The organism is Aeromonas sp. S13(2024), assembly GCF_041402405.1.
GTDB lineage: Bacteria > Pseudomonadota > Gammaproteobacteria > Enterobacterales > Aeromonadaceae > Aeromonas > Aeromonas veronii.
Genome location: NZ_JBGLRA010000011.1, coordinates 1 through 57,671, shown reverse-complemented (window position 1 = coordinate 57,671; position 57,671 = coordinate 1). Strand labels below are relative to the sequence as shown.

Sequence of the window (57,671 nt, the reverse complement as noted above, 5' to 3'; positions counted from 1 at the left end):
GGATAAGCACCGTAATTTCCGCCCAATATTCTGGAATATGGCGCCAAACGCAGTGAAATATCCGCCCGACAGCGAGCGGCGGGTCATCCCTATAGTTTTCTCGGGCCGATGCGGGTAAAATTCACGCCCTTATATATCAGTCATTTTTCGACGCGCAACCTTGGTGGTCAGTTATGAAAGAGCATATTCATCATCTACTTGAACAAACGGTAGCCAATCTCAAGTCAGCAGGCGTCCTGCCGGCGGACCTGGAAGCCCGCGTGCAAGTAGACCGATGCAAGGAAAAAGCTCACGGCGACCTGGCTACCAACCTGGCCATGCTGCTGGCCAAACCGGCCCGCAAGAATCCCCGTGAGCTGGCAGCGGCCATCATCGAGCACCTGCCTGCCTCCGACCTGATCGCCAAGGTCGAGATCGCCGGTCCCGGCTTCATCAACTTCTTCTTCGACCAGCGCTGGCTGGCCGGTCAGGTTGAGGCCATGGTGACCTCTTCCAACGCCAACGTACGGTTGCCCGCGCCACAAACCGTGGTGGTGGACTACTCCGCCCCCAACGTGGCCAAAGAGATGGCGGTGCACCACATCCGCTCCACCGTACTCGGTGACGTGGCTGCGCGCGCGCTGGAGTTCCTCGGCCACAAAGTGATCCGCGCCAACCACATCGGTGACTGGGGTACCCAGTTCGGCATGCTGATCGCCTATCTGGAGAAGATGTCCAACGAACACGCCAGCGACATGGCGCTCAAGGATCTGGAAGCCTTCTACACCCAGGCCAAGCGTTGCTACGACGAAGACGAAGCCTTCGCCGAGCGCGCCCGTAATTACGTGGTCAAGCTGCAGGGCGGCGATGAGTACTGCCGTACCATGTGGAAGAAGCTGGTCGACATGACCATGGAACAGAACCAGATCAACTACGACCGCCTGAATGTCTCCCTGACCAACAAGGACATCATGGGCGAGTCCATGTACAACGACATGCTGCCGGAGATCGTGGCCGACCTGAAAGCCAAGGGGCTGGCGGTCGAGAGCGAAGGCGCTACCGTTGTCTTCCTGGACGAGTTCAAGAACAAGGATGGCGAGGCCATGGGCGTCATCATCCAGAAGAGCGATGGCGGTTTCCTCTACACCACCACCGACATCGCCTGTGCCAAATACCGTTATGAAACCTTGGGCGCCGACCGTGTCATGTACTTCATCGACTCCCGTCAGCACCAGCACCTGATGCAGGCCTGGACCATCACCCGCAAGGCGGGTTATGTGCCGGAATCCGTCCCCCTCGAGCACCACGCCTTCGGCATGATGCTGGGCAAGGATGGTCGTCCCTACAAGACCCGCTCCGGTGGCACCGTCAAGCTGGTTGATCTGTTGAACGAGGCCGAAGAGCGCGCCGCCGCCCTGCTGGAGAGCCGCAACAGCGACCTCTCTGCCGAAGAGAAGGCCAACGTGGTCAACGCCATCGCCATGGGCGCGGTCAAGTATGCGGATCTCTCCAAGAACCGTACTACCGACTACATCTTCGACTGGGATCTGATGCTCTCCTTTGAAGGCAACACCGCCCCTTACCTGCAGTACGCCTACACCCGTATCCAGTCCATCTTCCGCAAGGCCAACATCGATGCCGAAACGCTGACCGGCAACGTGACCCTGAACGAAGAGGCCGAAGAGGTGCTGGCCCAGAAGCTGATCCAGTTCTCCGACGCGGTCAACGGCGTGGCCGACAAAGGCATGCCGCACCTGCTCTGTACCTACCTGTACGAGTTGTCCGGCAACTTCATGACCTTCTATGAAGCCTGCCCGATCAACAAGGATGGCGTGGACGAGGCAACCCGTCAGAGCCGTCTGCTGCTGTGCGCCGCCACCGCCAAGGTACTGAAACTGGGCCTCGGCGTACTGGGCATCCATACCCTGGAGCGCATGTAATAGATGGCAACCCGGGATTATGTCGGCAGCCGCCCGCGACGTCGGGCCGGTGGCCGCAATACCAAGAAAGCGGCCCCTCGCCGCTTTCCTGTTATTCCAGTGCTGCTGGTCGTGGCACTGCTGGCAGGCTTTGGTGGCTTCCTTTTCATGATCAATGGCAAGGGCAACGATGCCCCCACCATTGAGGAGCAGGTAAAGGCCAACAAGCCAAAAGCGCAGAATAACGGGCTGCCTCAGGAGAAGTGGAGCTACATCGAACGGCTTGAGAACAAGCAGGTCGATATCATAGAGCCGCCGACCCAGCCGGGTGTGCTGCCGCCACCACCGGCAGATACCATGACCCTGCAACCGGAAAAACTGCCGCAACCGGTGCCGACCGACATTCCCCAACCGGGAACGCCCATCGGCCAGCCCAAGCCCTATCAGCCCAATCCGGCGACCACCCCTTCCACCTCGGGTGCACCGGTTGCCAGCGCGCAAGAGCAGGTGATCGACCGCAAGGCCGAACGGGAACGGATGGAGCGGGAGATCCGTGCCGAGCTGGAACGGGAACGCGCCGAAGCGGCCAAGGCCAAAGCAGCCACTCCGCCAGCCCAGACCGCAGCCGCCGACAGCGGTCGCTATATGATGCAGTGCGCCGCCCTGCGCTCGCAGGATTCCGCAGAGTCGCTCAAGGCACGTATCGCCTTCACCGCCGGCCTCTCTTCCAGCCTGCAGGTGATCAATGGCGCCAACGGCACCGTCTACAAGGTGATGGTGGGCCCCTTCAACGGCAAGGCGGCCGCCGACGCGGCCAACAGCAAGCTGCAGAGCTCCGGCATCAGCGGCTGCATTCCCAAGAAAGGGTAATCCGCTTACCGATGACGCAGGGCCGGGTGGCAACACCCGGCCCTGTTCTTTTGGTGTCACTCGCACCCACGCTCTTTACTACCCCGTTTATCCCGACCAAGGGCAGGGTTGAAAAGCCCGTTTGCCATCCCCATCTTTCTTGCCATGCACAGTCAGGCCGTCATTCGGCTCAAGCGAGGTAAGTAAAGTGACTACCATAGTTTCAGTTCGCCGCAACGGTCAGGTCGTCATCGGTGGCGATGGCCAGGTCTCTCTTGGCAACACCGTCATGAAGGGCAACGCCCGCAAGGTTCATCGTCTCTATAACGGCAAAGTGCTAGCCGGTTTCGCTGGCGGTACCGCCGACGCCTTCACCCTGCTCGAACGTTTCGAAGCAAAACTGCAGGCCCATCAGGGTAATCTGGAGCGCGCCGCCGTGGCGCTGGCCAAAGATTGGCGCACCGATCGCGCCCTGCGCCGCCTCGAAGCGCTGCTGGCCGTGGCCGACGAACACAAATCCTTCATCATCACCGGCAACGGTGACGTGGTGCAGCCGGAGCACGATCTCATCGCCATCGGCAGCGGCGGCAACTTCGCCCAGTCCGCCGCCATCGCGCTGCTGGAAAACACCGAGCTGGATGCCAGGACCATTGTCGAGAAGTCCCTCAAGATTGCGGGCGACATCTGCGTCTTCACCAACGGCAACCACACCATCGAAGTGCTGGACTATTCGGCGAAATAAGGCCACCAGCCAAACCCAATTTCCCAAGGGGCGGGCACTGCCCGCCCCGGATACAGGAACACCATCATGTCCGAGATGACCCCGAGAGAAATCGTCCACGAGCTGGACAGACACATCATTGGTCAGGCCGATGCCAAGCGCGCCGTTGCCGTTGCCCTGCGCAACCGCTGGCGCCGGATGCAACTCAACGAAGAGATGCGCCATGAAGTGACCCCGAAAAACATCCTGATGATCGGCCCGACCGGTGTAGGCAAGACCGAGATTGCCCGTCGTCTGGCCAAGCTGGCCAACGCCCCCTTCATCAAGGTAGAAGCGACCAAGTTCACCGAAGTGGGCTATGTCGGCAAGGAAGTGGACAGCATCATCCGCGATCTGACCGATGCCGCCATCAAGCTGGTGCGCGAAACCGAGATGGAGAAGATGAAATATCGCGCCGAGGAAGCCGCCGAAGAACGCATCCTCGACGCCCTGCTGCCCAACCCGCGCAACACCTGGGGTGAGGAAGAGAAAGCCGACAACTCCAACACCCGCCAGATCTTCCGCAAGAAACTGCGGGAAGGTCAGCTGGATGACAAGGAGATCGAGCTGGAGCTCTCCGCCTCCCCGATGGGCGTCGAAATCATGACCCCGCCGGGCATGGAAGAGATGGCCAACCAGCTGCAGGGGCTGTTCCAGAACCTGGGCCAGAACCAGAAGAAGAAGCGCAAGATCAAGGTCAAAGAGGCCATGAAGGCGCTGATCGAAGAGGAAGCAGCCCGTCTGGTCAATCCGGAAGAGCTGAAGCAGAAAGCGATCGCAGCGGTCGAGAACAACGGCATCGTCTTCCTCGACGAGATCGACAAGATCTGTAAGCGCGGCGAGAGCTCGGGCCCCGATGTCTCCCGTGAAGGGGTACAACGCGACCTGCTGCCACTGGTCGAGGGCTGCACCGTCAACACCAAGCACGGCATGGTCAAGACCGACCACATCCTGTTTGTCGCCTCCGGCGCCTTCCAGATCGCCAAGCCGTCCGACCTCATCCCCGAGCTGCAGGGCCGTCTGCCGATCCGCGTCGAGCTGACCGCCCTGACCACAGATGACTTCGAGCGTATCCTGACCGAACCGAACGCCTCGCTGACCGATCAGTACAAGGCGCTGATGGCCACCGAAGGGGTCAACATCGAGTTCACCAAGGATGGCATCCGCCGTCTGGCCGAAGCGGCCTGGCAGGTCAACGAGCGTACCGAGAACATCGGTGCCCGTCGTCTGCACACCGTGATGGAGCGCCTGATGGAAGATATCTCCTATGACGCCTCCGAGAAGTCCGGCGAGACCTTTGTCATCGACACCGACTACGTCAACGCCCATCTCGGTGCGCTTGTCGAGGATGAGGATCTGAGCCGCTTTATTCTGTAAGCGCAATTGATCTGAAAACGCCTCCCCTGTGGAGGCGTTTTTATTTCTCCACCGCCTCTGTCATCTGCCCGAATTCTGGCCCTTATCTGCGGCAACCCATTCAATCCCAGCGCATTTCCAAACCTCCCCTTGCCAACGCCCGTCGTTTTTCATCCCCGCTGAAATCTGCTCAAAAAAAGATCTGTCTACTTCTACACAATTGATTTATACATTCGTATAAACCAGAGCAAATTCTGTGCAGCAGGAAGCTGAAAGATGAATCCAACCCGACAAAAACTACTCGTTACCGGCCTCGCCATCGCCAGCGAAAAGGGGCTGCGCGGCCTGACGGTACGCGAACTGGCGGCAGCGGCCGAGGTGAACCTCGGCTCCTTCGTCTACCACTTCGGCAACCGCGACGCCTTTATCGATGAGCTGGTAGAGCTCTGGTACGCCCCCCTCTATGACGAGCTCAAATCGGTGGCAGCCAAAGGTTCCTACCCCTCTGCCATCGCCATGTTCGAGGCCACCATGGAGGCGCTGATCGGGCTGGTGGCGCGCCAGCGCGGCTTTATCAACCACCTGTTTGGCGATGCGCTGGCGGGTGAAGGGGCGGCCCAGCGTTTTCTGCTCAGCCTGCCGCGCCGCCATCCCCTGCTGCTGATCGAACAGGTACGGATGGCACAGGCGGAAGGGTCGCTGGTCGCGGGTCACCCGCTCCAGCTGATGATCTTCATCATGGGGTCGGTCGGCCTACCGCTGGTTATCGCCGGCAGCGGTCGTCAGCTCGGCTGGCTGCCTGAAGAGGCCGCCCCCTTTCTCGCCCAGATAGACAACCCCGAGGCCGCCAAACAGCGGCTGGTATGGGCCCTGCGCGGCCTGTGCCCCACAAATATGAAAGAAGGAAAAGCATTATGAAACAACGCATTGCAATCGTAGCCCTGCTGCTAACCGTTATCGGCGGCTACCTCTGGTGGCAGGGGCGCCCGGCCGACGGCTCCATCCTCTACGGCAATGTCGATATTCGCGACGTCAATCTGGCCTTTCGGGTCGGCGGCCGCGTCGATCAGGTGCTGGTTGATGAGGGGGATAGGGTAAAAGCCGGTCAACTGCTGGCCCGCCTCGATCCGGTTCCCCTCACCCACAGCCGCGACAGCGCCCGCGCCAATCTGGCCGCGCTCACTGCCGCCAACACCTTGATCCACAAAGGCTATCGCAGCGAAGAGACCGACCGCGCCCGGGCCGCACTGGCCGCCGCCGAAGCCGCTGCACTGGAAGCCGACCAGCAGTGGCGCCGCCAGAGCGCATTAGCGGCCACCGGCGCCATCTCCCGCGGTCAGCTCGATACTGCCCGCTCCCAGCGGGATCAGACCCGGGCGCAGGTACGCTCGGCACGCGAACAGCTCGCCCAGCTCGAAACCGGCTACCGCCCGGAAGAGATTGCCCAGTCCGATGCCCAGCTGGAAGGGGCCAAAGCGGCGCTCGCCAGTGCCGAACTGGCGCTGGCAGATGCCACCCTGACCGCCCCCAGCGACGGCATCATCATCAGCCGCGCCGTCGAGAACGGCAGCATGGTGCAGAGCGGAGCGACCGCCTTCAATCTCTCCCTGACTGCGCCGGTCTGGGTGCGCGCCTATGTGGAGGAGCCCTGGCTCGGCCACTTCCCGAGCGGCGCCAAAGTGACCCTCACCACCGACTCGCGGCCGGACAAGCCCTATCACGGGGTGGTGGGATTTGTCTCGCCGACCGCCGAGTTCACCCCGAAATCGGTGGAGACGCCGGACTTGCGCACTCACCTCGTCTACCGGCTGCGCATCGTGGTGCAGGATCCCGACCCGGCCCTGCGCCAAGGGATGCCGGTCACCGTCAGGCTGGCGCCATGAGCTGCGCCATCTCCCTTGAGGGGCTCACCAAACGCTTTGGTGAGCGGGTCGCCCTCAACGCCATCTCGGCCACCATTCCGGCTGGCGGCATCACCGGACTGGTGGGCCCCGACGGCGCGGGCAAGAGCACTTTGCTACGCCTGCTGGCCGGTCTGCTGATCCCGGAAGCGGGCACCATCCGGGTGCTGGGGCTGGATCCGGTGAGCGAGGGGGATCTGCTGCGCCAGCGCCTCGGCTACATGCCCCAGCAGTTCGGCCTCTACGAGGATCTCAGCGTGCTGGAGAACCTCACCCTCTACGCTGACTTGCGCGGCGTACTGGAGCCCGAACGCACGCCCACCTTCGCGCGGCTGCTCGCCTTCACCGATCTCGCTCGCTTCACCGCACGACCGGCAGGCAAGCTCTCTGGCGGGATGAAGCAGAAACTCGGGCTGGCCTGCGCCCTGCTCGGCACCCCGGATATGCTGCTGCTGGACGAACCGGGGGTCGGGGTCGATCCCATCTCCCGCCGCGCCCTCTGGCAGATGGTGCGCGAGCTGGCCAAGGGGGGGATGACGGTGCTCTGGAGTACCGCCTATCTCGATGAGGCGGAGCTGTGCGACCACGTGCTGCTGATGGCGGATGGCGAGGTGCGCACCAGCGGCACACCGGCCAATCTGATGGGGGCCATGGCCAGCCGCTGCTGGCTGCTGGAGGCGGGGCAGCTGGATGGCCGCGAGCGGCGCGCCCTGCTGCGCCGGGCACTGGCTCACCCGGCGGTGATGGATGGCGCAGTTGCGGGGGAGCGGGTTCGCCTGCTGCTGCACCCGGGCATGACGCCCCCACCGCTGGCAGAGCTGCAACTGACCAACGGCGCCTTTCAACCGGCCCAGCCCCGGCTGGAGGATGCCTTTATCGACCTGCTCGGCGGCGGCCCCGGCGGGGAGTCGAGTCTGGCGGCGGGGATGCGGGAAGCCGAACTGCCGCAGGGGGTCTCCCCCGAGGCGGTGATCGAGGCGCGCCACCTCACCAAGCGCTTCGGCGATTTTGCCGCCACCGATGATGTCAGCTTTGCGGTGCGCCGCGGCGAGATCTTCGGCCTGCTCGGCCCCAACGGAGCGGGCAAGTCCACCACCTTCAAGATGGAGTGCGGCCTGCTGCGCCCGAGCGAGGGACAGGCGCTGGTGACCGGCATCGATCTGGCCCACAGCCCCTCGGCGGCACGTCAGCGCCTCGGTTACATGGCGCAGAAGTTCTCCCTCTACAAGCAGCTTACCGTGGCGCAGAACCTCTCCTTCTTCGCCGGTATTTACGGCCTGTTCGGCCGCCACCAGCAGACGCGGATCGACGCCATGGTGACCGCTTTTGCCCTCACCCCCTGGCTCGATCAGAAGGCGGAATCCCTACCGCTCGGCCTGCGCCAGCGTCTTTCACTCGCCTGCGCCCTGCTGCACGAGCCGCCGCTGCTGTTTCTCGACGAGCCCACCTCCGGGGTCGATCCGGTGACCCGGCGCGAGTTCTGGTCGCACATCAACGCGCTGGCCGACCACGGCGTCACCGTGCTGGTCACCACCCACTTTATGGATGAGGCGGAGTATTGCGACCGCATCGCCCTCATCTATCGCGGCAAGCTGCTGGCCCTCGGCACCCCGGACGATCTCAAGGGGCTGGCCGCCAAAGAGGCGGCGACCTCTTTGCCAACCGGCTCCTTGCCGACCTGTTCTTTGCCAACAATGGAAGAGGCCTTTATCACCCTGGTCGAGCGGGCCAGCGAGGAGGACGCATGAGCATCAACCGTCGGCGACTGCTGGCCCTCTGCCGCAAGGAGACGCTGCAAATCGTCCGTGACCCGAGCAGCATCCTCATCGCCTTCATCATGCCGGTGGTACTGCTGGTAGTGATGGGTTACGCCATCAATCTGGATGTGGACCATCTGCGCCTCGGCATCTGGCGTACCGACAGCGGTGCCCCGGCGGTGCGGCTGGAGCAGGCCCTGCGCGGCTCTACCGCGCTGGAGATCCACAGCGGCCCGAGCAAGGCGTCCCTGCTCGCCAGTCTTGCCCGTGGCGAGATCCGCGGCCTGCTGGTGATCGACGACGGCTTCTCCCGCGCGCTGGCCGGTCAGGGCAATGGCACGCCGCAGGCGCTGCTGCTGACCGACGGCTCCGAGCCCAACACCGCCAACTTCGTCACCAACTATGTGCAGGGGATCTGGCAGGGGTGGCTCGAGGGCGAAGGGGTCGCCATGCCGGTGTCGATAGAGAGCCGCGCCTGGTTCAATCCGGCGCTGGTGAGCCGCAACTTTCTGGTACCGGGCTCCATTGCGGTGGTGATGACCATCATAGGTGCCCTGCTCACCTCGCTGGTGGTGGCGCGGGAGTGGGAGCGCGGCACCATGGAGGCACTGCTCGCCACCCCGGTCACCAAGGGGGAGCTGCTGCTCTCCAAGCTGCTGCCCTACTATGGCCTCGGCATCATTGCCATGCTGCTCTGCCTGCTCTTCTCGGTGGCGGTAATGGGCGTGCCATGGCGCGGCTCCCTGCTGCTGCTCTTTCTGGTCACCAGCGTCTTTCTCGGCAGCGCCCTCGGGCTCGGGCTGTTCCTCTCCACCGTGATGCGCAGCCAGTTCAACGCCGCGCAGGCAGCGCTGATCGCCGCCTTTCTGCCCGCGGTGATGCTGTCGGGCTTCGTGTTCGAGATCGCCAGCATGCCGCCGCTACTGCGGGCCATCACCCACCTCATTCCGGCCCGCTATTTCGCCAGCTCCCTGCAGACCCTCTATCAGGCGGGCAGCGTCTTTTCGATCCTGCTGGTCAACGGTTTCTGTCTGCTGCTGCTGGCCGGTTTCTGGCTGGCCCTGACCGCCCGCAAGACGCGGCGCACTCTGGAGTAACCCATGCTGATCCGACTCTGGTGGCTGATCCGAAAAGAGCTGCAGGCCCTGATGGGCAATACTCAGGGGCGCTTTCTGCTCATCATGCCGGTGCTGCTGCAAACCGCCCTCTTCCCGTTCGCCGCCACTCTGGAGGTGACCGGCAACACGCTGGCCATCTACAACCAGGATGGCGGAGCCCAGAGCCGCGAGCTGCTGGAGCGCCTCACCCATATGCCCGCCTTCACCACCATCATCCCGGTGCAAGGCGAGGCGGGCATGACCGAGGCCATCACCAGGCAACAGGCACTGCTCGGACTGATTATTCCGGGGGATTTCTCGCGCCGGCTGGCGCGGGGCGAACCGGCCAAGGTGCAGCTGATCATCGACGGGCGTCGCTCCAACGGCGGTCAGGTGGCGGCTGGCTACATCAGTCAGGTGATCGCCCGCTGGCAAAGTGAGGGCAAGGGGCAACCCGAACTGGCGGTGCGCAACCTCTACAACCCCAACGTCGAATTCCACTGGCATATCCTGCCGGCGCTGGTGGCCATCATCACCACCACCGGCTGTCTGATTGTCACCGCCCTCTCGGTCGCGCGGGAGCGGGAGGAGGGCACCTTCGATCAGCTGCTGGTCTCGCCCCTCACCGCGGGCTGGATCATGGCGGGCAAGGCGGTGCCCGGCATCATGGTGGCGGTGGGACAAGGGTGCATAGTCGCGCTGGCCGCCCGTTTTGTCTTTCACCTCCCCTTTGCCGGCAGCCTCAGCCTGCTGATGGCGGGCATGGTCTGCTACGGGCTGGCACTAGCCGGGATCGGGCTCTTCATCTCGTCGTTCTGCTCGACCCAGCAGCAGGCCTTTCTCGGGGTCTTCTCCTTCACCGTCCCGGCGGTGATCCTCTCGGGTTATATCTCGCCGGTGGAGAACATGCCGCAGGTGTTCCAGTGGCTGGCGGCCATCGACCCCCTCACCCACTTCATCGTGCTGCTCAAGGGGGTCTTCCTCAAGGGGTTCGACTGGTCGGCCGCTTGGCCCCTGCTCTGGCCACTACTCGCCATCGCCGGCGTCACCCTGTCGCTGGCGCTCGCAATGTTCCGCCGCCATATCGCCTGACGCGCCGCCTTGCTCCGCTGATGCCGGTCTCGCCCAGTGCGAGATCGGCTTTTTCCGACAGAAGTTTTCACTCCCCGGCTTTTGCTAAAGCGCTCTTGCTCTCCACCATCCCTCACTCCAAGCCAGCGCAGAAATCATCAACTGGTATACCTATTTTTGTATATCTTTGAATTTTATCGAATTACCCCTGACGAGATATATAAATAGACACTTGATTTGCATCAATTGCCCGCCCCGACTGACTGGGTAGCCTAGCCCCAGAATGATGTTTTATTACTCCAAACTAGAGGCAATCATGAGCAAAGTCAGACTGGTCGTTGTGGGCAACGGCATGGTGGGGCACCGCTTCATCGAAGAGTTGATCGAGCGGGCCGAGCCGGGCCGCTACGAGATCACTGTCTTCGGTGCAGAACCCCGTCCCGCCTACGATCGCGTCCATCTCTCCTCCTACTTCTCCCATCACACCAGCGAAGATCTCTCCCTCGTCAAACCCGGCTTCTACGACAAGCACGGCATCAGCCTGCTGCTCGGCGAAGCGGTGAAAAAAATCGACAGGGCCAACCGCGAAGTGCACTCCAACAAGGGCACAGTGGTCGGGTACGACAAGCTGGTGCTGGCCACCGGCTCCTACCCCTGGGTGCCGCCCATCCAGGGCTGCCAGCACCACGAGTGCTTCGTCTACCGCACCATCGAGGATCTGAAAGCCATCCGCAGCGCCGCCAAGAGCGGCAAGAGCGGGGTGGTGATCGGGGGTGGCCTGCTTGGCCTCGAAGCGGCCGGCGCCCTCAAGGCGCTGGGTCTCGAGACCCATGTGGTGGAGTTTGCTCCGGTGCTGATGGCCGAGCAGCTCGATGGTCAGGGCGGCCAGCTGCTGCGCCGCAAGATCGAATCCATGGGGGTGCAGGTACACACCAGCAAGAGCACCAGCGAGATCCTGATGCACGGCGGCGAACAGGCGAAACACCGCCTCGCCTTCGCCGACGGCAGCCAACTGGAAGTGGACGTGGTGGTCTTCTCCACCGGCATTCGTCCGCAAGATACCCTGGGCCGCTACGGTGATCTCGCCATCGCCGAGCGCGGCGGCATCGTCATCGACGATCACTGCCTCACCTCCGACCCCGACATCTACGCCATCGGCGAGTGCGCCGCCTGGCAGGGCCGCTTCTTCGGGCTGGTTGCGCCGGGCTACAAGATGGCCCAGATCACCGTCGACCATCTGCTCGGCGGCGACAGCCGTTTCGAGGGGGCGGACATGAGCGCCAAGCTCAAGCTGCTCGGCGTCTCCGTCGGCTCCATCGGCGATGCCCATGGCCGCACCCCGGGCAGCCACAGCTATGTGTTTCAGGACGATCAGGCCGGCGTCTACAAGAAGATCGTGGTGAACGAAGACAACAGCCGCCTGCTCGGCGCCGTGCTGGTGGGTGACGTGGAAGATTACGGCAACCTGCTGCAGATGATGCTCAACGCCCTGCCGCTGCCGAGCCACCCGGATACCCTGATCCTGCCCGCCTACGCCGGTGCCAAGCCGACGCTGGGGGTGGATGCCCTGCCGGAGAGCGCCCAGATCTGCTCCTGCTTTGACGTCTCCAAAGGCGACATCGCCCAGGCGGTGGCCGAGGGGCACACCACGCTGGCCGCCATCAAGCAGCACACCAAGGCCGGTACCGGCTGCGGCGGCTGCGTGCCGCTCATCAGTCAGGTGCTCAACGCCGAGCTGGTGAAGCAGGGCATCGAGGTCAACAACCACCTCTGCGCCCACTTCCCCCACTCCCGTCAGGAGCTGTTCCATCTGGTCAAGGTGGAGGGGATCAAGAGCTTCGACGAGCTGCTGGCCAAGCACGGTCAGGGCTATGGCTGCGAGGTGTGCAAACCGACCGTCGGCTCCATCCTCGCCTCCTGCTGGAACGAGCATGTGCTGAGCCCGCGCAACATCCCGCTGCAGGACACCAACGACATCTTCCTCGGCAACATGCAGAAGGACGGCAGCTACTCCGTCATCCCGCGCATGGCTGGTGGCGAAGTGACTCCGGAGGGGCTGCTGGCGGTGGCCGAAGTGGCCCGCGACTACAAGCTCTACACCAAGATCACCGGCGCCCAGCGCATCGGCCTGTTCGGGGCCCAGAAGGATGATCTGCCCGCCATCTGGCGCAAGCTGCTGGCGGCCGGTTTCGAGACCGGTCAGGCCTACGCCAAGGCGCTGCGCATGGCCAAGACCTGTGTCGGCAGCACCTGGTGCCGCTTCGGCGTACAGGACAGCGTCGGCCTAGGGGTCTTCCTCGAGAACCGCTACAAGGGCATTCGCACCCCGCACAAGATGAAGTTCGGCGTCTCCGGCTGCACCCGCGAGTGTGCGGAAGCGCAGGGCAAGGACGTTGGCATCATCGCCACCGATGCGGGCTGGAACCTCTATGTGGGCGGCAACGGCGGCATGAAGCCGCGCCACGCCGATCTGCTGGCGTCTGACCTCGACCGCGAGACCCTCATCAAGCTGATCGACCGCTTTATGATGTTCTACGTCACCAGCGCCGACAAACTGCAGCGCACCTCGGTCTGGCTCGGCAATCTGGAAGGGGGCGTCGACTACCTGCGCGAGGTGATCGTCGACGACAAGCTGGGGCTGGCCGAGACGCTGGAGCGCGATATCCAGACCCTGATCGACAGCTACGAGTGCGAATGGTCGCGCACCCTCAATGAAGAGGAGGCGCTCAAGCGCTTCAGCCACTTCATCAACAGCGACAAGCGCGATCCGGACGTTCAGTTCGTTGCCGAGCGCGACCAGCACCGACCGGCGACCCCGGCCGAGCGCATCCCCGTCTACCAGATCGAGGTGGAAACCAAATGATGAAACTTGCCTGCCAACTCAACGACATCCTGCCGGGAACCGGCGTCTGTGCACTCATTGAGGGTCGCCAGATCGCCCTGTTCCGCCCGAGCGCGGCCGCCGAGGTGTTCGCCATCGACAACCGGGATCCCTTCTTCGCCGCCAACGTGCTGTCGCGGGGCCTGATTTGCGAACACGACGGCGAGCTCTGGGTCGCCAGCCCGCTCAAGAAGCAGCGCTTTCGCCTGAGCGATGGCCACTGTTTCGACAATCCCGCCATGTCGGTTCAAAGCTACCCCGTTGAAGTACGCGACCAGCAGGTCTGGGTCGCCGTCTAAGCCGATTTCACTCTCTTTCGGGCTGCCTGTGGGCAGCCCTTTCAAGGACTCACAAGATGTATACGGAAACCATTAACAAGTGCGCCGCCAACGCGGCCCGCATCAACCGCTTCGAGCGCAGCGACAAGCTCGGCTTCTGGCTCAGCTCCGCCATGGCGGGGGCCTATGTGGGCCTCGGCATCATCCTTATCTTCACCCTCGGCAATCTGGTGGATCCCGCCATCCGGCCGCTGGTGATGGGGGCCACCTTCGGTATCGCCCTGACGCTGGTGATCATCGCCGGCTCCGAGCTGTTTACCGGCCACACCATGTTCCTCACCTTCGGGGTGAAGAGCGGCAAGATCACCATGGCCGACCTGCTGCGTATCCTGCCGCAGACCTGGGCGGGCAACCTGATTGGCTCCATCGTGGTGGCGCTCATCTACTCCTACGGCGGCAGCCTGCTACCGGATGCAGGCAGTCTGGCCCACAAGGTGGCGCTGGCCAAGACCCAGGCACCGGCCCTGACCCTGTTTATGAAGGGGATCCTCTGTAACTGGCTGGTCTGCCTCGCCATCTGGATGGCGCTGCGCACCGAAGGGGCCGCCCGCTTCATCGCCATCTGGTGGTGCCTGCTGGCCTTTATCGCCTCCGGCTATGAGCACTCCATCGCCAACATGACCCTGTTCGCCCTCTCCTGGTTTGGTGCCCACTCCGAGGCCTACACCCTGGGCGGCATCGGCCACAACCTGCTGTGGGTGACGCTGGGCAACACAGTCTCCGGCGTCCTCTTTATGGGCCTCGGCTACTGGTATGCCACTCCCAAGGCGGAGCGCCCGGTCGCGGTACACGAGACCACCAGCACCGCCAACCAGACCCGAACCGCCTGATCCGGAGGCCCCATGGACTACTTGCCCATATTTTGCCGACTCGACAACAAACCCGTGCTGCTGGTCGGCGGCGGCGAGGTAGCGGAGCGCAAGGCGCGCCTGCTGCTGGATGCCGGTGCTCGCCTCACCGTGGTGGCGCCCGAGCTCGACCCCGAGCTGGCGGAACTGGCTGCCAACGGCAGCATCGAGTGGCTGGCCGGTGAATTTGTGCCGGAACAACTGGCGGGCAAATGGCTGGTGGTGGCAGCAACCGATCGGCGCGAGGTGAATGCGCTGGTTTACCAAAGCGCCAATCAGGCGCGGATCTTTGCCAACGTGGTGGATGACCCGAAACGCTCCAGCTTCATCATGCCGTCGATCATCGACCGCTCACCGCTGATGGTGGCCATCTCCTCCGGCGGCAAGGCGCCTGTGCTGGCCCGGCTGCTGCGGGAAAAACTGGAAGCCCTGCTGCCGCAACATCTGGGGGCCGTGGCGACCTTTGCCGGCAGCCTGCGGGAGCGGGTCAAGGCCCGCTTCGCCACCATGGGGGAGCGACGCCGCTTCTGGGAGCGGCTGCTCGGGGCGGATCGGCTCGGTCAGGCGCTGGCGCGGGGCGATAGCGCCTCTGCCAACCAGCTGGCCGACAGCCTGTTTGCCGACGAAAGCCAGAGCGCTGGCGAGGTGGTGCTGGTGGGAGCAGGCCCCGGCGATCCGGGTCTGCTCACCCTGCACGCCCTGCGCCAGATGCAGCAGGCGGACGTGGTGGTTTACGACCGACTGGTCTCCGACGAGGTGATGGCGCTGGTGCGCCGGGATGCCAAGCGCATCTTCGTCGGCAAGCAGGCGGGCAACCACTGCGTGCCGCAGGAGGGGATCAACCAGCTCTTGCTGGAGGAGGCGAAGAAAGGCCAGCGGGTGGTGCGGCTGAAGGGGGGCGACCCCTTTATCTTCGGCCGTGGCGGCGAGGAGCTGGAGACGCTGGTCGGCAGCGGCATCGGCTTTCAGGTGGTGCCGGGGATCACTGCGGCCAGCGGCTGCGCCGCCTACGCCGGCATTCCGCTGACCCACCGCGATCACGCCCAGAGCGTGCGCTTCGTCACTGCTCACGGCAAGGGGGGCGCCCGGGATCTCGACTGGCCGCTGCTGGCCAAGGACAAGCAGACGCTAGTGTTCTACATGGGGCTCTCATCCTGCGCCACCATCCGCGAGCAGCTGCTGGCTCACGGCAAAGCGAGCAACACCCCGGTGGCGCTGATCGAGCGCGGCACCCAGCCCTGCCAGCGGGTCATTCGTGGCACCCTAGACCAGTTGCCCGCGCTGGCGGTGGGGGTCGAAAGCCCGGCGCTGATCATGGTGGGTTCTGTGGTAACCCTAGCCGACCGGCTCGCCTGGTTTGGCGAGGCACCACAGCGCCAGCGAGCCCTCGCCTGAGGTATCCTCGGCAACTCACCATGAGGCCACCAGCAGGTGGCCTCACCTTTACCTCCCTCTTCTCCCATCACGGTCATAACCTGTTGTTTTAAGTCTGGTATCCTATGGGCATTGAGCCCTTGGCTACCATCTCAGGAATTCATCCCATGTCTCTTCCCATCAAGAACAGCGCCCGGCAGCGCGCGGATGACAGATCCCGCATTCTCACCCTGCTGCTACGCGATGACGCCCTCACCGACAGCCTGCTCGATCCGCAGGTGGTGCAGGATGCCGAGCAACGCGATCAGACCAGCGAACTCACCTCGCTGGTCAACGGGTTGCCCGCCGCCGACGTCGCCGATGCGCTGGAGTCGCTGCCGCCCGATGAGCGTCATGCCCTGTGGGCGCTGGTGGAGGAGGAGAAGCGCGGCCAGATCCTGGTTGAAGCGTCGGAGACGGTGTGGGACAGCCTTATCAGCGGGATGAGCGACAAGGAGCTGCTGCACGCCCTGCGCACCCTGGATATCGACGACCAGATCTATCTGGGCCAGTACCTGCCCCGCAACCTGATGGGGCGGCTGCTCACCTATATGGCCCCTGCCGAGAGGGATCGGGTGCGGGAGGTGATCCGCTACGGCAAGCACACCGTCGGCGCCATGATGGACTTCGAGATCATCACCATCCGCCCCGAGGTGAGTCTGGCCACGGTGCAGCGCTATCTGCGGCTGCGCGGCAAGATCCCCGCCAACACCGACAAGCTGTTCGTCATCGATCGGCGCAACCATTTGCTGGGGGAGCTGGCCCTCACCACAGTGCTGCTGCACAAGCCCGCCACCCTGGTGAGCGACGTGATGGAGCGGGATCCGGTCACCTTCGATCCGGAGGATAACGACGAAGCGGCAGCCCGCACCTTCGAGCGGGATGACCTGCTCTCCGCCGCCGTAGTGGATGGCAAGGGCAAGCTGATGGGCCGCCTCACCGTCGAAGAGGTGGTGGATCTGGTCTATGAGGAGAGTGACACCGACCTGCGCCGGATGGGGGGTATCAGCGAGGATGAAGACGTGTTCGCCCCTGTCTCCAAGGCGGTCAAGACCCGCTGGGCCTGGCTTGCCATCAACCTCTGCACCGCCTTTGTCGCCTCGCGGGTGATCGGCCTGTTCGAGCACACCATCTCCCAGCTGGTGGCGCTGGCGGCGCTGATGCCCATCGTCGCCGGGATCGGCGGCAACACCGGCAACCAGACCATCACCATGATAGTGCGGGCGCTGGCGTTGCAGCACATTCAGGCGGGCAACCTCTCCTTCCTGCTGCTGCGGGAACTCGGCGTCGCCTTTATCAACGGGCTGGTGTGGGGCGGCACCATGGGCATTGCCACCTATCTGCTCTATCAGGATGCGGCGCTCGGCGCCGTGATGACCCTGGCCATGATGCTCAACCTGCTGGTGGCGGCGTTGATGGGGGTGATTATCCCCATGACCATGACCCGCCTCGGCCGCGACCCGGCAGTCGGTGCCAGCGTGATGATCACCGCCATCACCGATACCGGCGGCTTCTTTATCTTCCTCGGGCTGGCGACACTGTTCCTGCTGTAAACCGTGCGTTGAAAACAACAAGGGAGCCACTGGCTCCCTTGTTGTTTCAGGCGCGTTTGCCCACCCCTGCCGTTAGCTGCTTATCGCTTGTCAGCGGTGATCAGCAAGCCATTGGTGTCGGGGAAGCCGATGACCAGCGCCTCTTTTTTGGCATCCGTGGTAAAGGTGGTGACATAGGCGACGCGGTTATCCATCGCCCGGGCCAGAGCGGCATTCCAGAGGTTTTCGATCGGCGTGGCGGCAGCGGATTGCTTGAAGTTGCACTTGCCAAACCCGGTCATGGTCAGCTTGCTCAACCCGGCCGTCGCACTCCCCTCGCCCACCAGCGTACAACCTGCCGCCGGGAACTCGATCGCCACCGTCAGCTTGCCGCCGTTGTTGGTGGTATCCACCTTGCCCACCATGTCGCTGCTGAAGCCATCGCTGTCCGTGGCACTCCAGCTGGCCGTGGTCACCGCTTTGGTGGCCAGGGCCGTCACCGCCACATGACCGCTGAAACCGGAATAGATGGGGGAGTTGTCGGAGAACTTGGTGCCGGTCCGGGTGAAATCAAAAACCCAGCGCTTGATCTCCTTGCCCTGCAGATCGATGACCGGCTGATCCTGGAAGGTGATGAGGTTGTGGTCGTTGGTCACCGAGCTGAGCGCCGTGCTGGTGCCGAGCCGCTCGCTGTTGCGGATCAACTGCACCGGGTAGATCCCGTCTTTGTCGGCTTTCTGGTCAGCCTGACCCAGCCACTGACTGTTGGTCTCGACCTTGCCCACCTGATGATCCACCCAGACACCCCAGTACTGCACGGTTTCACCCTTCGGGTAGACCAGCGCCAGACCATCCAGATCCTTGATCATGCGCGGCGTCGCCTTGTCGCCATCGCGGCTCATCAGATTCGCTTGGTAAAGACCCGCCTCCGGCAGTGCCAGTGGCACCCGTTTGGCGATGCTGTTGGCAGCTTTTTCGCTGTCACAGGCAGACAGGGCCGCAGCGCAGGCGATGGCCAGCAGCGCTTTGTTGTGCATTTTCATGAGGTTTTATTCCTTGCTGTCGCTTTGTAATTTTTAGATGCAATCAATCGCCGCTGAATTTAAGGGAAAGGTCATCTATCAGTCGAATGGAGATCTGTAACCAACCATTACAGCCTCGCAGGAGCGGCAGACCGCGCCGCTTGCTCCGACCGCACAGCGGTGACGACAACAGGGTGACTAACAGTGAAAGAGCATTGAGGGTGGAGGCCCTGAAGAAAGACAAAAAAGAGATTGAAATCAGAGCCATAACTCTATTAACAGGAGGGTAATTAGCCCGAATTGCCAGCCTGCTCACAATCGGATTCTTTTGCTGTCGATAGAATGCACCACGCTGGCATACCCATAACAAGAGAATCCAACAATGAAAACCACCCTCAAACTGAGCGCGGTGGCAGTTATCTTTTTGCTGTCCGGCTGTGATGACAACAACTCTCAGGCCCCCGGTGATCTCACCCTGCGGCTGATCGAAACCTCTGATATCCACTCCAACCTGCTGAGCTACGACTACTACCAGAACAAGCCGGATGCCTCGCTGGGCTTTGCCCGCACCGCAGTGCTGATCCGCAAGGCCCGCGAAGAGAACGCCAACAACTTGCTGATCGACAACGGCGACCTGATCCAGGGCACCCCGCTGGCCGACTATATCCACGACCAGCAGGTCAAACAGCAGTGGCTGAGCAAGCAGACCCATCCCGCCATCAAGGCGCTCAACACCATGAGCTATGATGTCGGCAACCTGGGCAACCACGAATTCAACTTCGGTCTCGACTTCCTCTCAGAGACCCTGAAAGGGGCCAACTACCCCTACATCAACGCCAACGTCTTCCAGGCCGATGCCTTCAGTCGTGATGGCAAGGGCACCATCGACTGGAGCAAGCAGAAGTTCAAACCCTATGTGGTGCTGGATCGTCAGGTGAAGGATGCCAACGGCAATACCCAGACCATCAAGGTCGGGGTGCTGGGCCTGACCCCGCCCCAGATCACCCAGTGGGACAAGCGCAATCTGGAAGGCAAGGTGGTGGTGGCCGATATGGTCGAAACCGCCGAGCACTATGTACCCGAAATCCGCGCCAAGGGCGCTGACATCGTCGTGGTCGTGGCCCACACCGGCATCATAGGTGACCCGCGCGAACCCATGATGGAGAACGCCGCCCTGCCGCTGGCCAAGGTGAAGGGGGTCGATGCCCTGCTGCTGGGCCACGCCCACCGCACCTTCCCGGGCGATTACCCCAACATGACCGACGTGGACAACGAGAAAGGGACACTAGCGGGCGTACCGACCGTGATGCCGGGCGTCTGGGGTAACCACCTCGGCATCATCGACCTGCACATGACCTGGAAAGAGGGTCGCTGGGAAGTGGCCTCCAGCCAATCCCAGCTGCGCAAAATCGACAGCAGCGCCAGCAGCACCGAAGATCAGGCGGTAGTCGATCAGGTCATTGCCGAGCACGAGCAGGCCAACCAGTGGCTGGACGAGCCCCTCAGCAAGATCACCAAGCCGATCCACAGCTTCTTCGCGCTGGTGCAGGATGACCCCTCCATCCAGATCGTCAGCGACGCCCAGCTGTGGCACGCCAAGAAACTGCAACAGGATGGTCAGCTCAAGGAGAAATGGCCCATCCTCTCCGCCGCCGCGCCATTCCGTGGCGGTCGCAACGGTCCGACCGACTTCACCTATGTACCGGCTGGCGATATCTCCCTGCGCAACGTGGCCGACCTCTATGTCTACCCCAACACCCTGCAGGTAGTCGCCATCAATGGCGCGACCGTACAGGAGTGGCTGGAGAAGAGCGCCGTCCAGTTCAACAAGATCGATGCCGCCAGCACCGCCACCCAGTGGCTGGTGAACGAGAAGTACCGCACCTACAACTTCGACGTGATCGACGGGGTGAACTATCAGGTCGATGTGACCAAACCCGCCCGTTACGATGTGGATGGCAACAAGGTGAGCGACAGCTATCGCATCACCAATCTCACCTATCAGGGCAAGGCAATCGACCCGGCCCAGATGTTCTACGTGGTGACCAACAACTACCGCGCCAGTGGTGGTGGCAACTTCCCGGGCATCAACGCCAAGGTGATCGTCCATGAAGATCAGTTCGAAACCCGCGAAGTGCTCTCCGAATACCTCAAGGATCTGGCAGAGAAGAATCCGGCCGGTTTCGAGCCTCCAGCAGACAACAACTGGCAGCTGGCCCCCCTGCCCGCCAATCTGGATCTGCGCATCTACAGCTCGCCACGCAGCGAGGCGCAAGCCCTGACCGGTGGCAAGCTGAACTATGTGGAGACCCTGCCACCCACCGATGCCAAACACCCCGGCTTTGGCGTCTACAAGCTGGTGCTGGCCCCCTGAACCTCAGGGTTAATCCGGCAATAACCTCTGCAACCCCCTCCTGATACGAGGGGGTTTTTAATGGTACTGGCAGCGGGATATGCACCTGTAAGCCAGCCGCTACCTGCGGCAACTCGCGCAGCCCGTTTATCCCTTCACGCCATCGCCTCCCTCTGTCGAACCATCCAGATCCCGGCTGGTCTGCCCCATACCGCCCATAAAAAAACAGGCCCACCGAAGTGGGCCTGCTGTTATTTGCTTGGGTGGGAGTATCGCAATAAAAGGCGCTACTCCCGCTCCTTCACATAAGGTGTACCAAGTGCCTTGGGGGCCACGGCACGGCCGATAAAGCCGGCCAGCAGGAACACGGTCAGGATGTAGGGCAGTGCCTCGATGGCCTGCACCGGAATGGCGAAGCCACCGATGCTGACCCCTTGCAGGCGGATGGCGACTGCATCGAGGAAACCGAACAGCAGGCAGGCGGCCATGGCATTCCAGGGGCGCCACTTGCCGAACACCAGCGCCGCCAGCGCCATAAAGCCCTTACCCGCACTCATGTTGGGGATGAACTGGGCCGTCTGGGCCACCGCCAGATAGGTGCCACCGATACCGGCCAGCAGGCCGCCGATGAGGAGCGCGGTGTAGCGCATCCGCACCACAGAGATACCGGCGGTATCGACCGCTGCGGGCGCCTCGCCCACCGCCCGCAGACGCAGACCGAAGCGGGTACGAAACATCACCCACCATGCCAGCGGTACGCAGACAAACGCTACGTACTCCAGCAGGGAGTGGCCGCTCAACAGCTCGCTGTAGAGCTGGCCGATCACCGGCACATCCCACAGCTCCTTGGCATAGGGCAGATCGATGGGGGCGAAACGGGCATCACCGGAGAGTGCCGGTGTCTGGCCACCCTGATCGAACCAGTAACGGCCCAGCGTCACGGTCAGACCGGCCGCCAGAATGTTGATGGCCATCCCGCTCACCACCTGATCACCCCGGTGGGTGATGGTGGCAAAGCCGTGCATCAGGGCGAACAGGATGGAGACACCCACCCCGGCACCCAGACCTATCCAGGCAGAACCGGAGACCGCCGCCGCCGCACCACTGGCGAACGCCGCCGCCAGCAGTTTGCCTTCCAGCGCGATGTTGACCACCCCGGAGCGCTCGCAGAACATGCCAGCCATGGCGGCGAGAATGAGCGGCGGCGCAGTACGAATGGTCGCATCCAGCATCAGGATCAGAATTTCAAACATGATCAGACTCCTTTAGCTTGCGCGGCTGAGCGGTTGGCAAACGCCAGATAGAGCTGCTCGATGCGCGGACGCATCATGTGCTCAAGGGCGCCACAGAACAGGATCACCAGACCCTGCAACACCACCACGATGTTGCGGTCGACACCGAACTCGAAGCTGAGCTCGGCGCCCCCCTGATAGAGGAAACCGAACAGCAGGCTGGCGATGATGACGCCGACCGGGTGGTTGCGCCCCATCAGCGCCACCGCGATACCGGTGAAGCCGAACCCTTCCACGAAGTTGAGCTTGATCTGATGCAGCTCACCCTGCAGTACGTTGAGGGCAAAGAAGCCCGACAACATGCCGGAGATGACCATCGCCAGGATCACCACCTTGGGATAGGAGATACCGGCGTAAGCGGAGGCGCTTTGGCTGGCGCCGACCGAGCGGATCTCGTAACCCCAGCGGGTGTGCCAGATAAAGACCCACACCAGCGCCGCACAGATCAGCGCCCAGAAGAAGCTGATATTGAGCGGGCTGTTGGGGATCTCCATCCCGAACAGGTTCGCCAGCCCGCTCATCTTGGGCAGCCAGCTTGCCTCGGCAAATACCTTGCTCTCGGTCGCCATCGAACCGGGCGGCTTGAACACCTCCACCAGCAGATAGGCCATCAGCGAGGCGGCGATGAAGTTGAACATGATGGTGGTGATCACGATATGGCTGCCGCGCTTGGCTTGCAGCCAGGCGGGAATAAAGGCCCAGGCCGCACCGAACAGACCACCGGCAACGATGGAGAGCGGCAACAGCAGGGCAAACGGCAGCACATCGCCAAGCATCAGACAAACCAGACCGACACCGAGCCCGCCGATATAGGCCTGACCTTCACCACCGATGTTGAACAGACCGGCGTGGAAGGCGACCGCCACCGACAGACCGGTAAAGATAAAGCCGGTTGCGTAATAGAGGGTGAAGCCGACCCCTTCACCTGTGCCGAACGCGCCGTACCACATGATCTTGGCGGCATCGACCGGGTTGATGTCGAGGTAGTAGAACAGAATGGCCGACACCAGGAAGGCCAGCAGGATGTTGACCGCAGACAAGACGCCTACGGAGACCCAGGCAGGAATACGTACTTGGCTCATCAGTGGGCCTCCTTGGCAACTTCGTCCGGCACTATGTTCGCCATCATCAGACCAATGGTGCGCTCATCCGCCTTGGCACCATCCAGCTCGCCGACGATGCGACCATCGGCAATGACCAGAATCCGGTCAGCGAGGCTCATGATCTCGTCCAGCTCCACCGAGACCAGCAAGACGGCCTTGCCCTTGTCGCGCATGGCGATGATCTGCTGGTGGATATATTCGATGGCGCCGATGTCGACCCCGCGGGTCGGCTGGCCGATCAACAGCACATCCGGGTCCTGCTCCACTTCACGGGCGATCACCAGCTTCTGCTGGTTGCCACCGGAGAAGTTGGCGGTCTTGTGATCGGGATGGGGCGGGCGCACGTCCCACTTCTCCATCTTGGCCTGACAATCCTGCTGGATCGCCTCCTTGTTCTGCAGCCAACCCTTGTTGTATTGCGGGCGACGGTGATAACCGAGAATAAAGGCCTCTTTCGCCTCGAAGCGGTTGATCAGCCCCATCTTGTGGCGATCTTCCGGCACATGGCCGAGGCCGTAGTTTCGCACCAGCTCGGGATCGGCCGGGTGCTCCGCGCTCACCTTGTGCACGCCGCTGCGGCTGCTGATGGTAAAGCCCCCCTTGCTCGGCTTGAGAATGCCGCCCAGCAGGCTGAGCAGTTCGGACTGACCGTTGCCGGAGACCCCTGCGATGCCGACCACTTCACCGGCCCGCACCTCGAAGCTGACCGATTTGACCCGCTCCACCTTGCTGGCGTCGAAGTAGCTGAGCCCTTCGATCTTCAGCTTGGCTTCACCGGGCTGGGTTGGCCCTTTGTCGACCTTGAGGCGCACCTTGCGGCCCACCATCAGTTCGGCCAGCTGCTCCTTGTCGGTATCCTTGGTGGCGACGTGTGCCACCATCTCGCCACGGCGCATGATGGAAACCTGATCGGTAATGGCCAGGATCTCCCGCAGCTTGTGGGTGATAAGGATGATGGTCGCCCCCTGATCCCGCAGCTTTTTCAGCACCTCGAACAGGTGATCCGCCTCTTGCGGGGTCAGTACCCCGGTCGGCTCGTCGAGGATCAGGATGCGGGCGCCGCGATAGAGCGCCTTGAGAATTTCGACCCGCTGTTGCAAGCCAACCGGCAGATCTTCGACCTTCTCGTGCAGCGGCACGTCGAGGCCATAATCCCGCGCCAGTTCGCCCAGCAGCTTTTCGGCTGACGCCACGCTCTGCTGAAGGTGCCAGCCGTTCTCAGCGCCGAGGATGACGTTTTCCAATACGGTGAAGTTGTTGACCAGCATGAAGTGCTGGTGAACCATGCCCACCCCTGCGGCAATCGCATCTTGTGAGCCATGGGGTTTGAAAGGATTCCCGTCGATCAGCATCTCGCCTTTGTCGGCATGGTAGAAACCATAAATGATGCTCATCAGGGTGGACTTACCGGCGCCATTTTCGCCGACAATGCCGTGGATACTGCCTTTGCGAACCTTAAGGTCGATCAGCTTGTTGGCGTACACTTCGCCGAACCGCTTATCGATACCTCTTAATTCGATGGCATAGCGATCTGTCTGGTCCATGATGCAGCCCTGCGTTTCATGAAATAAGACTAAAAACCGGCCCGTGCGGGCCGGTGGTGCGTTGAGAGTCGTAGCAACTATCTAATTAGTATTTGCAGGTGTTATCGCTCATGTAGTCATGAACCTTGACCTTGCCAGCGATGATTTCAGCCTTGATGGCATCTACCTTGGCTTTCATTTCCGGGGTGATCAGCTTCTCGTTGTCCTTGTCGAGCGCCCAATCCACACCGCCTTCGGCCAGACCCAGGTTCTTGATACCCGGCTTCCACTCGCCTTTGGCAGCGTCATCCCAGGTCTGGTAAGCGGCCAGACCCACAGACTTGACCATGGAGGTCAGCATGGTGCCCGGTTGCAGGTGGTTCTGGTTGGAGTCCACACCGATGGCGAACTTGCCGCTGTCCTTGGCTGCCTGATAGACACCGATACCGGTACCGCCAGCGGCGGCGTAAACCACGTCAGCGCCTTTGGCGAACTGGGACTTGGCCAGCTCGGCACCTTTGGCCGGGTCAGCAAACGCGGCCGGGGTAGAGCCCGCCATGTTCTGGAACACTTCGATCTTCGGATTGACGAACTTGGCACCCTGCTCGTAACCGCACTGGAATTTGCGGATCAGCGGGATATCCATGCCGCCCACGAAGCCGACCTTGCCGCTCTTGGAAGCGATGGCAGCCAGCGCACCCACCAGGAAGGAACCTTCATGCTCCTTGAAGATGACGGACTGGACGTTCGGCTTGTCGACCACCATGTCGATGATGGTGAACTGGGTTTTCGGGAATTCGGTCGCCACTTTTTCTACGGCAGAGCCCATGTTGAAACCGACCGCCACGATCGGGCCGTTGCCACGGCTGGCCAGACGACGCAGACCCTGCTCGCGCTGGGCTTCGTTCTGGGGTTCAAACTCTTTGACCTTGACGCCCTTGTCCTTGTTGTAGAGCTCGACGCCGTTACGGAACACGGCTTCGTTGAATGATTTGTCATACTTGCCCGCGGTGTCATAAATGACGGCTGGCTCGGAAGCAGCCTGAGCAGAGAGAGCAGCGAGAGTGAGGGAGGCCACGGTGGCCAGCTTGAGCACTTTAGTCACGATCGTATCCTTGATTGTTATTAAGTGAGGGAACTTGCTTGCCTGTCAGAGCAGGCTATCTAGCACGCAGGCTTACTCTAAGTCAGCCCCGATGCGGGTCAAGCAAATGATAAGGGAAAAACGTTTGCGTTAACGGTTTGAATTCTAAGCAAATAACCTTATAAGCAGTTGTTTTTTAGCTACTTTTCAGTTTTTTATGCTAACAACCAAAAGACCCAAACGACATTTCTCTTATTGTTCAGCAAGTTACTGTAAACCGTTTTCCCCTGTTATTCATCCAGCCCCCCGGCAAGCCCGTGATCCGGCTCGCAAAATCCCCACAAACCGCGCGAGCAAGGATTGGCTACAGCTGGAGACCTCCCCGTCCCGTTCTCTCTGCGCCAGCCAAAAATGGCCGCACTGGCGCCCCCGCAACCCCCCATCTCGCCCCTCACCCCGAGTTTGGATTTGGTCTGGCAGGGGGGATGGCCGTATAATCCCCGCCTGTATAAATAAACAGGAGTGGTGATGGACGTTTCAACCCTGCTCGACGGGCTCAACGACAAGCAAAGAGATGCCGTTGCGGCGCCCCGCAGCAACCTGCTGGTGCTGGCCGGTGCCGGTTCAGGCAAGACCCGGGTGCTGGTGCACCGTATCGCCTGGCTGATGCAGGTGGAACGCTGTTCACCCTTCTCCATCATCGCGGTCACCTTTACCAACAAGGCGGCGGCCGAGATGCGCGGCCGGGTCGAAAAAGTGATCGGCGACGGCGTGCGCGGCATGTGGATCGGCACCTTTCACGGTATCGCCCACCGATTGCTGCGGGCCCACCATCTGGATGCAGGCTTGCCGCAGGATTTCCAGATCCTCGACTCCGACGACCAGTACCGGCTGATCCGCCGGGTGCTCAAGGCGCTCAACCTCGACGAGAAGCACTGGGCCCCGCGCGCCGTGATGGGCTACATCAACGGCAAGAAAGATGAAGGCTTGCGCCCCGGCGACATCGACCTCTACGGCGACCCCGTCACCCGCACCTATCAGCAGATCTACAAGACCTATCAGGAGACCTGCGATCGCTCCGGTCTGGTGGATTTTGCCGAACTGCTGCTGCGCGCCCACGAGCTGTGGCTGAACAAACCGCACATCCTCGAGCACTACCGCGACCGCTTCCAGAACATTCTGGTGGACGAGTTTCAGGATACCAACGGCATCCAGTACGCCTGGCTGCGGATGCTGGCGGGCAACAGCGGCAAGGTGATGATCGTCGGCGACGATGACCAGTCCATCTACGGCTGGCGCGGCGCCAAGATCGAGAACATCCAGCGCTTCCTGACCGACTATCAGGGGGCCGAGACCATCCGCCTCGAGCAGAACTACCGCTCCACCGCCAATATCCTCAAGGCCGCCAACAGCGTCATCGCCAACAACGCCGAGCGCCTTGGCAAGGAGCTGTGGACAGAAGGGGCCGAGGGTGAGCCGATCTCCCTCTACGCCGCCTTCAACGAGGTGGACGAAGCGCGCTTCGTGGTCGGCCGTCTCAAGGATTGGAAGGAAAAGGGCGGCCTCCTGGCCGACTGCGCCATCCTCTATCGCTCCAACGCCCAGTCGCGGGTGCTTGAAGAGGCGCTGATGCAGGACGCCATGCCCTATCGCATCTACGGCGGCCTGCGCTTCTTCGAGCGGCAAGAGATCAAGGACGCCATGGCCTACCTGCGTCTTATCAACAACCGTGGCGACGACGCCAGCTTCGAGCGGGTGGTCAACACCCCGACCCGCGGCATCGGCGATCGCACCCTCGAGATCCTGCGCGGCAACGCCCGCGATCAGGGGCTCAACCTGTGGCAATCGGCCAAGTCCCTGCTCAATGACAAGGTGCTAACCGGTCGCGCCGGCAACGCGGTGCGCGGCTTTGTCGAGCTGATCGACACGCTGGAGGAGCAGGTGTCCATGCTGCCGCTGCACCAGCAGGCGGATATCGCCATCCAGAACTCCGGCCTCAAGGCGATGTATCTGGCAGAAAAGGGCGAGAAATCCCAGGCGCGGGTAGAGAACCTGGACGAACTGGTCACCGCCTGCCGCCAATACCAGCGCCCGGACGAGCTGGAAGACATGAGCGATCTCTCCGCCTTCCTCGCCCACGCGGCGCTGGAATCCGGCGAGAATCAGGCCGACGAATATGCCGATGCAGTGCAGCTGATGACCTTGCACAGCGCCAAGGGCTTGGAGTTCCCGCTGGTGCTGCTGGTCGGCGTCGAGGAAGGGATGTTCCCCAGCCAGCAATCCACCGAAGAGTCGGGCCGGCTGGAAGAGGAGCGGCGGCTCTGTTACGTCGGCATGACCCGCGCCATGGAAAAGCTCTACATCTGTTATGCCGAGAGCCGCCGCATCTATGGCCGCGAGATGTTCCACAAACCGAGCCGCTTTATCCGCGAGATGCCCGCCGAGTGTCTGGAAGAGATCCGGCTGCGCACCCAGGTGAGCCGCCCCACCCAGTACGGCCGCTTTAGCCAGAACGAGGTGCAGCAGAGCTTTGACGCCAGCGGCATCAAGCTCGGCCAGCGGGTGCTCCATCCGAAATTCGGCGAAGGGGTGGTACTCAACTTCGAAGGGGTCGGCCAGCAGAGCCGGGTGCAGATCCAGTTCGACGACGTCGGCGCCAAGTGGCTGGTGACGGCGTATGCCCGCCTTGAGGCGCTGTAAGGCGCAGCGCACCCACCATCAATAGAAAAAGGAGCCGTTGGCTCCTTTTTTGTCAGGACTGTAGGTTCGATTAGCGAAGCGTAATCGGACGTTCGCGTCATGGGTATATGGTGTGGCTGGCTGTTGGCAGCACGGCTGGCGCCGTGCAGGAAGCAAGGGTGTGGCAATCGACGGGGTTTCGCCCACCCTGCGGGCTTGGGCGAGTAACTTACTCGTATTCTAATGTAATCAACCCGGCTTTAGGCCGGGTTGGTTCTACTGGGGCGATAAATACAATCCGCTCACTCCGTAAGGTTGCTCACAAATTTCCACAAATCTTCGTCTGAACGATCTAACTCAACAAGGATCTTATCCACCACCCCCTGCATTTTTCGTACTGGCTTATATATGTACTCACCATTATCCTTACTTGTTTCCAAGAAGTTTCTCTGAATAAGGTAGCGAATTATTTTACCAACACTTTTTTTGTCTACATGAGTCAATCCTTTTGTCAATGTATGCTCTAGCCGTCCATTACCTGCTTGCCGATATACCTTAATTAAGATGGAAACAAGGATTGTTTGAGGCGCAGTAAGACCAGATTTTTTAATAGCAGTTAATGTATCTATGGACTCGTATGAGTTGACATCACAGTTGTCTACCCACTCGGGTACACCGCGACCTGAAGATACCCCAATTAATTTATCAATGTGACAATCTTTTATGAAAACATTTTTTGGATCTATTTTGCCAAGAGTTATAGACTCGAATATTCCATATTGGAACATAATATTACTGATATTACCCCCCTCAAAGTTAATGTAACCAAAATGTGGTTCATTAAAATTTATGCTCTCAAAGTCAACACTGTGAACACCAATTTCATTAATGGCAGATATAGCATCAGATATAGATATTTTATTGGCCTTATCTCTATGAATAGACTGCTTTATATATGTTATAAATAAATTGGCTGAATTGTTTGTTTTTATCTCATTTGCTAAAACAGATACTCCAAGCTCCTTGAGTGGGTTGACCCATTTTAGATCTGATAGTTTCTTGTCGTTTGAATGTATTCTGTTTGCTATATCTAAAGCCCTTAGCCCATCTAATATGAAATTGTCAACAAAGTTTCTATCACTAGTTTCACTACTTACACGTCCTAATCCAGGTAAGCGTTGTAACATAACCGTTGATTGCTCATTCGGATAAGTCCCTGTGACGTCATGAAAGGCATTAACAACTTCAGACTCAATTATTGGACCAACATTCTGCCCTTTTGTTCTTGTTATACTAGCTAGTTTAACCAACACTTGTTTAACCGTTTCAGGGTCAAGTATCGGATGTATTTTCGCATCCCTGCTGCACATTGAATCAATGAATTTAAACCAAAACTTGATCTCATCACCATTTGATGAACTAAATAATGATGTGATTTCATGTGCATCCAGAGATGCTATTGTTTTTAAAATTAGTGGTTTTTTAGGAAGCCAGCTAGGCAATTCAACATTGATGCCATTCAACTCCAAGTAGCTCGTAAACTCCTGATAATTAAACTCATTTTTACATTTAGCCACTATGGCATTTTCTTCGTTTATCCCAAGAGCTAAAAACATTTCCTTGTTGCTATTAAAATAATGCTCTCTGCCAGAAATCAGAAAGCCAGCACCTGTTTTTGAGAGTAGGTCCTTCACACCTTGTAAAGCATGCCGTCTTAAATTCTCTAATGTTTTCTTATCTTCACTCCATGGTCTAGAGCCCAGTTCATCAAATCCATCCAACAAAAAACAAATTCTTTTCCCATTATATGCTTTGATTATACTGTTAGTATCATCTTCATTAATACCTAGATGACTGAAATGTCTTCTAATTATCTCAACCGAGTTTTCTAACCCCCACGTTTCTTTTAAATCAATTGCGATTGGGTATAACAAAGTACTCTCAGAGTGCTTTGAAAGTATGTTGAACACTTCTCTAAAACAGCGGCTTTTACCTGTCCCATAATCACCAAGAAGTATTATTTTCTTGTTTTCTATGATTTTTTTTGCTATTTCCTCAGCATCGATTTCTGTTCCGTTAGAAAGTTCATACCCAACTGGGGTATAAGCTGCACTATCATTTTCACCTGTAATTGGATCTACTGCGCTACCAAATCTTTTATTTGATCGAATGTGATGATATGTCGGGAAATTGAAAAACATTTTCTGAAAATCAGAAAATGATATAACAGTAATATGATTCTCCGCCCCTGCATCCTTCATTCCCGGAGTCAGTTCAAAGTCACAAACAATAAATCCTCTAATCATGATGTTTTCACACATCATCTTAACTCTTATGGTTTGTATCTTAGCTATATCACTTCTTATTTTCTCCAGAGATCTATTTTCAGTAACCTCTATGATAACTTTTTCAATAGGACTAAGTCCTATCACACAATCAAAGTTAACGCCCGCAATTCGTTCAGCTGAGGCATGTCGATCCCATATATATTGAGCGTATTGTTTAACATTACGCTCAAGAGTTTCCCAACTATGCATAATAAACCTCGATTCCAATATTTATAGAACTTGCTCAGGAGTATCCACGGCTCTAATACTGGTGTAGCTAAGCCATTTTTTAACCAAGAGGGGAGGAGTCCCCACATAAACTCTTTATCTGAAATCCAAGATAGGTGGAGCTAGAGCTAATCACTTAATCCGCTTGCTCTCCATCACCCCTTGCTTGCCCTCCTCTTCACTGACCTGACTCAGCTTGGAGCGGGCCATCAGCAGGCCCATCTTGACCTCCTGCCAGACGTAGTAGTTTTTACCCGCCTCGGTGCTGAGGGTCAGGGTGGCATCGTTCTCCGACTTGGAGGTGATAATGTGGCTGCCCGGCGTTACCTGCTTGAGGATATAGCTGTGGGCCACGGTGTCGCCTACGGCAGAACCATCCACCAGCAGCGGCATTTTGACGGCCGCCCCGAAGGTCTCGTTGCGATAGATATAGAGGTTGGCCGCATCCTTGGGCGCCACAAACTGCTTGGCCTGCGCGTCTGCGGTGGCATCGGCCATGGGTACGGAAGCACAACCGGAAAGCAGCGCCGCCGACAGCAGGGCGGCACTCATCATTATTTGCCTGAACATAGTCGTTATTTTTTAGTGAGTTAACGGGACTAAAAGGTTCGCATGAGCCTGCACTGGCTGACAATCGCTCAAATCGAGCGAGGTGTGACCCGGTTCAATTTTCCAGCATTTGGTGGGATGAAGGGGGGAACTCAGAAACCCGGCCGCCAGATGGGCTCGGCGGTCGGGTGAATTGTAAAGAGTAGGGTGACAGGGAAAGGGATCAGCCTAGTCTAATCAACTCGATGGGGGCGTAGCGCTCACCGGAGTTTGCCAACAGCACGCACTTCTCATGCTCCGCCTGATAGGGAGTCATGTTGTCGGTGTGGGCCTCTTTCAGAAAATCGACTGCGCCAGTGGCGGCAATCATGACGCGCTGCCCCAGGTTCAGCACATTGCGGTTACGGTCATAGATCTTCATTTCATTCTCCTTTTCTTGTGTCCTGGCGAATGCGCAGGCGCGTGTCCAGGACAACGACATTCAGCCTACGCCCCTGAAAAAAGGTGATTTATGTCACAGATCAAAAAAGGGGCGATAAGGGACTCACTGGTTCAAAAAGCGAGCATGGTCGCTTGGCCAGCGGCTGTCGCGCGAAGTAGCGCTGCCCTGCCCTTTCGTCGCGGCGGGCTCGAACCCGGCAGCGGTTGGGGTATATTGGTGGCCGATTAGCCAGTCTCATTCACTGTGGCCGCGCAAGCGGGCCGCTGTTTAAACAAGATGGAGAGTGCTCATGAATCGCGACATTACCGCCCAGTTCATCAAGATGCTGACCAACCTCGACCACTGTCTGGTCAAGGCCGAGGCTCACGCCGCAGCGAAGCAGTTCAACGTGGAGAACTTCTTCGGCGAGCGGCTGATCGTCGATATGCTGCCGCTGTCCAAGCAGGTGCTGATCTGCTGCGACTCGGCCCGCGCCGTGGTCGCCACCGCCAGCCACAGCGAGCTGCCGGCCATGGGCGATGAGCCAAAAACCATGGCGGATCTGCGCGCCCATATCGGCAAGACCATCAGCTATCTGCAAGGCAAGCTGGACGCGGACTACAGCCAGTACGCCAGCGGCCGTTACGTGCCCCACTGGGCGGGCGGCAAGGGGATGGATGGCCATACCTGCGTCCATGAGTACGGTATTCCCAACTTCTACTTCCATCTCACCATGGCCTACGCCCTGCTGCGCCGCGCCGGGGTCGATCTCGGCAAGCGCGACTATCTGGGCGGGCTCAACCTGCAATAAACACTGCACGCCACAGGCGGCAAACAGATAGCAAAAGCCTGCCAAGCGGCAGGCTTTTTTATATCGGGTGGTGCAGATCTGGTGCGCAGAAAGGCTGCGCCCTAGAAGGGGCCATTGTTCTCGCGCAGCTTGTCGGGCAGGCCATCGTGATCACCCAGCTCGCGCTCGGGCACGTCATCCCAGTGCAGCTTGCCAAGGGTGATATTGCGCTCGGGGTGCACGGCGTAGTGGATGCGGTTGTCCTCCCGATCGGTATCGCCAATGCAGAGCAGCCGGACAGTCTCTTCGGTGTTGTTGATAAAGGCGTGGGCCAGCCCGTCACCGGCCTTGAAGCCCACCGAGTCACCCGGTTGCAGGCGATAGAGGATACCATCGAGCCAGACATCCGGCGTCCCTTCCAGCACGTGAACGAACTCATCCTCGGTCTTTTCGGCATGGGGCCAGCTGGTGCGATGGCCGGGTTCGACAATCTCGTGGTGAATGCCGATGCGGCTAAAGCCGAAGTGCTTGCCGAGGGCGCAGCCGCGAGAAAGGGGCTCCTGACTGCCGGAGTAGTAGCGCGGCGTCTGCTCTTGCAGCTCGCTCCAGTGTTTGATGCAGGGGTGGCGATTCATAGCGGTTCCTTTTCTATGAGGATGCAGTCACGGGAAGGGTCATCCTAACTGCCTGAATGCGGCAGAGAAAAGCAGAAATCGGCTGCCGGTTTCACCGCTGACTGCGAGATGGCTGGCTCGGCTGCGGGTCGATTCCCATCCTGCAAGGGCTGCGCGGCCATGCCAGCGGCAGCGGTGCGGACAAAAATAGAGACAAAAAGAGGGAGCCCCTGGCTCCCTCTCTCGATCTGTCTGCACCCGTTTTCTGAGACTGATTTTCCGCTCTTATTTCCCAAGATTGTCCGCCAGCTGTTTGGCACGGCTGGCCGCCCACAGGTCGATCATCTTCTCCATCTCCCCGGCGGTGATGGGCTCATCCTTGTGGGTGGTATCCGTGCTCTCACGGGCATCCATCACCCGCACCAGCAGCTTGCCGCTCTGGGAGTCGAGCAACTGGGCCATGCTGCCCACCTTGAGCAGGTAGGGCTCCTTGCCGATCACTTCGCGGGTGACATTGATGGCGATCTTGGCGGGCAGCAGGTCACGCAGCTTGGGGTCTGGGCGGGTCAGGTCGAAGTTGGTGACGGCGGCCTGGATCCGCATCACTTTCGGGCCGGGGGCAGTGGCGATCTTGACGCCCTGCTTGATCAGCTCGCTCTGGAACTTGTCGTGGTAATAGCGGCCAATCTGGTTCTGTTCGTTGGCGGTCAGCAGATACCACTGACCGTTCTCCTGCCGGATAAACTGCAGCGGATCGAGCAGCACCTCGTTGTATTGGCGCAGGTCAGTACCCGGCTCCTTGTAGACCCGCTGATTGGGGTTGCTCTCGCTCTGCTGGAAGGCAGTCAGCGGGATCGCCTGCAAGCTGTGGGATACCTGATTCTTGACGGCGCAGCCACCCAGCAGGGCCGCAGCCACGGCAACCATCACGACCTTTTTCATATTTGCTCCTGCATTTTACTGTTTGTTTTTGCTGTGGATTTCGCACCACATGGCTGGAGAACCCGTGCCGGATGCCGCCAATGTCACAGAGAAATAACCTATTCATCACCTTCCCACAAGGGACAGATCAGGATTGTTCAGCTCACATCCAAGTTGTCACAGTTGCGGCACTTTTGTACAGGGTCAGCCAGGGTATGAGCGGCAGTCTGGCGAGGGTTCGGTTGTTTAATCCGGCTAAATGGGACTGCGGTAAGCGCACAGTTTTTTCAAACGATGGGGCCCGCGAGCGGCGTGAGTTGAACGGGGAAATGCCCAGGAACGCACGATGACCGATCATCAGCCATCTTGCGCAAACTTGCCTGCCGCCGGAGAAGCGGCAGGCTCATTCATCAGTTATCGAGATCCCAAGGGCACTGCTTGACCAGCCCCTCTTTGCCACTGGCGACGATCGCCTGCTGCACCATCCGTTTGTAGCGATTCTTGATATGGGCGGGCAACGCGGGCACCAGCAGCCGCTCGTCAAACTCCGGCAGCGGGCGATCCGGCAGCACCGCCTGCTCCTGCGGGCTGAGGGGCGGCCGGGAGGCCATATTGCTGGCCGAGATGGTGGGCGTGCCCACCAGCATCTGGCGTTGCAGCGGCGCGCTCAGCAGAAAATCCACCAGCAGGTAGGCGGCCTTGAGCCGAGCGGGATCATCGCCGACATGACGGGCGATGGAGATCGCATCGAGGGCATAGATGGCCCCCTCCTGCACCATGGCGATCCGCCACTGCTGCTCGTTCTGCTTGTTGCACTCCACCAGTTCCAGCCCCCAGGTGGTGGCAAAGGTCTGCTGGCGCAGATCCTCACAGCGGTTGGCCTGATTGAACCAGAAACCGCGACTGGCTCGCAGCCGCTGCGAGAGCTGCTGCTCCACCTCTTGCTGCAAGGTCTTGTCGGCCAGCATCTCGCCGCTGGCAAACAGGGCGGGCGACTTGCCCAGCGAGAGCAGCACTGAAAAGAGCAGCGGCTCGAACTGGTCGCAGAACTCGGCAAACTGGCCCGACGGCGAGCTGTTGGCAAGCACCTGCCAACTGGTGGGCGCTTGCGGCACCTGCTTGCTGTCATAGGCGAGGCTGAACATGGCGTAGGAGAAGGGCACCGAGTAGTTGCGCTCCCCCTGCTTGTCATACTCGGTGTTCTTGAGGGCGGGTTTCACCTCGGCGTAGTGCTGCAGGCGACTGAAATCGATGGGGAGCAGCAGCTTGAACAGCGGCTGGTGATGGGCCTTGTAGAAGTAGCTGGTCGGCAGCACCACATCGGCGCTGCGGGTGCGCAGGGCGCGGTAGACGCTGTCGAAATCGGTCAGCAGCGGCTCGATCCGGCTGACCGTCGCCTCCACCCCATGGGCTTTGGCGTAGTCGGCAAACTGTTGTTCATAACCCGCAGGCAGATAGCCCCACTCCAGCAATTTGAGCTGAACCGGAGCCGCCAGCGCCGGGGTCATCCCCAACAACCAGCAAAGAGGCAGTAGACGCATGGCCGGGTACTCCTGACAGGTAAACCTTGTTGGAGTATAGGCCCATGCGCCGACTCGTCAGGCCACCAGCTCGGCCCCCATGCTCACCAGAATGGAGAGGCTGACCACCGCAAACAGCACGCCGGTCACCAGATTGAGTGGCCGCTGCACCCGCAGCAGCAGGCGCTGGGCGCGATCGGTGGAGAGGCTCCACGCCAGCAGCCCGAACCAGCAGAGGGAGATGATGAAGAGCTCGCCCACCAGCAGGCTGCGGGTCATTCCATCCACCTCTGGCGTCACCATGGCGGCCAGCAGACCGATAAAGAAGACCAGCGCCTTGGGGTTCAGCAGGTTGGTGGCAAGGCCAGTGCGCACGCCCCTGCCCCAGCCGCGCAGCTCGTTGGCGGCGCTGGCCATCAGGGTGCTGCTCTGCTGGCGAGCCGCCATCAGGGCGCCCCACCCCAACCAGCCCAGATAGAGGGCGCCGCAGCACTTGATCACCATAAACAGCAGCGGGTGACTGGCGATCAGCATGCTGATCCCGGTCAGGCTGAGGGTGGCGTGCACCATGATCGCCAGCGAGATGCCCAGCGCCGCGCCAAGGGCGGTCGGCCGGTGCAGGCTGGTACGCAGGATCAGGGCGAAATCAGGGCCGGGGCTGGCCAGTGCAATCAGGTGCATCAGGCCGAGGGTAACGAACAGACTGGTCAGCATAACAACTCTCGCTTTAACGACGGAGAGCCAGCATGGCGGATCAGCGGGGGGCGCGGCTTGTAAAAGATTGCATCTGGGCACGAAATTCGGCGGGTGTCAGACCGAATGCCTGGCGAAAGCCGTGGTGGAAGTGACTCTGATCGAAGAAACCGACCGCCAGCGCCACCTCGCTCACCGCCATCCCGCTCGCCAGCAGCCGTTTGCCCTGCTCCAGCCGCAGCCGTTTCAGCCAGGCGTAGGGGGTCATGCCGCTGCGCTTCTTGAACTGGCGCAGGAAGGCGAAACGGTCGAGCCCGAGCAGCCCCGCCAGCTCTTCCAGCGAGTGGGGCTCGTCGAGGGCGGCCATCAGGTAGTCGCGCAGGAATCGCAACTGGGGATCGGCCAGTTGGTGTACCTCGGGGGCCAGATGCAGCAGCTCCCCCAGCAGGGCAAGCAGCTGGCTCTCGATCAGCAGGCCATCGGCCTTGGGGTTGTCGAGATAGCCGTGCAGCTGGGCAAAGCCCTGATAGAGGTCGGGGCGACTCTGCAACCCCTTGTCGAAGAAGGGTTCCGGCTGCTCCGGCAGCCAGAGCGCCAGCTGCTGCGGATCGATGGCAAAGACCCGCACCTCGTACCCTTCCGGCAGCAGGCTGAGGCCGTCGTGCACCTCATCCGGGTTGACGGTAGATAGCACCCCACGTACCAGATGGTGGCTGTTTCCCTTGTGGATAAACTTCTGGCCACCCCGCTGCACCAGCCCGATATGGTAGTCGAGATGGACATGGCGGCCATAGCTGAACGCCCTGTGGTGGGAGTGTGACAGCTCGACCCCCGGCAGGTGCGGGGATTGCCAGTAGCGGATGAGGGAATCGGTGGTATTCATGGGTTATAGATACACCAGAAGCGGGCCTTGGACTTGTAGATTATTGCACGCAACCCCCTCTCAACGCCCCCACAGCCTCGGGGTTGGCTCCACCAGCGAGGCGAGCGGCACCCGCTCCACCATCTGACGCATACGCTGCACCAGTTCGGGATTGCCATCCCCCAACGACTTGTTCAGCACGATATGCACCTGCAGCGGGGTGACCGGCAGGTAGATGAGGCGGGTCGCCGCAGGGAGCTTGGCACGAAAATGGTTGGCGGAAATATCGTTGGAAAAGAGCGCGGCATCAATCCGTCCGCGCAGCAACTTCTGCATGTTGCCATGCTCCCAGCTGAGCTGGGAGAGGGTGTCGATATGGATCTGCGGATGCTGCAACAGCGGCGGCACGATCGCCTGACTCGACCAGCCGATGGTGGTGCCGAAGAGATCTTCTTGCCGTTCGACCGAGTGAAGTCGCGATGGCACCAGTACCACCAGCACTGGCCGCAGCAGCAACAGGTGGGAGTCGATATAGAGAAAGTGACGAGCACGCTCGGGACTGTAGCTCAGCAACGGGGTCAGATCGCACTCGCCGCTCTCAAGATTGCTGAGCAGCCGTGCCACATTGAGCCCCTGCCACTCAATGGTACGCCCGATCGCGGGTTCGATATGACGGTGAAAGTAGTCGATCACCGGCCCGGAGACCTTGCCCTGCTGATCAATGGTGACCAGCGGCGCCAGCTGAAAGACGCATCCCCGCAGTGGCGCGTTGATCGCCACAGCCTGGCTGATGGTCATAAGAGGGAGAAGAAGTGCCGATAGCAGTAATACCAAACGCGTGCCCGAACGAGAGATGCCCATAAGTGCCGACCCGATGCCCTGATAGCCATCAGCATGGCACAAGGCAAAGGGGCGGGCTATCCGCTCCTGCCGCGCTTCGACCTCTCGCATCCCCTACGCCCATGACCAATGGGCCCCGTTTTATTGCGATGAAAATCAATAATCCCGCGGCTTTGATGGATTTTGGTCTCTTGAGATATAGTGCGGCCCCATTCATCAAACCGGCGGATGAGCGCCCCGCCGGACAGGTAGATTCATGAGACTGTTTTTGCTGTTGTTGTCGTTGTTTGCCACGACTGTAAGTTCTGATGAAAAGCCGCGCCTGCCCTATTACGACTGGGGTCGCTGCCCGTTTGAAGGTTGCACCTATAAGACATGGACCACCAAGCAAGAGGTGATCGTCAGAGCCGAGCCATCCATGACTGCCAAAGCGCTGTTCCGTCTACCCCGCGGCCAGCAGGTTGAAGGACTGACCGGGGTCGTCATTACCGAACAACCGGGGATCGTCGAGATACTCAGGTCGGTCAAGCTGGGCTATAGCAAGGAGGGAAAAGGGCCACTGTTGAATATGAAAGCAGGGGAAACGCTTTATATCCTCGGCGGACTGGGCGAAGGCAATAGCCTGTTCTGGTACAAGGGCAAAACCTACATCCTCGATTATGACTATGCGCGCAAAGAGATCAGATACGGCCGGTCACCGCAAAATCAGTGGTGGGTAAAAGTTCGGGACAAGCAAGGGCGTGAGGGTTGGGTTGCCGAAGCCAAAAACTTCGCCCATATGGACCGTTTCGAATAGTGACAGCCAGCCCCTCAAGATCGGGGAGCTGGCCGTGGATGACTCACTGCTTGGGTTGCAGCTTCATCTCGTGCAGATACTCCAGCACCTGGGTTTTGTAGTCCGCCTGATAGGAGAACTTGGTGCTGTCGCACGCCGCGATCAGGTTCACCGCGGTGCAGAACAGAGTTGCCGCCAGCAGCCCCTTGCCAACCCACTGCGGATAACGACGGCTCCAACGCACCAGCAGTAGCAGGATCGGGAACAAGGCGTAGGGGAAGATCAGCATCAGGTGCCAGTAGTTGAAGATGATGGGCGAGAGCGCCGCACTCACCAGCACCGCCAGCACAGCGGCCAGCGCATAGAGACCGAGCCAGCTCTCGCCATCCACCTCGGCCCGATCACTGCGCAGCAGACGCGGCTTGAGTTCACGCCACAGCTGCCAGTTGGCCTTGGCCGCCAGCAACACAGTCGCCGAGCCTACCCCGTAGATCACCACCCGCCACAGCCAGACTGCCGCCATCTGCAGGTATTCGTGCCCAGCCAGCCAGATGAACTGGGTATCGTTGACCAGCTTGCTGGCAAACAGCCAGGAGCCGTAACGCAGCCAGTAGAGCACTGATTTCAGCACCGGATAGACATGCACCAGCCCCCAGCCGATATAGCGCTGGCGCGCCTCGGGATCGACGTTTTGAGTGATATGGCTGTTGCTCATCACTTCCATCGCGTAAGGGATCAGGGAGGCACCGATCAGCAGGGTAGCCACCACCACCCCGCTCCAGCTCACCTTGAGAATGCGGCGCCAGAACAGATAGGTGGACATTACCGCCAGCAGCGGCCAGGAGTAGTGCAGTTGCATCGCCATACCGATAGCCAGCAGGTGAACGATCATATGCCAGAAGGAGGCCCGCTCGCGCATATGCCAGGCCGACCAGCAGTGCATGGCCGAGAAAAGGAACAGATAGGAGGGGTTGTAGAGCAGACTCTCGTACTGGAACCAGGGGTTGAGCCAGCAGAGCACCAGAAACAGCAGGCGCACCCTGTCATCAAACACCTGACGGATCACCGCATCAAACAGCAGGAATCCGACCAACCGCATCGCCAGCAGCAACACCATGGGGGCATAGGGAGAATCCCACAGCAGCAGCGGCCCGCCAATCAGCCAGGCCGACAAACTCCCCGGCACATTGCCCACCGCACTCGCCGCATTGCCATAGCTGAGCCAGACCCCCTCATAAGCCCCAAGGTAGCCCTTGTAAAGCATCTGGGTCTGATCGCCGGTGAGGAGTTGGTGGCTAAAGAACAACCAAGATAACATCAGCCCAGACAAAATAACGGCCCCAAACATCATCTTGCTGTAGCGCTCACTAAACACAACCATCAAATTCATACCAACCAGAAAAATTTGACTAGAACTTTAACAGTTATTCACCAACGTTTCCCAACTGCAACTCACATTTTATCATCGACATCAAGCGTTAAGAATGAATGCAAAAAGCGTATCATTCCTTAACTCCTGAAGCGAAATAGCTCTTTTTGATATTCATATAGAAACCCCAACATACCCTTATGTTTTGATTTCAGGAATACTAATCCGTTTGAGCGTTTCCAACTATGTTGAAACCAGTGTGTTACATATCTATCTGGGTGTGGAGTGTAATTTATTTTTTCGCCACTATAATCATAAAAATAATGTTTATCAAAAACCCCAACATTTTCCACAATCGACTCACTTTTAAGAATATGGGTCATAATATCAGGCCCCATATAGAGCTCTGACTTCATGATTTCATTCTCGTAGAAATGGATCAACCGTGCTAATGTAGAAGAATCCTGCTTGGCGTAAATTATTGCCGTACCAATTCTATCACCCTCTTCATAACCAACCCCAAAATTATAGCCATGGAAAATACCAAACGGATTTTTATTTATTGTAACATCCGTATCCATATATAGACCGCCCTCTTCAGCAAGAATTTTCAAGCGAAGATAATCAGTCACAAAAGCATAGAGTCCCTTTTCATAGCATCGCCTTGAAAATTCACACCCAGCTATCCAATCTTTTATTTTAGGGTCGCAATCTAACCATATTTTATATTCATACCCCTGCTTACTCCAATCATCAATACATACATGTGCAAGTGGTGGCAAGCGGTCACCCAACCATATTGCATGTATTTTATCACAACCTATTCCTGTATTATTTTTTGAAGCTTTCATGTTATCCCTTCTGATTTTTATATTTTTTATTCCAAAAATACATTCTTACAAAGCGATAAAACCTATATATCTCTCGAGATGCCTTAAAAAGTAGCGGCACCTTAGCCAAGGCCACCTTGTTTTGAATTCCACTCTCCATATCACCAGGGCTATATATTGCATATGGCAGCACACCGACTGACTGGACTTTGTGTCGATATGACTCACCAATAAAGTTATCTACTGAACATAGCCATCTGCTACTGCAACCAACCAGCTTTCTGGCTCCATTAGGATTAATACTATATCCCGTCGTCCACCTAACATTGTTATGCCAGAGCATTGTTTGTATTCCATGCTCATATTCCAGTGCCGTCGCGTCACCGATCTGCGGCTCCAGCTTCAAATACTCATATTTTTCATGTAGTTTAGGTAGGGCTTCGAATATATCACAGAAATATCTTGTCGGTAGAAAATCATCCTCAAGGACAATTATCGGCTCATTTAGCTCTATGCATTTCTCCCATAGTAAATAATGACTTGCATAGCAGCCTTTCTCACCGGGAGTCAGTGGACGACTTCTTAATAATTTTCGGTGCATATCATCCGGACACCCTTGTAATCTTTCGGGCAGTCCAGCAAAACCATTTATTGCATCAAAAAATTCAAACTCAACAGCAAGTTCTGCCAAAACTCGCTTAACTCGCTCACGGCGAGACTCAGCATTTTTTAAGCTGACAATAAAAATTTTCATATATTATATTCGTCCAATTTATTTCGGCGAGATTGATATTCAAGAAAGTCACTATATAATGCAAATGAATACACTGTTCCCATAAAGGTGTTGAAAACCCATTGACCTGAACGCATATATAAGAACGATTCAAAATTGTTAATTATTAGCCAATAGATCAAGAAACTAATGGCAATACCTTTTATTAAGGTAGGAGCATTACTCCTCACAGCCTTGTATACAGGATAGAACATCAGTACATAGGTGAATACGAGCCCCATTGCACCATAAGAAACTGCAGTTTCAAAATTTGAATTATGTAGATGTCTAAATTCCGCCTTAATATAGTCAGGCAAAACATTTGACTGAGTAATCACTAAAGAACGGCTGCCATCACCAGTACCAAAAATAGGATGAGAATAAAACCAATTAATCGCCTCCAGCCATGTCTGTAGCCTGACACCGATACTTATATCTTTCACCTCTCGCCAGTTCCCTGATAACATGTTATGTAAATCACCTGGATGTGAAAAGCCAGCATAAATACGATTATTAACAAAATCAACATGATATATGAGAATTCCGATGACGAATAATATACCATAGAGCATGATAATCTTTCTGAGTGAAACCCTGCCTCTAAAATAAGCATATAACAATGGTATCACAAATATAGATATGAACACTGCCAGCCAAGATTGTCTTGACTGTAACATCATCAACAATGCCCCTAAAAGAACCAAAAACAAACATGATATTGAAACAACAATACATTTATTATTTATTTTCTGTGGCACAACAGCATATATAAACCAAAGTGTACAGATGAAAGCTGCGCCTATTATCAAGGAACCATGCTGCGCATTTCTATAGCCAAAGTCTACTCGACTACCGTGCATTCCAATTATAAATTGTTCAAAAAAATCAGAATAATAAAACAACGTAAAAACACTACCAACAGAAAATGCAAGTAGTGTCACGATAGATCTCTTAAGTGACCCCTTTAGCCAAAAAGCCACGACAAGAAACACCATTAAATAAGAAAACGGTTTGAGATTAGGAGTCGGCTGTGCGAGTTCAGGTATAGTTCTAGTTGACATAAACCAGCTTACGAACTGAATTACTCCTCCAATTACTAGCAACCAAAACACTACATTTCTGGAAAAAAAATCCCGATAAACTGCTATTGCTCCCAAACCACCAATAATCATAACGGTTTGAAAGAAATCGCCAACAACCTGAAATGAATCTTTGAACATCACGTAGCATATAATGGAGATAAACATTAATGATGAGCAATGCTCACTCTCCAAGTATCGCTTTATAGAGTCTGTCATACCTATTAATTACCTTGAGTATGGCAGGAAGCTATCAGTTCACTTCCTGAACACATAATTCCCACGAATTTTTCGCCACAGCCCGAATACATCAGTGCGGGGGAAGATGGCGATCCGGCGGATCTGGTAGGGGTCCTGGTGCATCGCTTTGGGGCCGCTATTGGTAGCAACGGCAAAACGATACCCGGCAGCGATAGCCTGCTCCTTGGCACTCTCGTTCATATCTCCGTAAGGGTAGGCAAACGAGAGCAACGGATGGCCAAGCAGGGCCTCCAGTTGGCGTTTATTCTCCTGAATTTCATGGGCTTGTTGTTCGGGTGTGAGCTTGCTCAAGCGGGGATGGGTCAGGGTATGACCACCAATTTCCACATGACCGCTGGCGGCCAACGCCTTGACCTGCTCACCACTCATCAATGAGACCTTGGTGTCCGGATTGGTCGGATGCTCCACATCCCAACGGTTATAGCCTTCACCGGTGACCACGTACACCACAGCTTTATAACCATATTTTTCCAGCAGCGGCAGCATGCGGGTCAGGTTGTCCTGATAGCCGTCATCGGCGGTGATCATCAGGTACTTCTTGCCGTATTGCAGACGGTGGATAAAGCCTTTGTCCGCCAAATCGCGGAAAGTCAGGGTTTCGTAGCCGAGCCACTTCATCAGTCGCAGATGCTTCTCGAACATGGTGATCGGCATCCAGGTGCCATGCACCCCTTTCTCGCTATCCTGTTCGATAAAGCGGTGGTACATGATGACGGGCATCTCGCGGCGCAGGGTTTCGACTACGGCATCCTGATAGATGGTTTCGAGGCCGGATACTACCCCCTGCAAGCCATACTCATCTTGAATGCGTTGCCGAATGGCTTCCGGCACCGTCTTGCTGGTCAAAGCGGTCTCGATTTCTCCCTTAAGGGCAGCAAAATCGATAGCCAGATCCTTGGGGCCGATATCGCCAAAATTGCTGGCCAGCGCCTCGTCCAGATTTCGTTCCGTCACCAGCCCGATGGCCTTGGCCTCGCCGATGGCAAACGCCGGACGACCGCACAACAGGGCTTCCATCGCCACCCGACCGGCACCGATCACCAGATCGCAACTCGCCAGCAGAGCGGGCACATCATCGACATAACCAACAAACTCGGCGCGTCCTTCGAAACGGGCAAAGCGCTCCGGAACCTTGGTACCGCTGACAATCCGCACCCGACAGGTATCCAGGTCGAGCACTTCATCGAGCAGACGGTAGCAAAGCTCCCCTTTGGGGCCACTCAAACGGCCAATGATGGCGATCACCGGCTTGTCATTATCCGGCACCGGCACGGGCTGGAACTTGTCGGTCTCGATACCGTTGCGCAGCACCTGCACTATCGCGGGATCGACCCCCAGATTGTCGACAATCTGATGGGCAATATCCTCACAAACGGCAACCGCCCGATAGCCGAGTGCATGGAAGGCCTTGCGCGAAGCGTGCACCGGCTGGCGACCATGAACCGTGGTGATCATCGGGGTGCCAGTCAGCTTGCAGGCCACATAACTGCTCCAGCCGGAGGCGCGGGAGTGAGCATGCACCAACTGGATATGGTGCTTCTTGATGAGATAGATAAGGTAGAAGACGTGCCAGAAGCGGCACAGAATGCTGCGCTTGTTGAATCTCAGCTTGAAGATGGGGCCAAGGGTCGGCTTGGTCAGGGTATCTGACACATAAAAGACGTTGTGACCACGCCGGGTCAGTTCGTTACCGACCGTGGTGGCATAGACCTCAGCTCCCGTTACCTCGAGCTGGGAGAGTGCCATCAATATATTCATCGCGCGGTTACCCGGTAGATAAGAGAGGAACGGCAAGCAGCCACAGAGACCAGAAACCGGAAGCAGGCGAGTGCCCACTTCCGGTTTTGCGCTCAAACTGCCGCGTTGTGCTCACCTGTTAGCGGTTGAGCCAAGCCATGTAATCCGCTACCCCTTCGGCAACGGTTTTAAACTCGGCGTCATAACCCACGCTGCGCAGCTTGGTCATGTCAGCCTGGGTGAAGCTCTGGTAGCGACCCTTGAGGTGATCCGGGAAGGGGATGTATTCGATAGAACCCTTCTGATGATGCTTGATCACCGCTTCAGCCACGTTCTGGAATGGCTCGGCACGGCCGGTACCGCAGTTGAAGATGCCGGAGTGCTGCGGGTTCTGCCAGAACCAGAGGTTTACCTTGCAGACGTCGTCGATATAGATGAAGTCACGCATCTGACCACCGTTCGGGAAGCCATCGCAACCTTCGAACAGCTTGGGATTCTCGCCCTTCTTCACCTGGGTATTGAGATGGAAGGCAACGGAGGCCATGGAGCCCTTGTGCTGCTCGCGCGGACCGTAGACGTTGAAGTACTTGAGGCCAACAACCTGAGAGTTGATCTCCGGCATCCAGCGGCGCACGTACTGGTCAAACAGCTGCTTGGAGTAGCCATAGACGTTGAGCGGCTGTTCGAACTTGGGATCTTCGATGAAGTTGTCGTTGCGGCCACCGTAGGTCGCGGCAGAAGAGGCGTAAATGAATGGAATTTCACGCTCGATGCAGTAGTGGAACAGATCCTTGGAGTACTCGTAGTTGACCTCCATGATGAACTTGCCGTTCCATTCGGTAGTCGCAGAGCAGGCGCCTTCGTGGAAGATCACCTCGATGCCGTTGTCCCACTCTTCAAACTCGTCACCGGAGACGATGCGAGCCTGAAACTCGTCTTTGTCCATGTAGTCAGCGATGGTCAGATCGACCAGGTTGACGAACTTGGTGCCGTCGGTCAGGTCATCAATGACCACGATATCGGTCCGTCCTTGAGCGTTCAGCTGCTTGACCAGATTGCTGCCGATAAAGCCAGCACCGCCAGTTACTACGATCATGGAGTTTGCCTCTCGTACGTTGATGGCTACATGTGACTGCTTGTTAAAGCTGTGTATAGTGAGCCAATTTGAAATTGCCGAAAAGTTTATCACGGGCAGTCCGGGGATTCGACCTTGTTCAAAACTGCCCCGAGCGGAACCTGTTGGAGGAATGAGTGATGAAAACCAGAGACAGGATCATTCACAGCGCGACCGAGCTGTTCAACGATCAGGGTGAACGCAACATCACCACCAACCATATTGCGGCGCACATGGGTATCAGCCCGGGCAACCTCTACTACCACTTCCGCAATAAAGAAGACATCATCCACTCCATCTTCGACCAGTATGCCCGCCACCTGAGCGAGAGCTTCGTCCCGACCCGCAACCGTGAAATTACCCTGCAGGATCTGATGGGCTATCTGGATGCCATCTTCTATCTGATGTGGCAGTTCCGCTTCTTCTACGCCAATCTGCCGGACATCCTGAGCCGTGACGAGCCGCTGCAACAGAAGTACCTCAAGGCCCAGGAGCAGATGCGATCCTCCGTGGTCGCGCTGCTCCGGAGCCTGCGCGAAGGCGGCATTATCGATGTCAGTGATGAAGACCTGCCGGATCTGGGACAGACCATCAAGATGGTGGTGACCTGCTGGATCCCGTTCCAGATTGCCCAGGCCCCCAACACCCGCATCACCAAACCGCTGCTCTATCAGGGCGTGTTGAAGGTGCTGTTCCTGCTGCGCCCCTATGTGCAACCCCAGGTGGCCGGACAGATCCAGCAGTTGGAGCAGCACTACCGCCAGCTGGCCCAACCAGCTGGGTGAGATCTGTTTCACATTTGTTGAATATCAGCACAATCATTTGAATTTACCGCAACAGATTGCAGTAAAATGTCGCCCTCTGTTGATATGCAGCTGAAATAGCCACTAAGGATCGAGGATGTCTAACGGATTCTATCGTCACCTGACCGAGCAACTGAATCAGGTGCAAGCTGAAGGGTTGTACAAGCAGGAGCGCATCATCACCTCCGCCCAGCAGGCCAGCATCGCCGTCGGCGGTGAGCAGGTACTGAACTTCTGTGCCAACAACTATCTGGGGCTGGCCAACCACCCGGATCTGATTGCCGCCGCCCATCAGGGGCTCGACAGCCACGGCTTCGGCATGGCTTCTGTGCGCTTCATCTGCGGCACCCAGGATCAGCACAAAGCGCTGGAGCAGAAGATGTCTGCCTTCCTCGGCACCGAGGACACCATCCTCTACTCCTCCTGCTTCGATGCCAACGGCGGCCTGTTCGAGACCCTTTTCGGCGCCGAAGATGCCATCATCTCCGATGCCCTCAACCACGCCTCCATCATCGACGGCGTGCGGCTGTGCAAGGCCAAGCGCTATCGCTACGCCAACAACGACATGGCCGAGCTGGAAGCCCAGCTCAAGCAGGCTGACGCCGATGGCGCCCGCTTCAAGCTGATCGCCACCGACGGCGTCTTCTCCATGGATGGGGTCATCGCCGACCTCAAATCCATCTGCGATCTGGCCGACAAATACGATGCGCTGGTGATGGTGGATGATTCCCACGCCGTCGGCTTTATCGGCGAAAATGGTCGCGGCACCCACGAATACTGTGGTGTGATGGATCGGGTCGACATCATCACCGGCACCCTGGGCAAGGCGCTCGGCGGCGCATCCGGCGGCTATACCTCCGGCAAGAAAGAGGTGATCGACTGGCTGCGTCAGCGCTCCCGCCCGTACCTCTTCTCCAACTCGCTGGCCCCCTCCATCGTTGCCGCCACCATCAAGGTGATCGACATGCTGGCGGAAGGTCACGACCTGCGAGCACGTCTGAAAGAGAACAGCCGTTACTTCCGCGAGCGGATGAGCGCCGCTGGCTTCACTCTGGCAGGCGCCGACCACGCCATCATTCCGGTGATGCTGGGGGATGCCAAACTCGCCTCCGAAATGGCGAGCCGCATGCTGGCAGCCGGCATCTATGTGGTGGGCTTCTCCTTCCCGGTCGTGCCCAAGGGCCAGGCGCGCATTCGCACCCAGATGTCTGCCGCTCACACCCGCGAGCAGCTGGACAAGGCGATCGACGCCTTTATCCGCATCGGCCGTGAACTCGGCGTTATCTGATTTGAATCAAGGGGCAGCAGCCCCTTTTTTCTGCATTCATATTGAAGGAACAGCCATGAAAGCACTCTCCAAACTGCACAAAGAGGTCGGCATCTGGATGACGGATGTGCCAGCCCCCGAGCTCGGCCACAACGACCTGCTGATCAAGATCCGCAAAACCGCCATCTGCGGCACCGATATCCATATCTACAACTGGGATGAGTGGTCCCAGAAGACCATTCCGGTACCCATGGTGGTCGGCCACGAATATGTCGGGGAAGTGGTCGCCATCGGTCAGGAGGTGCGCGGCTTCGCCATCGGCGATCGGGTCTCCGGGGAAGGGCACATCACCTGCGGTCACTGCCGTAACTGCCGCGCTGGCCGCACTCACCTCTGTCGCAACACCATTGGCGTTGGCGTCAACCGCCCGGGTGCCTTTGCCGAGTATCTGGTGATCCCCGCATTCAACGCCTTCAAGCTGCCGGACAACATCCCGGACGAGCTGGCCGCCATCTTCGACCCGTTCGGCAATGCGGTGCACACCGCCCTCTCCTTCGATCTGGTGGGTGAAGATGTACTCATCACCGGGGCAGGCCCCATCGGCATCATGGCAGCCGCCGTCTGCCGCCATGTGGGTGCGCGCCACGTGGTGATCACCGATGTCAACGAATATCGACTGGAGCTGGCCCGCAAGATGGGCGCCACCCGCGCGGTCAACGTGGCCAAGGAGAAGCTGGCCGACGTGATGAGCGAGCTGGGCATGACCGAAGGCTTCGACGTGGGACTGGAGATGTCCGGCGTCCCGAGCGCCTTCCAGGAGATGCTCGACAAGATGAACCACGGTGGCAAGATCGCCATGCTCGGCATCCCGCCCTCCACCATGGCCATCGACTGGAACAAGGTGATCTTCAAGGGGCTGTTTATCAAAGGGATCTATGGCCGCGAGATGTTCGAGACCTGGTACAAAATGGCCAGCCTGATCCAGTCCGGGCTGGATCTCTCCCCCATCATCACCCACAGATTCCACATCGACGAATTCCAGCAGGGGTTCGATGCAATGCGCTCCGGCCACTCCGGCAAGGTGATCCTGAGCTGGGACAAATAACCCATTTCACCCCTTGGGTACCCGAAACCCGGCGATGCCCGGGTTTCTTTTTATCTCCACCACCCGAATTGCCGTGATATTGACCAAAACTTTGTACGCAGAGTGTTTAACACTTCACACACAAGCGTTTAAATGGCTGTAACTATTCGGTTATAATCCCGTCGTTTACATGGATAATAAAAGACTGCTGGGAGTATATGAGCGTGTTGAAAAAACTGAGCTATTTGCTGGCTGTCGGGATGACGGCCGCCAGCTTGTCTGGGGCAGTGCTTGCTGCCGATGAGATGTCACCGGAGGCCATTGCCGAGCGGATCAAACCAATCGGTCAGGTCTATACCGCCAAGGATCTGGAAGGTATTGCCGGCGCGAGTGCTGCACCGACTGCGGCCGCCTCTTCCGGTCCCCGCGATGGCGAAACGGTATACAAGGGCGCCTGCTTTGCCTGTCACGACACCGGCGCCGCTGGTGCCCCCAAACGGGGTGACAAGGCCGCCTGGGATCCTCGCATCGCCCAGGGCATTGATACTCTCAAGAAACATGCCATTGAAGGCTTTACCGGCAAGTCCGGCATGATGCCTCCGCGCGGCACCTGTGCGAACTGTAGTGATGAAGAGATTGAAAACGCCATCCACTACATGATCGACAAGCTGTAAGTATTTGAAAGGGCCGCAATTGCGGCCCTTTCAATCTATCGGCTTCCGACTACTCTTGTAAGGTAGACATATCGGGAGTTGCACATGTCGTCCCAATCCATCGAACCCCATTACTCAACTCCTCTGTTGGCGTTGGTCTCTGCCATTATGGACTTCCCGGCGCCACAAACCGCCACGTCTGACGATTACGATTCCCTGATCCAGCAGATTGACCAACTCTGCCCACTGCAACATTTCGGCATGCTGGGCCTTTCCGATACCGGTCTGAACTGGCTTTACGCCTACAAGGTCAGCGACATCTTCAAGCAACAGCTGGGCCGTGAGCAGTCCCGCATAACCGATCAGCTCACCCAGCTGGATGAGGCCGAAGGGTGGTGCGTCTTCCCCATCGAGCATGGCCAGATACAGTGGTTGCTGGCGCGTGGCACACCAGCCGACCTGCCGACCCTGCGTCTGCTGCTGGAGTGTCTGGCCAAACGGCTGACCGAAACCCAGGCGGGATCCCATCTCACCGAGCTCCCTTCACCGCTGATCCGCAAAGACCCGAACTGGAAAAAGAAAATCGAGAGCATCAGCCGCATCATGCGGCTCGCCAATACCCTGCCGGCCCAGGCACTCTTCTCCCAACTGGAAGCGGTACTGCGCCAGATGCTCACCATCGAGGACATGCTGCTGGTCAGGCTAACCAGTCAGAAGCTGGAAAAGATCTACCCCGCACATCCCCATCAGGGAGACGAGTTCATCAGCGGCTTGTGCCACAGCACCAGCAATATCGAGGTGAGCAGGGAGTCCCGCTACTGGCACAGCATGCCGCTGCGGCTGCAACAACAGTACTTCGCCCACTTCATCATCAGCACGGCTCAACCGCTGGAGACCGACGACAAGCTGTTTCTCGACTTTCTGCGTGGCCAGCTCACCCTGCTGCTGGAGCTGAGACGGATCCGCCAGCAGCTCAACGACATCAATACCGAAGACTCCATCAACCAGCGGCTGCAACAGCTGCGTCAGACCAACCTCAGGCTGCAAAAGCAGCTCAAGCAGCATCAGGAGCTGGAACGGCGGCTGCAATTCGATGCGCTTCACGACCCGCTGACCCAGCTGCCCAACCGCGCGCTGTTGATGAACCACCTCAACCACGCCATGACCCACTACAACCGCTACAAATCGCCGGGATTTGCGGTGATTTTTATCGATGTGGATCACTTCAAGCAAATCAATGACACCCTGGGCCACAGCGCAGGCGATCAGCTGCTCAAGGAGGTGAGCCGCCGCCTGCAGACCTGCATCCGGCAAAACGATCTGGTGGCCAGACTGGGGGGCGACGAATTTGTCATCTATCTGGACAGCAGCAAGAGCGACGATGACATCAGCCCGGTGCTCAACCGCATTATCAGCCGTCTCTCCTACCCGTTCCGGCTACTCGGCAACGAGTTGAGCATTACCGTCAGTCTGGGGGTATCGAGCGTTTCCGAGCAAACCTCAGATATCAGCCAGCTGCTCCATCAGGCCGATCTGGCCATGTATCAGGCCAAGCGCAATGGCCGCAGTCGCATCGTCAGCTACTCGGATGATTGCATCAACCAGAACTGGAATTCGCCGGAAGAGATGCTGGCCAGAGCCCTGCGGGAGGGGCGTATCGTCCCCTATTTCCAACCGGTGATCCGGCTGCAGGATAGCCGCCTGACCGGACTGGAGGTGATGGCGCGCTGGCTGACCGAGGAGGGGATTCTGAAGGATGCGTTCGACTTTATTCCGCTGGCGGAGCAGTGCGGCCTGATTCTGGAGCTGGATTACCAGATCCTCCGCCACACCTGCCAACAGCTGAAGAACTGGCTGCCAATCTCCGGGCAGGGCAAGTTCAAGATCGCCATCAATCTGTCGGGCAAGCATCTGGTCAACCATGACCACATCATGCGGCTGATGGGAATTATCGAAGAGGAGGGGGTCGCCCCCGGCTATCTGATTTTTGAATTCAACGAGCGGGAGCTGTCGCGGCAAGATTCCGATGCGCTGGCATCCCTGCACGAGCTACGCGCCAAGGGTATCCAGATCAGCCTCGATGATTTTGGGACCGGCTTCTCCTCCCTCAACGCTCTGTTCCACTTCCCGGTGGATTACATCAAGGTGGATGACAGCTTTACGCAGCGGATGCTGCAATCACCCAAAGATTTGGCGCTGATCCGCGCCATGCGGGATATCTGTCAGGATCTCGATTACACCCTGGTCGTCGAGGGGATCGAGAACCAGCAGCAGTTGCAGAAGCTGATTGATATCGGCTGCCGGATGGGGCAAGGGCGCTATATCTCTCCGCCCATGCCGGGAGCAGACATAGTACCGCTACTGACCCCGGCCAATCCTTAGGGTTAATCCTTCTTGAACAACGCCCGTAGGTTGGCAACACCGACCTGCCCCTTCTGCTGGCGCTCCTCGGCAGTCACCTTCTTCTGGTTTTCCCATTCAAGATCATCCTGTGGCAGCTCCAGCAGGAAGCGGCTTGGCTCCGGACGTACCGACTCGCCAAACTGGCGCCGCTCCTTGCAGAGGGTGAAAGTCAGTTCGGTCTGAGCCCGGGTGATCCCCACGTAGGCGAGACGCCGCTCCTCCTCCACATTGTCCTCGTCAATGCTGGTCTGGTGGGGCAGCAAGCCCTCCTCCATCCCCACCATGTAGACATAGGGGAACTCCAACCCCTTGGAGGCATGCAGCGTCATCAACTGCACCTGATCGGCGTCATCCTCCCCCTCGTTACGCTCCATCATGTCGCGCAGGGTGAGGCGAGTGACCACCTGTGCCAGCGTCATCGACTCCTCCAGCTCATCCCCTTCCAGCATCTCGGTGATCCAGCGATAGAGGGTGGAGACGTTCTGCATCCGCATCTCGGCCGCTTTCGGGCTGGGGGAGGTCTCGTAGAGCCACTCTTCGTAGTGGATCTCCTTGATCATGTCCCGCACCGCCTCCACCGGATTGCCACGCAGCGCCTGATCGCCAAGGCGAACCAGCCAGTTGGTAAATGCCTGCAGGGCCACGAGGCCACGGCCTGAGAGGTGCTGCTCCAACCCCAGCTCGAAGCTGGCGGCAAACAGGCTCTTTCCGCGTTGATTGGCATACTGCCCCAGTTTTTCAAGGGTAGTGGGGCCGATCTCGCGACGCGGCAGGTTGACCACCCTCAGGAAGGCGGTGTCCTCATCCGGATTCACCAGCAGCTTGAGGTAGGCCATGATGTCCTTGATCTCGGTGCGGGAGAAAAACGAGGTGCCGCCCGAGATGCGGTAAGGAATCCGGTTGGTCATCAGCGCCTTCTCGAAGATGCGCGACTGATGGTTGCCCCGATAGAGGATGGCGTAATCCTTGAACCGGGTGCGGTTCATAAACTTGTGTCCCATCATCTCGGCGGCTATCCGCTCCGCTTCGTGCTCCTCGTTCTTGGCGAACAGCACCTTGATCTTCACCCCCTCATCAAGCTCGGAGAAGAGCGCCTTGTCATAGACGTGCGGGTTGTTGGCGATCAGGATGTTGGCGCACTTGAGGATCCGCCGCTTGGAGCGGTAGTTCTGCTCCAGCTTGATCAGCTTGAGGCTGGGGAAATCTTCGCGCAGCAGCACCAGATTCTGCGGCTTGGCACCGCGCCAGGAGTAGATGGACTGGTCATCATCCCCTACCACGGTAAAACGAGCCCGCTCGCCGACGATCTGCTTCACCAGCTCATATTGGCTGGTGTTGGTGTCTTGGTACTCATCGACCAGCAGATAGCGGATCTTGTTCTGCCAGCGCTCACGCACCTCCTGATTGCTCTTGAGCAGCAGGGTCGGCATCACGATAAGGTCGTCAAAATCCAGCGCGTTATAGGCCACCATCTGGCGGTGATAGCGCTCATAGAGCTGAGCCATCAGCACCTCTTCGGGCCCGCGGGCGATACGCATGGCACGGGCAGGCAGAATAAGGTCATTCTTCCAGTTGGAGATTTGGCTGATAAGGGCCGAGAGCTTGTCCTTGTCGTTGTCGAGCTCGTCTTCAGTCAATTCTTTCAGCAGCGCCAGCTGGTCGGTGTCATCAAACAGGGAGAAGTTAGCCTTGAGATTCAGGCTCTTGTGCTCCCGACGAATGATATCGAGACCCAGTGTATGGAAGGTGGAGACCATCAGCCCCCGCGCCTCCTTGCGGCCCAAAGTCTGGCCGACCCGCTCCTTCATCTCCCGCGCAGCCTTGTTGGTAAAGGTGACCGCAGCGATGTTGCGCGCACTGTAGCCGCACTGCTGCACCAGATAGGCAATCTTGTTGGTGATGACGCGGGTCTTGCCCGATCCGGCACCCGCCAGCACCAGGCAAGGGCCGGAGACATACTTGACCGCTTCGTTCTGATTGGGGTTGAGCTTCATGGGCCGGATCTCTTGGCTTATGATGAGGGGCGGCATTGTACCAGAAATCACTCGATGAGCCGTACCTGCTGCACGGCAGGCAACCGCCAATCGGGCTTATCGCGCCTTGTGTTCGGGCGCTATTTTCAGGATCATGGCCGACCTTTCGAGATGATGACTTTTTCCAGATGATGAGGGGAGCATGAATCAGCAACAGCACGACCAACTGCGCAGCCAGTTTCCGGCCTTGGCGCAGGAGGTAAACGGCCACCCTCTGGTCTATCTGGACAACGCCGCCACCACCCAGAAGCCGCGCGCGGTACTGGATGCCATCGCTCACTACTATCGGGCCGACAACGCCAATGTGCACCGTGCCGCCCATGCTCTAAGTGGCCGCGCTACCCGCGCCTTCGAAGCTGCCCGCGAGACGGTCGCCCGCTTTATCAATACACCCCGCAGCCAAGAGGTGATCTGGACCCGCGGCACCACGGAGGCGATCAATCTGGTGGCCCAGAGCTGGGGGATGAGCGAGCTCAAAGCGGGGGACGAGATCATCCTCAGCACCCTGGAGCACCACGCCAATATCGTCCCGTGGCAACTGGTCGCCCAGCGTACCGGCGCGGTGATCCGGGTGATCCCCCTCAATGAGCGGGGCGATCTCGATCTGGCCGCCTATCACGCCATGCTGGGGCCACGTACCCGATTGGTGAGCGTGGCCCATGTTTCCAATGCCCTCGGCACCGTCAATCCGGTCACCCGGATAGTAGAGGCCGCCAAAACGGTTGGCGCCGTGACGCTGATCGACGGCGCCCAGGCGGTGGCTCATCTCGAGGTGGATGTGCAAGCCATCGGTTGCGACTTCTACGCCTTCTCCGGTCATAAACTCTATGGCCCGACCGGCATCGGCGTGTTATGGGGCCGCACCGAGCTGTTGGAACGGATGCCGCCCTGGCAAGCCGGTGGCGAGATGATCGATCGGGTCAGTTTCAGCGGCACCACCTTCAATACCCTGCCCTTCAAATTCGAGGCGGGCACCCCCCATATCGCTGGCGCTATCGGCCTCGCCGCCGCCATCGACTTTGTGATGGAGCAAGACCGGCAATGGCTCGCCAAGCATGAGCAAGCACTGACCGACTATCTGGTCGCTGGCCTGCAACAGGTGCCGGGGTTGCGTCTGGTCGGCGAGCCCGGCCAACGCGCCGGTGCTGTCTCTTTCTTGCTCGACGACATCCACCCGCAAGATGCTGCTACCCTGCTCGACATGCAGGGGATCGCCCTGCGAGTCGGCCATCACTGCGCCATGCCGCTGATGGAGTCGCTCGGGATCGGTGGCACCATGCGCGCCTCGCTGGCTTGCTACAACAATCGGGACGATGTCGACGCCCTGCTGGCCGCCCTGCACAAACTCAGTGACTTCTTCTAAGGCAGACAACCGAATGAGTGACCTCGCAAGCTATACCCAGATTGGCCTTGAGCCCAACGCCGACACCATCCGCCAGCAGTTTGCCGCCGCTCATGGCTGGGAGAACCAGTACCGGCTCATCATCCAGCTCGGCAAACAGCTGCCGGAGCTACCCGGCGAATGGCAGCAGGAGGCATTCCGTCTCAAGGGGTGTGAAAGCCAGGCCTGGCTGAAGGGAGAACAAAGCGAGAATGGCTGCTGGCACTTTGCCTGTGATTCCGATGCCCGGATCGTGCGGGGCCTCATCGTCATCGTGCTGGCGGCACTCAACCACCAATCGTCTGCGGCGATCCAGGCTTTTGATATGGAAGGGTATTTCACCGAACTGGGACTTGAGAAACACTTGAGCCCGTCACGAGGTAACGGGCTCAGAGCGATCGTGCTGGCGATCCGGGAGCAGGCAGTATAATCCGCCTTGTGCAGAGGTCGATTAGGCTTCGCCAATCGACCCTGCATTTTCATTCCCTTCCTCTTTCTCGGCGCGGGCCCCCCGCTCGGCAATCTTCTTCAATACCCGGGACGCGGCAACCAGCCCAAAGGTTGCCGTCACCGGCGTCACAGCGCCAAAGCCGGAGGCGCAATCCATCTTCATATTGCCGTCGCTGGCCGCCTTGGCCTGACAGGTACCGCCATTGCCATCCGGATAACTCAGCTGCTCGGTTGAGAAGACACACTCCACACCGAATTTGCGCGCCGGATTCTTGCTGAAGTTGTGCAACCGGCGCAGGTCGGAGCGCACCTTGGCCGCCAACGGGTCTTGAATAGTCTTGGCCAGATCGGCCACCTTGATTTGAGTCGGGTCCATCTGCCCGCCAGCACCACCCGCTACAATCACCGGGATCTTGTTGCGCTTGCAGAAGGCAATCAGCGCCACCTTGGCCTTGACCGAGTCGATGGCGTCCACCACATAGTCAAACTCCCGCTTGATATGCTCGGCCAGGTTATCAGCGGTGACGAAATCATCCACCTCGATCACCTCGCAATCCGGGTTGATGGCGCGAATACGCTCGGCCATCACCTCGGTCTTGAGGCGACCAACCGTCCCCTGCATAGCGTGGATCTGGCGATTGGTGTTGGTGATGCAGATATCGTCCATGTCGATCAGGGTGATCTGGTTGATACCGGCACGGGCCAGCGCTTCTGCCGCCCAGGAGCCCACGCCACCGATCCCCACCACACAGACCTTGGCCTGGCTAAAGGAACGCAGTGCGCTCTGACCATAAAGACGGGCAATGCCCCCGAATCGCTGTAGATACTCTGCTTTCATACCACCACCTTGCTTGAGGGCGGCCATTATAGCGACAACCACCGCCAGCGGCGATGCAGAACCGGAGAAAATAGGAGAGGAAAAACAGAGAAAACGGCAGGAAAGAGGGAGTAAAAGGTCAATTATCAGGCTATTTGCTGATTTTCAGGCAATAAAAAACCCCGCTCGATGAGCGGGGTTTCTTTTATTGGTGCCTGGCAGTGTCCTACTCTCGCATGGCGAATGCCACACTACCATCGGCGCTACCGCGTTTCACTTCTGAGTTCGGCATGGGATCAGGTGGTTCCACGGCGCTATGGC

The 57,671-nt window shown here is 58.6% G+C and carries 47 protein-coding genes and 1 rRNA gene; 25 read left to right on the top strand and 23 right to left on the bottom strand.

All coding sequences use genetic code 11. The annotated features are described in order from the left end of the window. Positions 1-173: 173 nt before the first annotated feature. The 14 genes from argS to mgtE all read left to right on the top strand — a co-directional run bounded on the left by argS (position 174) and on the right by mgtE (position 17,722). Positions 174-1,919, top strand: coding sequence for an arginine--tRNA ligase (gene argS / locus ACB042_RS14700; protein WP_371178641.1), 1,746 nt, complete (start codon positions 174-176; stop codon positions 1,917-1,919). A 3-nt stretch (positions 1,920-1,922) separates the two neighbouring features. Continuing rightward, on the top strand, positions 1,923-2,768 hold the full coding sequence (locus tag ACB042_RS14695; protein ID WP_219265104.1) for an SPOR domain-containing protein: 846 nt from the start codon (positions 1,923-1,925) through the stop codon (positions 2,766-2,768). A gap of 187 nt (positions 2,769-2,955) precedes the next feature. Then, positions 2,956-3,489 (top strand): ATP-dependent protease subunit HslV, encoded by a 534-nt coding sequence (hslV, locus tag ACB042_RS14690; protein ID WP_005340772.1) that lies wholly within the window; start codon positions 2,956-2,958, stop codon positions 3,487-3,489. A 66-nt stretch (positions 3,490-3,555) separates the two neighbouring features. Continuing rightward, the gene (gene hslU / locus ACB042_RS14685) at positions 3,556-4,884 is read left to right on the top strand and encodes an HslU--HslV peptidase ATPase subunit (RefSeq protein WP_005340773.1); all 1,329 of its coding nucleotides are present in this window, start codon (positions 3,556-3,558) and stop codon (positions 4,882-4,884) included. Between the two features lie 255 nt (positions 4,885-5,139). After that, a complete protein-coding gene (locus ACB042_RS14680) occupies positions 5,140-5,781 on the top strand; it encodes a TetR/AcrR family transcriptional regulator (RefSeq protein ID WP_371178640.1) in 642 nt (213 codons plus the stop codon). Next, on the top strand, positions 5,778-6,746 hold the full coding sequence (gene hlyD, locus ACB042_RS14675; RefSeq protein ID WP_371178639.1) for a secretion protein HlyD: 969 nt from the start codon (positions 5,778-5,780) through the stop codon (positions 6,744-6,746). Before ACB042_RS14680 ends, hlyD begins: the two co-directional genes overlap by 4 nt. Then, entirely contained in the window at positions 6,743-8,512 is a 1,770-nt protein-coding gene (locus tag ACB042_RS14670; protein WP_371178638.1) for an ATP-binding cassette domain-containing protein, read from the top strand. The genes hlyD and ACB042_RS14670 overlap by 4 nt, the downstream gene beginning before the upstream one ends. Further along, a complete protein-coding gene (locus ACB042_RS14665) occupies positions 8,509-9,618 on the top strand; it encodes an ABC transporter permease (RefSeq protein WP_110304255.1) in 1,110 nt (369 codons plus the stop codon). Before ACB042_RS14670 ends, ACB042_RS14665 begins: the two co-directional genes overlap by 4 nt. 3 nt (positions 9,619-9,621) lie before the next feature. After that, positions 9,622-10,710: an ABC transporter permease gene (locus tag ACB042_RS14660; RefSeq protein ID WP_323936538.1), complete on the top strand. Its 1,089-nt coding sequence runs from the start codon at positions 9,622-9,624 to the stop codon at positions 10,708-10,710. A 295-nt stretch (positions 10,711-11,005) separates the two neighbouring features. Further along, positions 11,006-13,552, top strand: a complete 2,547-nt coding sequence (gene nirB / locus ACB042_RS14655) for a nitrite reductase large subunit NirB (RefSeq protein WP_371178637.1) — start codon at positions 11,006-11,008, stop codon at positions 13,550-13,552. Further along, entirely contained in the window at positions 13,552-13,869 is a 318-nt protein-coding gene (nirD, locus tag ACB042_RS14650) for a nitrite reductase small subunit NirD (RefSeq protein WP_041202829.1), read from the top strand. Before nirB ends, nirD begins: the two co-directional genes overlap by 1 nt. Before the next feature lie 56 nt (positions 13,870-13,925). Then, a complete protein-coding gene (gene nirC, locus ACB042_RS14645) occupies positions 13,926-14,738 on the top strand; it encodes a nitrite transporter NirC (RefSeq protein WP_371178636.1) in 813 nt (270 codons plus the stop codon). Positions 14,739-14,750: 12 nt separating this feature from the next. Next, on the top strand, positions 14,751-16,151 hold the full coding sequence (cysG, locus tag ACB042_RS14640) for a siroheme synthase CysG (RefSeq protein WP_371178635.1): 1,401 nt from the start codon (positions 14,751-14,753) through the stop codon (positions 16,149-16,151). Between the two features lie 146 nt (positions 16,152-16,297). Further along, on the top strand, positions 16,298-17,722 hold the full coding sequence (gene mgtE, locus ACB042_RS14635; RefSeq protein WP_128816170.1) for a magnesium transporter: 1,425 nt from the start codon (positions 16,298-16,300) through the stop codon (positions 17,720-17,722). An 80-nt stretch (positions 17,723-17,802) separates the two neighbouring features. Here the strand turns inward: mgtE and ACB042_RS14630 are convergent, their stop codons facing one another. Further along, positions 17,803-18,744: a hypothetical protein gene (locus ACB042_RS14630; protein WP_371178634.1), complete on the bottom strand. Its 942-nt coding sequence runs from the start codon at positions 18,742-18,744 to the stop codon at positions 17,803-17,805. A gap of 361 nt (positions 18,745-19,105) precedes the next feature. On the opposite strand from ACB042_RS14630, the gene ACB042_RS14625 reads away from it, so the two are divergent. Then, complete coding sequence (locus ACB042_RS14625) at positions 19,106-21,097, top strand: bifunctional 2',3'-cyclic-nucleotide 2'-phosphodiesterase/3'-nucleotidase (RefSeq protein ID WP_021230729.1); 1,992 nt, start codon at positions 19,106-19,108, stop codon at positions 21,095-21,097. Between the two features lie 266 nt (positions 21,098-21,363). Here the strand turns inward: ACB042_RS14625 and ACB042_RS14620 are convergent, their stop codons facing one another. The 4 genes from ACB042_RS14620 to ACB042_RS14605 all read right to left on the bottom strand — a co-directional run bounded on the left by ACB042_RS14620 (position 21,364) and on the right by ACB042_RS14605 (position 26,099). Further along, entirely contained in the window at positions 21,364-22,329 is a 966-nt protein-coding gene (locus tag ACB042_RS14620) for an ABC transporter permease (RefSeq protein WP_371178633.1), read from the bottom strand. Between the two features lie 2 nt (positions 22,330-22,331). Next, positions 22,332-23,450, bottom strand: a complete 1,119-nt coding sequence (locus tag ACB042_RS14615; protein WP_371178632.1) for an ABC transporter permease — start codon at positions 23,448-23,450, stop codon at positions 22,332-22,334. Next, the gene (locus ACB042_RS14610) at positions 23,450-25,015 is read right to left on the bottom strand and encodes an ABC transporter ATP-binding protein (protein WP_005342527.1); all 1,566 of its coding nucleotides are present in this window, start codon (positions 25,013-25,015) and stop codon (positions 23,450-23,452) included. The genes ACB042_RS14615 and ACB042_RS14610 overlap by 1 nt, the downstream gene beginning before the upstream one ends. Before the next feature lie 85 nt (positions 25,016-25,100). Beyond that, positions 25,101-26,099 carry a BMP family protein gene (locus ACB042_RS14605; RefSeq protein WP_005340803.1) on the bottom strand — a complete coding sequence of 333 codons (999 nt, stop codon included), beginning with the start codon at positions 26,097-26,099 and terminating at the stop codon, positions 25,101-25,103. 507 nt (positions 26,100-26,606) lie between these two features. Here ACB042_RS14605 and uvrD point away from each other — a divergent pair. After that, positions 26,607-28,778 (top strand): DNA helicase II, encoded by a 2,172-nt coding sequence (uvrD, locus tag ACB042_RS14600; protein WP_371178630.1) that lies wholly within the window; start codon positions 26,607-26,609, stop codon positions 28,776-28,778. 281 nt (positions 28,779-29,059) lie between these two features. Here the strand turns inward: uvrD and ACB042_RS14595 are convergent, their stop codons facing one another. The 3 genes from ACB042_RS14595 to ydfZ all read right to left on the bottom strand — a co-directional run bounded on the left by ACB042_RS14595 (position 29,060) and on the right by ydfZ (position 32,282). Next, positions 29,060-31,294: a hypothetical protein gene (locus ACB042_RS14595; RefSeq protein ID WP_371178629.1), complete on the bottom strand. Its 2,235-nt coding sequence runs from the start codon at positions 31,292-31,294 to the stop codon at positions 29,060-29,062. Positions 31,295-31,444: 150 nt separating this feature from the next. Further along, complete coding sequence (locus tag ACB042_RS14590; protein WP_371178628.1) at positions 31,445-31,882, bottom strand: DUF2846 domain-containing protein; 438 nt, start codon at positions 31,880-31,882, stop codon at positions 31,445-31,447. 202 nt (positions 31,883-32,084) lie between these two features. Beyond that, entirely contained in the window at positions 32,085-32,282 is a 198-nt protein-coding gene (gene ydfZ / locus ACB042_RS14585; RefSeq protein ID WP_005342516.1) for a putative selenium delivery protein YdfZ, read from the bottom strand. A gap of 310 nt (positions 32,283-32,592) precedes the next feature. Here ydfZ and ACB042_RS14580 point away from each other — a divergent pair, with 310 nt between their 5' ends. Then, the gene (locus ACB042_RS14580; protein ID WP_371178627.1) at positions 32,593-33,093 is read left to right on the top strand and encodes a DUF1993 domain-containing protein; all 501 of its coding nucleotides are present in this window, start codon (positions 32,593-32,595) and stop codon (positions 33,091-33,093) included. Positions 33,094-33,194: 101 nt separating this feature from the next. Here the strand turns inward: ACB042_RS14580 and ACB042_RS14575 are convergent, their stop codons facing one another. The 6 genes from ACB042_RS14575 to ACB042_RS14550 form a co-directional block, all read right to left on the bottom strand. Beyond that, the gene (locus ACB042_RS14575) at positions 33,195-33,707 is read right to left on the bottom strand and encodes a cupin domain-containing protein (protein ID WP_371178626.1); all 513 of its coding nucleotides are present in this window, start codon (positions 33,705-33,707) and stop codon (positions 33,195-33,197) included. Positions 33,708-33,971: 264 nt separating this feature from the next. Continuing rightward, positions 33,972-34,628, bottom strand: a complete 657-nt coding sequence (locus ACB042_RS14570; protein WP_371178625.1) for a DUF3313 domain-containing protein — start codon at positions 34,626-34,628, stop codon at positions 33,972-33,974. Positions 34,629-35,017: 389 nt separating this feature from the next. Next, positions 35,018-36,148: a PotD/PotF family extracellular solute-binding protein gene (locus ACB042_RS14565; RefSeq protein WP_371178624.1), complete on the bottom strand. Its 1,131-nt coding sequence runs from the start codon at positions 36,146-36,148 to the stop codon at positions 35,018-35,020. Positions 36,149-36,205: 57 nt separating this feature from the next. Beyond that, positions 36,206-36,841 carry a LysE family translocator gene (locus tag ACB042_RS14560; protein WP_139733615.1) on the bottom strand — a complete coding sequence of 212 codons (636 nt, stop codon included), beginning with the start codon at positions 36,839-36,841 and terminating at the stop codon, positions 36,206-36,208. Between the two features lie 40 nt (positions 36,842-36,881). After that, positions 36,882-37,703: an AraC family transcriptional regulator gene (locus tag ACB042_RS14555; RefSeq protein ID WP_005357044.1), complete on the bottom strand. Its 822-nt coding sequence runs from the start codon at positions 37,701-37,703 to the stop codon at positions 36,882-36,884. A gap of 60 nt (positions 37,704-37,763) precedes the next feature. Then, positions 37,764-38,480: a substrate-binding periplasmic protein gene (locus ACB042_RS14550; protein WP_371178623.1), complete on the bottom strand. Its 717-nt coding sequence runs from the start codon at positions 38,478-38,480 to the stop codon at positions 37,764-37,766. A gap of 298 nt (positions 38,481-38,778) precedes the next feature. Here ACB042_RS14550 and ACB042_RS14545 point away from each other — a divergent pair, with 298 nt between their 5' ends. Continuing rightward, on the top strand, positions 38,779-39,318 hold the full coding sequence (locus ACB042_RS14545; RefSeq protein WP_371178622.1) for a hypothetical protein: 540 nt from the start codon (positions 38,779-38,781) through the stop codon (positions 39,316-39,318). Between the two features lie 43 nt (positions 39,319-39,361). On the opposite strand, the gene ACB042_RS14540 is transcribed toward ACB042_RS14545, so the two are convergent. From ACB042_RS14540 to rfaD, 6 genes are all read right to left on the bottom strand, one after another. Beyond that, the gene (locus ACB042_RS14540) at positions 39,362-40,561 is read right to left on the bottom strand and encodes a 3-deoxy-D-manno-octulosonic acid transferase (protein ID WP_371178670.1); all 1,200 of its coding nucleotides are present in this window, start codon (positions 40,559-40,561) and stop codon (positions 39,362-39,364) included. Between the two features lie 245 nt (positions 40,562-40,806). Beyond that, complete coding sequence (locus tag ACB042_RS14535; protein WP_371178621.1) at positions 40,807-41,517, bottom strand: glycosyltransferase family 32 protein; 711 nt, start codon at positions 41,515-41,517, stop codon at positions 40,807-40,809. A gap of 1 nt (position 41,518) precedes the next feature. Beyond that, the gene (locus ACB042_RS14530) at positions 41,519-42,250 is read right to left on the bottom strand and encodes a glycosyltransferase family 25 protein (RefSeq protein ID WP_371178620.1); all 732 of its coding nucleotides are present in this window, start codon (positions 42,248-42,250) and stop codon (positions 41,519-41,521) included. Further along, the gene (locus tag ACB042_RS14525) at positions 42,247-43,566 is read right to left on the bottom strand and encodes an O-antigen ligase family protein (protein ID WP_371178619.1); all 1,320 of its coding nucleotides are present in this window, start codon (positions 43,564-43,566) and stop codon (positions 42,247-42,249) included. Before ACB042_RS14525 ends, ACB042_RS14530 begins: the two co-directional genes overlap by 4 nt. Positions 43,567-43,605: 39 nt before the next feature. After that, on the bottom strand, positions 43,606-45,366 hold the full coding sequence (locus ACB042_RS14520) for a polysaccharide deacetylase family protein (protein WP_371178617.1): 1,761 nt from the start codon (positions 45,364-45,366) through the stop codon (positions 43,606-43,608). 118 nt (positions 45,367-45,484) lie between these two features. Beyond that, positions 45,485-46,441, bottom strand: a complete 957-nt coding sequence (rfaD, locus tag ACB042_RS14515; RefSeq protein WP_040069912.1) for an ADP-glyceromanno-heptose 6-epimerase — start codon at positions 46,439-46,441, stop codon at positions 45,485-45,487. Between the two features lie 158 nt (positions 46,442-46,599). Between rfaD and ACB042_RS14510 the strand changes: the two genes are divergently transcribed. The 5 genes from ACB042_RS14510 to ACB042_RS14490 all read left to right on the top strand — a co-directional run bounded on the left by ACB042_RS14510 (position 46,600) and on the right by ACB042_RS14490 (position 52,648). Further along, complete coding sequence (locus ACB042_RS14510) at positions 46,600-47,244, top strand: TetR/AcrR family transcriptional regulator (RefSeq protein WP_005340848.1); 645 nt, start codon at positions 46,600-46,602, stop codon at positions 47,242-47,244. 115 nt (positions 47,245-47,359) lie between these two features. After that, positions 47,360-48,550: a glycine C-acetyltransferase gene (locus ACB042_RS14505; protein ID WP_005342487.1), complete on the top strand. Its 1,191-nt coding sequence runs from the start codon at positions 47,360-47,362 to the stop codon at positions 48,548-48,550. 55 nt (positions 48,551-48,605) lie between these two features. Beyond that, complete coding sequence (tdh, locus tag ACB042_RS14500; RefSeq protein WP_005340852.1) at positions 48,606-49,634, top strand: L-threonine 3-dehydrogenase; 1,029 nt, start codon at positions 48,606-48,608, stop codon at positions 49,632-49,634. A 197-nt stretch (positions 49,635-49,831) separates the two neighbouring features. Further along, complete coding sequence (locus tag ACB042_RS14495) at positions 49,832-50,287, top strand: cytochrome c5 family protein (protein WP_041234042.1); 456 nt, start codon at positions 49,832-49,834, stop codon at positions 50,285-50,287. 84 nt (positions 50,288-50,371) lie between these two features. Further along, positions 50,372-52,648 (top strand): bifunctional diguanylate cyclase/phosphodiesterase, encoded by a 2,277-nt coding sequence (locus ACB042_RS14490; RefSeq protein ID WP_159157883.1) that lies wholly within the window; start codon positions 50,372-50,374, stop codon positions 52,646-52,648. A gap of 2 nt (positions 52,649-52,650) precedes the next feature. Here the strand turns inward: ACB042_RS14490 and rep are convergent, their stop codons facing one another. Then, entirely contained in the window at positions 52,651-54,663 is a 2,013-nt protein-coding gene (rep, locus tag ACB042_RS14485; RefSeq protein ID WP_139410463.1) for a DNA helicase Rep, read from the bottom strand. A gap of 181 nt (positions 54,664-54,844) precedes the next feature. On the opposite strand from rep, the gene ACB042_RS14480 reads away from it, so the two are divergent. Both ACB042_RS14480 and ACB042_RS14475 read left to right on the top strand, forming a co-directional pair. Further along, complete coding sequence (locus ACB042_RS14480) at positions 54,845-56,065, top strand: aminotransferase class V-fold PLP-dependent enzyme (protein ID WP_144715755.1); 1,221 nt, start codon at positions 54,845-54,847, stop codon at positions 56,063-56,065. A gap of 13 nt (positions 56,066-56,078) precedes the next feature. After that, the gene (locus ACB042_RS14475) at positions 56,079-56,513 is read left to right on the top strand and encodes a SufE family protein (RefSeq protein WP_186301923.1); all 435 of its coding nucleotides are present in this window, start codon (positions 56,079-56,081) and stop codon (positions 56,511-56,513) included. A 21-nt stretch (positions 56,514-56,534) separates the two neighbouring features. Here the strand turns inward: ACB042_RS14475 and tcdA are convergent, their stop codons facing one another. After that, on the bottom strand, positions 56,535-57,371 hold the full coding sequence (gene tcdA, locus ACB042_RS14470) for a tRNA cyclic N6-threonylcarbamoyladenosine(37) synthase TcdA (RefSeq protein WP_144715759.1): 837 nt from the start codon (positions 57,369-57,371) through the stop codon (positions 56,535-56,537). Positions 57,372-57,563: 192 nt separating this feature from the next. Next, positions 57,564-57,671 (bottom strand): 5S ribosomal RNA (rrf, locus tag ACB042_RS14465); the annotation flags it as partial.

Coding starts and splice junctions, on each gene's coding strand:
- argS (WP_371178641.1), top strand. CDS start 174: ATGAAAGAGCATATTCATCATCTACTTGAACAAACGGTAGCCAATCTC.
- ACB042_RS14695 (WP_219265104.1), top strand. CDS start 1,923: ATGGCAACCCGGGATTATGTCGGCAGCCGCCCGCGACGTCGGGCCGGT.
- hslU (WP_005340773.1), top strand. CDS start 3,556: ATGTCCGAGATGACCCCGAGAGAAATCGTCCACGAGCTGGACAGACAC.
- ACB042_RS14680 (WP_371178640.1), top strand. CDS start 5,140: ATGAATCCAACCCGACAAAAACTACTCGTTACCGGCCTCGCCATCGCC.
- hlyD (WP_371178639.1), top strand. CDS start 5,778: ATGAAACAACGCATTGCAATCGTAGCCCTGCTGCTAACCGTTATCGGC.
- ACB042_RS14670 (WP_371178638.1), top strand. CDS start 6,743: ATGAGCTGCGCCATCTCCCTTGAGGGGCTCACCAAACGCTTTGGTGAG.
- ACB042_RS14665 (WP_110304255.1), top strand. CDS start 8,509: ATGAGCATCAACCGTCGGCGACTGCTGGCCCTCTGCCGCAAGGAGACG.
- ACB042_RS14660 (WP_323936538.1), top strand. CDS start 9,622: ATGCTGATCCGACTCTGGTGGCTGATCCGAAAAGAGCTGCAGGCCCTG.
- nirB (WP_371178637.1), top strand. CDS start 11,006: ATGAGCAAAGTCAGACTGGTCGTTGTGGGCAACGGCATGGTGGGGCAC.
- nirD (WP_041202829.1), top strand. CDS start 13,552: ATGAAACTTGCCTGCCAACTCAACGACATCCTGCCGGGAACCGGCGTC.
- nirC (WP_371178636.1), top strand. CDS start 13,926: ATGTATACGGAAACCATTAACAAGTGCGCCGCCAACGCGGCCCGCATC.
- cysG (WP_371178635.1), top strand. CDS start 14,751: ATGGACTACTTGCCCATATTTTGCCGACTCGACAACAAACCCGTGCTG.
- mgtE (WP_128816170.1), top strand. CDS start 16,298: ATGTCTCTTCCCATCAAGAACAGCGCCCGGCAGCGCGCGGATGACAGA.
- ACB042_RS14630 (WP_371178634.1), bottom strand. CDS start 18,744: ATGAAAATGCACAACAAAGCGCTGCTGGCCATCGCCTGCGCTGCGGCC.
- ACB042_RS14625 (WP_021230729.1), top strand. CDS start 19,106: ATGAAAACCACCCTCAAACTGAGCGCGGTGGCAGTTATCTTTTTGCTG.
- ACB042_RS14620 (WP_371178633.1), bottom strand. CDS start 22,329: ATGTTTGAAATTCTGATCCTGATGCTGGATGCGACCATTCGTACTGCG.
- ACB042_RS14615 (WP_371178632.1), bottom strand. CDS start 23,450: ATGAGCCAAGTACGTATTCCTGCCTGGGTCTCCGTAGGCGTCTTGTCT.
- ACB042_RS14610 (WP_005342527.1), bottom strand. CDS start 25,015: ATGGACCAGACAGATCGCTATGCCATCGAATTAAGAGGTATCGATAAG.
- uvrD (WP_371178630.1), top strand. CDS start 26,607: ATGGACGTTTCAACCCTGCTCGACGGGCTCAACGACAAGCAAAGAGAT.
- ACB042_RS14595 (WP_371178629.1), bottom strand. CDS start 31,294: ATGCATAGTTGGGAAACTCTTGAGCGTAATGTTAAACAATACGCTCAA.
- ACB042_RS14590 (WP_371178628.1), bottom strand. CDS start 31,882: ATGTTCAGGCAAATAATGATGAGTGCCGCCCTGCTGTCGGCGGCGCTG.
- ydfZ (WP_005342516.1), bottom strand. CDS start 32,282: ATGAAGATCTATGACCGTAACCGCAATGTGCTGAACCTGGGGCAGCGC.
- ACB042_RS14580 (WP_371178627.1), top strand. CDS start 32,593: ATGAATCGCGACATTACCGCCCAGTTCATCAAGATGCTGACCAACCTC.
- ACB042_RS14575 (WP_371178626.1), bottom strand. CDS start 33,707: ATGAATCGCCACCCCTGCATCAAACACTGGAGCGAGCTGCAAGAGCAG.
- ACB042_RS14570 (WP_371178625.1), bottom strand. CDS start 34,628: ATGAAAAAGGTCGTGATGGTTGCCGTGGCTGCGGCCCTGCTGGGTGGC.
- ACB042_RS14565 (WP_371178624.1), bottom strand. CDS start 36,148: ATGCGTCTACTGCCTCTTTGCTGGTTGTTGGGGATGACCCCGGCGCTG.
- ACB042_RS14560 (WP_139733615.1), bottom strand. CDS start 36,841: ATGCTGACCAGTCTGTTCGTTACCCTCGGCCTGATGCACCTGATTGCA.
- ACB042_RS14555 (WP_005357044.1), bottom strand. CDS start 37,703: ATGAATACCACCGATTCCCTCATCCGCTACTGGCAATCCCCGCACCTG.
- ACB042_RS14550 (WP_371178623.1), bottom strand. CDS start 38,480: ATGACCATCAGCCAGGCTGTGGCGATCAACGCGCCACTGCGGGGATGC.
- ACB042_RS14545 (WP_371178622.1), top strand. CDS start 38,779: ATGAGACTGTTTTTGCTGTTGTTGTCGTTGTTTGCCACGACTGTAAGT.
- ACB042_RS14540 (WP_371178670.1), bottom strand. CDS start 40,561: ATGCTTTACAAGGGCTACCTTGGGGCTTATGAGGGGGTCTGGCTCAGC.
- ACB042_RS14535 (WP_371178621.1), bottom strand. CDS start 41,517: ATGAAAGCTTCAAAAAATAATACAGGAATAGGTTGTGATAAAATACAT.
- ACB042_RS14530 (WP_371178620.1), bottom strand. CDS start 42,250: ATGAAAATTTTTATTGTCAGCTTAAAAAATGCTGAGTCTCGCCGTGAG.
- ACB042_RS14525 (WP_371178619.1), bottom strand. CDS start 43,566: ATGACAGACTCTATAAAGCGATACTTGGAGAGTGAGCATTGCTCATCA.
- ACB042_RS14520 (WP_371178617.1), bottom strand. CDS start 45,366: ATGAATATATTGATGGCACTCTCCCAGCTCGAGGTAACGGGAGCTGAG.
- rfaD (WP_040069912.1), bottom strand. CDS start 46,441: ATGATCGTAGTAACTGGCGGTGCTGGCTTTATCGGCAGCAATCTGGTC.
- ACB042_RS14510 (WP_005340848.1), top strand. CDS start 46,600: ATGAAAACCAGAGACAGGATCATTCACAGCGCGACCGAGCTGTTCAAC.
- ACB042_RS14505 (WP_005342487.1), top strand. CDS start 47,360: ATGTCTAACGGATTCTATCGTCACCTGACCGAGCAACTGAATCAGGTG.
- tdh (WP_005340852.1), top strand. CDS start 48,606: ATGAAAGCACTCTCCAAACTGCACAAAGAGGTCGGCATCTGGATGACG.
- ACB042_RS14495 (WP_041234042.1), top strand. CDS start 49,832: ATGAGCGTGTTGAAAAAACTGAGCTATTTGCTGGCTGTCGGGATGACG.
- ACB042_RS14490 (WP_159157883.1), top strand. CDS start 50,372: ATGTCGTCCCAATCCATCGAACCCCATTACTCAACTCCTCTGTTGGCG.
- rep (WP_139410463.1), bottom strand. CDS start 54,663: ATGAAGCTCAACCCCAATCAGAACGAAGCGGTCAAGTATGTCTCCGGC.
- ACB042_RS14480 (WP_144715755.1), top strand. CDS start 54,845: ATGAATCAGCAACAGCACGACCAACTGCGCAGCCAGTTTCCGGCCTTG.
- ACB042_RS14475 (WP_186301923.1), top strand. CDS start 56,079: ATGAGTGACCTCGCAAGCTATACCCAGATTGGCCTTGAGCCCAACGCC.
- tcdA (WP_144715759.1), bottom strand. CDS start 57,371: ATGAAAGCAGAGTATCTACAGCGATTCGGGGGCATTGCCCGTCTTTAT.